Source organism: Thermoactinomyces daqus, from assembly GCF_000763315.1.
Taxonomy (GTDB): domain Bacteria; phylum Bacillota; class Bacilli; order Thermoactinomycetales; family Thermoactinomycetaceae; genus Thermoactinomyces_A; species Thermoactinomyces_A daqus.
This window is the reverse complement of record NZ_JPST01000021.1, coordinates 113,575-171,245: the sequence shown is the minus strand read 5'-3', so window position 1 is coordinate 171,245 and position 57,671 is coordinate 113,575. Positions and strand designations below refer to the sequence as shown.

Annotated in this window: 61 protein-coding genes, 1 pseudogene and 1 riboswitch (2 of these 63 only partly in view); of the genes and pseudogenes, 23 read left to right on the top strand and 39 right to left on the bottom strand. The window is 47.9% G+C overall.

Going from position 1 to position 57,671, the window contains the following annotated elements; all coding sequences use genetic code 11:
* Positions 1-2,097 carry the 5' portion of a DNA polymerase III subunit alpha gene (locus tag JG50_RS0110810; RefSeq protein ID WP_033101103.1) on the bottom strand. 1,326 nt of this gene lie to the left of the window's left edge, so only the first 2,097 of its 3,423 coding nucleotides appear in the window; its start codon is at positions 2,095-2,097; its stop codon lies beyond the left edge, outside the window.
* Positions 2,098-2,246: 149 nt separating this feature from the next.
* Between JG50_RS0110810 and JG50_RS0110805 the strand changes: the two genes are divergently transcribed.
* The 4 genes from JG50_RS0110805 to JG50_RS0110790 all read left to right on the top strand — a co-directional run bounded on the left by JG50_RS0110805 (position 2,247) and on the right by JG50_RS0110790 (position 3,801).
* Complete coding sequence (locus JG50_RS0110805) at positions 2,247-2,570, top strand: YtrH family sporulation protein (protein ID WP_033101102.1); 324 nt, start codon at positions 2,247-2,249, stop codon at positions 2,568-2,570.
* Positions 2,571-2,585: 15 nt separating this feature from the next.
* Positions 2,586-3,125: a hypothetical protein gene (locus JG50_RS0110800; protein ID WP_033101101.1), complete on the top strand. Its 540-nt coding sequence runs from the start codon at positions 2,586-2,588 to the stop codon at positions 3,123-3,125.
* A gap of 90 nt (positions 3,126-3,215) precedes the next feature.
* The gene (locus tag JG50_RS0110795) at positions 3,216-3,404 is read left to right on the top strand and encodes a hypothetical protein (protein WP_033101100.1); all 189 of its coding nucleotides are present in this window, start codon (positions 3,216-3,218) and stop codon (positions 3,402-3,404) included.
* Between the two features lie 85 nt (positions 3,405-3,489).
* Positions 3,490-3,801, top strand: a complete 312-nt coding sequence (locus JG50_RS0110790; RefSeq protein WP_033101099.1) for a YtpI family protein — start codon at positions 3,490-3,492, stop codon at positions 3,799-3,801.
* A gap of 52 nt (positions 3,802-3,853) precedes the next feature.
* On the opposite strand, the gene JG50_RS0110785 is transcribed toward JG50_RS0110790, so the two are convergent.
* The 8 genes from JG50_RS0110785 to JG50_RS0110750 form a co-directional block, all read right to left on the bottom strand.
* On the bottom strand, positions 3,854-5,164 hold the full coding sequence (locus JG50_RS0110785) for a DRTGG domain-containing protein (protein WP_033101098.1): 1,311 nt from the start codon (positions 5,162-5,164) through the stop codon (positions 3,854-3,856).
* A gap of 129 nt (positions 5,165-5,293) precedes the next feature.
* Positions 5,294-5,584 (bottom strand): hypothetical protein, encoded by a 291-nt coding sequence (locus JG50_RS0110780; RefSeq protein ID WP_160173854.1) that lies wholly within the window; start codon positions 5,582-5,584, stop codon positions 5,294-5,296.
* A gap of 195 nt (positions 5,585-5,779) precedes the next feature.
* Positions 5,780-6,226 (bottom strand): antitoxin YezG family protein, encoded by a 447-nt coding sequence (locus JG50_RS0110775; RefSeq protein WP_033101096.1) that lies wholly within the window; start codon positions 6,224-6,226, stop codon positions 5,780-5,782.
* Between the two features lie 279 nt (positions 6,227-6,505).
* Entirely contained in the window at positions 6,506-7,012 is a 507-nt protein-coding gene (locus JG50_RS0110770; protein WP_033101095.1) for an Imm6 family immunity protein, read from the bottom strand.
* A gap of 16 nt (positions 7,013-7,028) precedes the next feature.
* A complete protein-coding gene (locus JG50_RS20480; RefSeq protein WP_052154211.1) occupies positions 7,029-8,597 on the bottom strand; it encodes a hypothetical protein in 1,569 nt (522 codons plus the stop codon).
* 308 nt (positions 8,598-8,905) lie between these two features.
* Positions 8,906-9,424 carry an Imm6 family immunity protein gene (locus JG50_RS0110760; protein WP_033101094.1) on the bottom strand — a complete coding sequence of 173 codons (519 nt, stop codon included), beginning with the start codon at positions 9,422-9,424 and terminating at the stop codon, positions 8,906-8,908.
* A 243-nt stretch (positions 9,425-9,667) separates the two neighbouring features.
* Positions 9,668-10,357 (bottom strand): metal-dependent hydrolase, encoded by a 690-nt coding sequence (locus tag JG50_RS0110755; RefSeq protein ID WP_033101093.1) that lies wholly within the window; start codon positions 10,355-10,357, stop codon positions 9,668-9,670.
* A 13-nt stretch (positions 10,358-10,370) separates the two neighbouring features.
* Positions 10,371-10,721, bottom strand: a complete 351-nt coding sequence (locus JG50_RS0110750) for a YlbF family regulator (protein WP_033101092.1) — start codon at positions 10,719-10,721, stop codon at positions 10,371-10,373.
* A 135-nt stretch (positions 10,722-10,856) separates the two neighbouring features.
* Here JG50_RS0110750 and JG50_RS0110745 point away from each other — a divergent pair, with 135 nt between their 5' ends.
* From JG50_RS0110745 to JG50_RS0110725, 5 genes are read left to right on the top strand one after another with little or no spacing between them, the layout of a single operon-like run.
* A complete protein-coding gene (locus JG50_RS0110745; protein WP_052154210.1) occupies positions 10,857-12,290 on the top strand; it encodes a YheC/YheD family endospore coat-associated protein in 1,434 nt (477 codons plus the stop codon).
* Positions 12,287-13,393: a YheC/YheD family endospore coat-associated protein gene (locus JG50_RS0110740; protein WP_081943856.1), complete on the top strand. Its 1,107-nt coding sequence runs from the start codon at positions 12,287-12,289 to the stop codon at positions 13,391-13,393. Before JG50_RS0110745 ends, JG50_RS0110740 begins: the two co-directional genes overlap by 4 nt.
* 10 nt (positions 13,394-13,403) lie before the next feature.
* Entirely contained in the window at positions 13,404-14,786 is a 1,383-nt protein-coding gene (locus JG50_RS0110735) for a YheC/YheD family endospore coat-associated protein (RefSeq protein ID WP_033101091.1), read from the top strand.
* 16 nt (positions 14,787-14,802) lie between these two features.
* Complete coding sequence (locus JG50_RS0110730) at positions 14,803-16,134, top strand: YheC/YheD family endospore coat-associated protein (protein ID WP_052154209.1); 1,332 nt, start codon at positions 14,803-14,805, stop codon at positions 16,132-16,134.
* Positions 16,134-16,646, top strand: a complete 513-nt coding sequence (locus JG50_RS0110725) for a GNAT family N-acetyltransferase (protein WP_052154208.1) — start codon at positions 16,134-16,136, stop codon at positions 16,644-16,646. Before JG50_RS0110730 ends, JG50_RS0110725 begins: the two co-directional genes overlap by 1 nt.
* Positions 16,647-16,676: 30 nt before the next feature.
* Here JG50_RS0110725 and JG50_RS18850 read toward each other — a convergent pair whose 3' ends face one another.
* Positions 16,677-17,390 (bottom strand): C40 family peptidase, encoded by a 714-nt coding sequence (locus JG50_RS18850; RefSeq protein WP_052154207.1) that lies wholly within the window; start codon positions 17,388-17,390, stop codon positions 16,677-16,679.
* A 221-nt stretch (positions 17,391-17,611) separates the two neighbouring features.
* On the opposite strand from JG50_RS18850, the gene JG50_RS0110715 reads away from it, so the two are divergent.
* Complete coding sequence (locus JG50_RS0110715; RefSeq protein WP_152568550.1) at positions 17,612-21,520, top strand: WIAG-tail domain; 3,909 nt, start codon at positions 17,612-17,614, stop codon at positions 21,518-21,520.
* A 52-nt stretch (positions 21,521-21,572) separates the two neighbouring features.
* Here the strand turns inward: JG50_RS0110715 and JG50_RS0110710 are convergent, their stop codons facing one another.
* Positions 21,573-22,991 (bottom strand): SpoVR family protein, encoded by a 1,419-nt coding sequence (locus JG50_RS0110710; RefSeq protein ID WP_033101089.1) that lies wholly within the window; start codon positions 22,989-22,991, stop codon positions 21,573-21,575.
* Positions 22,992-23,351: 360 nt separating this feature from the next.
* A riboswitch (M-box (ykoK) riboswitch) is annotated at positions 23,352-23,520 on the top strand.
* A gap of 95 nt (positions 23,521-23,615) precedes the next feature.
* Here JG50_RS0110710 and mgtE point away from each other — a divergent pair.
* Positions 23,616-24,959, top strand: a complete 1,344-nt coding sequence (gene mgtE / locus JG50_RS0110705) for a magnesium transporter (protein ID WP_033101088.1) — start codon at positions 23,616-23,618, stop codon at positions 24,957-24,959.
* A 230-nt stretch (positions 24,960-25,189) separates the two neighbouring features.
* Here mgtE and kynB read toward each other — a convergent pair whose 3' ends face one another.
* From kynB to kynA, 3 genes are read right to left on the bottom strand one after another with little or no spacing between them, the layout of a single operon-like run.
* Positions 25,190-25,813, bottom strand: coding sequence for an arylformamidase (gene kynB, locus JG50_RS0110700; protein ID WP_033101087.1), 624 nt, complete (start codon positions 25,811-25,813; stop codon positions 25,190-25,192).
* Entirely contained in the window at positions 25,814-27,088 is a 1,275-nt protein-coding gene (gene kynU, locus JG50_RS0110695) for a kynureninase (RefSeq protein ID WP_033101086.1), read from the bottom strand.
* Between the two features lie 14 nt (positions 27,089-27,102).
* Positions 27,103-27,936, bottom strand: coding sequence for a tryptophan 2,3-dioxygenase (gene kynA / locus JG50_RS0110690; RefSeq protein ID WP_033101188.1), 834 nt, complete (start codon positions 27,934-27,936; stop codon positions 27,103-27,105).
* Between the two features lie 198 nt (positions 27,937-28,134).
* On the opposite strand from kynA, the gene JG50_RS0110685 reads away from it, so the two are divergent.
* The 4 genes from JG50_RS0110685 (at position 28,135) to JG50_RS0110670 (ending at position 31,263) form a co-directional block, all read left to right on the top strand.
* Entirely contained in the window at positions 28,135-28,542 is a 408-nt protein-coding gene (locus tag JG50_RS0110685) for a hypothetical protein (RefSeq protein ID WP_033101085.1), read from the top strand.
* Between the two features lies 1 nt (position 28,543).
* Positions 28,544-28,843 carry a hypothetical protein gene (locus tag JG50_RS0110680; protein WP_033101084.1) on the top strand — a complete coding sequence of 100 codons (300 nt, stop codon included), beginning with the start codon at positions 28,544-28,546 and terminating at the stop codon, positions 28,841-28,843.
* Positions 28,844-28,990: 147 nt separating this feature from the next.
* Positions 28,991-29,449: a hypothetical protein gene (locus tag JG50_RS0110675; RefSeq protein ID WP_052154206.1), complete on the top strand. Its 459-nt coding sequence runs from the start codon at positions 28,991-28,993 to the stop codon at positions 29,447-29,449.
* Between the two features lie 113 nt (positions 29,450-29,562).
* Positions 29,563-31,263 (top strand): pyruvate oxidase, encoded by a 1,701-nt coding sequence (locus tag JG50_RS0110670; RefSeq protein WP_033101083.1) that lies wholly within the window; start codon positions 29,563-29,565, stop codon positions 31,261-31,263.
* A gap of 82 nt (positions 31,264-31,345) precedes the next feature.
* Here JG50_RS0110670 and JG50_RS18845 read toward each other — a convergent pair whose 3' ends face one another.
* The 3 genes from JG50_RS18845 to JG50_RS0110650 all read right to left on the bottom strand — a co-directional run bounded on the left by JG50_RS18845 (position 31,346) and on the right by JG50_RS0110650 (position 33,522).
* Positions 31,346-31,789 (bottom strand): MarR family winged helix-turn-helix transcriptional regulator, encoded by a 444-nt coding sequence (locus JG50_RS18845; protein WP_052154205.1) that lies wholly within the window; start codon positions 31,787-31,789, stop codon positions 31,346-31,348.
* Between the two features lie 266 nt (positions 31,790-32,055).
* Entirely contained in the window at positions 32,056-32,298 is a 243-nt protein-coding gene (locus JG50_RS0110660; RefSeq protein WP_033101082.1) for a hypothetical protein, read from the bottom strand.
* Between the two features lie 930 nt (positions 32,299-33,228).
* The gene (locus JG50_RS0110650; RefSeq protein ID WP_033101080.1) at positions 33,229-33,522 is read right to left on the bottom strand and encodes a YciI family protein; all 294 of its coding nucleotides are present in this window, start codon (positions 33,520-33,522) and stop codon (positions 33,229-33,231) included.
* Between the two features lie 151 nt (positions 33,523-33,673).
* On the opposite strand from JG50_RS0110650, the gene JG50_RS0110645 reads away from it, so the two are divergent.
* The gene (locus tag JG50_RS0110645; protein ID WP_033101079.1) at positions 33,674-34,459 is read left to right on the top strand and encodes an SDR family NAD(P)-dependent oxidoreductase; all 786 of its coding nucleotides are present in this window, start codon (positions 33,674-33,676) and stop codon (positions 34,457-34,459) included.
* 41 nt (positions 34,460-34,500) lie between these two features.
* Here the strand turns inward: JG50_RS0110645 and JG50_RS0110640 are convergent, their stop codons facing one another.
* A complete protein-coding gene (locus JG50_RS0110640; RefSeq protein ID WP_033101078.1) occupies positions 34,501-36,378 on the bottom strand; it encodes a terpene cyclase/mutase family protein in 1,878 nt (625 codons plus the stop codon).
* Between the two features lie 288 nt (positions 36,379-36,666).
* Between JG50_RS0110640 and JG50_RS0110635 the strand changes: the two genes are divergently transcribed.
* Complete coding sequence (locus JG50_RS0110635; RefSeq protein WP_033101077.1) at positions 36,667-36,873, top strand: DUF1657 domain-containing protein; 207 nt, start codon at positions 36,667-36,669, stop codon at positions 36,871-36,873.
* A 46-nt stretch (positions 36,874-36,919) separates the two neighbouring features.
* Here JG50_RS0110635 and spoVAE read toward each other — a convergent pair whose 3' ends face one another.
* From spoVAE to JG50_RS0110615, 4 genes are all read right to left on the bottom strand, one after another.
* Positions 36,920-37,270 carry a stage V sporulation protein AE gene (gene spoVAE, locus JG50_RS0110630; protein WP_033101076.1) on the bottom strand — a complete coding sequence of 117 codons (351 nt, stop codon included), beginning with the start codon at positions 37,268-37,270 and terminating at the stop codon, positions 36,920-36,922.
* Positions 37,267-38,289: a stage V sporulation protein AD gene (spoVAD, locus tag JG50_RS0110625; protein ID WP_033101075.1), complete on the bottom strand. Its 1,023-nt coding sequence runs from the start codon at positions 38,287-38,289 to the stop codon at positions 37,267-37,269. The genes spoVAE and spoVAD overlap by 4 nt, the downstream gene beginning before the upstream one ends.
* On the bottom strand, positions 38,290-38,769 hold the full coding sequence (spoVAC, locus tag JG50_RS0110620) for a stage V sporulation protein AC (RefSeq protein WP_033101074.1): 480 nt from the start codon (positions 38,767-38,769) through the stop codon (positions 38,290-38,292).
* A gap of 398 nt (positions 38,770-39,167) precedes the next feature.
* Positions 39,168-39,467 carry a hypothetical protein gene (locus tag JG50_RS0110615; protein WP_033101073.1) on the bottom strand — a complete coding sequence of 100 codons (300 nt, stop codon included), beginning with the start codon at positions 39,465-39,467 and terminating at the stop codon, positions 39,168-39,170.
* Between the two features lie 279 nt (positions 39,468-39,746).
* Here JG50_RS0110615 and JG50_RS0110610 point away from each other — a divergent pair, with 279 nt between their 5' ends.
* From JG50_RS0110610 to JG50_RS19720, 3 genes and pseudogenes are all read left to right on the top strand, one after another.
* A complete protein-coding gene (locus JG50_RS0110610; RefSeq protein WP_033101072.1) occupies positions 39,747-41,069 on the top strand; it encodes a helix-turn-helix domain-containing protein in 1,323 nt (440 codons plus the stop codon).
* 330 nt (positions 41,070-41,399) lie between these two features.
* Positions 41,400-42,334 (top strand): annotated as a pseudogene (locus tag JG50_RS18260) (magnesium transporter CorA family protein).
* 73 nt (positions 42,335-42,407) lie between these two features.
* Positions 42,408-42,650, top strand: coding sequence for a hypothetical protein (locus JG50_RS19720; protein WP_152568549.1), 243 nt, complete (start codon positions 42,408-42,410; stop codon positions 42,648-42,650).
* Positions 42,651-43,070: 420 nt separating this feature from the next.
* Here the strand turns inward: JG50_RS19720 and JG50_RS0110595 are convergent, their stop codons facing one another.
* The 6 genes from JG50_RS0110595 to JG50_RS0110575 all read right to left on the bottom strand — a co-directional run bounded on the left by JG50_RS0110595 (position 43,071) and on the right by JG50_RS0110575 (position 44,635).
* Complete coding sequence (locus JG50_RS0110595) at positions 43,071-43,289, bottom strand: hypothetical protein (protein WP_152568548.1); 219 nt, start codon at positions 43,287-43,289, stop codon at positions 43,071-43,073.
* Positions 43,290-43,446: 157 nt separating this feature from the next.
* Complete coding sequence (locus JG50_RS0110590; protein ID WP_033101069.1) at positions 43,447-43,665, bottom strand: hypothetical protein; 219 nt, start codon at positions 43,663-43,665, stop codon at positions 43,447-43,449.
* A 125-nt stretch (positions 43,666-43,790) separates the two neighbouring features.
* Positions 43,791-43,943 carry a hypothetical protein gene (locus JG50_RS20095; protein ID WP_160173853.1) on the bottom strand — a complete coding sequence of 51 codons (153 nt, stop codon included), beginning with the start codon at positions 43,941-43,943 and terminating at the stop codon, positions 43,791-43,793.
* A gap of 20 nt (positions 43,944-43,963) precedes the next feature.
* Positions 43,964-44,170: a hypothetical protein gene (locus tag JG50_RS0110585; protein ID WP_033101068.1), complete on the bottom strand. Its 207-nt coding sequence runs from the start codon at positions 44,168-44,170 to the stop codon at positions 43,964-43,966.
* Positions 44,171-44,189: 19 nt separating this feature from the next.
* The gene (locus tag JG50_RS0110580) at positions 44,190-44,405 is read right to left on the bottom strand and encodes a hypothetical protein (RefSeq protein ID WP_033101067.1); all 216 of its coding nucleotides are present in this window, start codon (positions 44,403-44,405) and stop codon (positions 44,190-44,192) included.
* 23 nt (positions 44,406-44,428) lie between these two features.
* A complete protein-coding gene (locus JG50_RS0110575; RefSeq protein ID WP_033101066.1) occupies positions 44,429-44,635 on the bottom strand; it encodes a spore germination protein in 207 nt (68 codons plus the stop codon).
* An 852-nt stretch (positions 44,636-45,487) separates the two neighbouring features.
* On the opposite strand from JG50_RS0110575, the gene JG50_RS0110565 reads away from it, so the two are divergent.
* Both JG50_RS0110565 and JG50_RS0110560 read left to right on the top strand, forming a co-directional pair.
* A complete protein-coding gene (locus JG50_RS0110565; RefSeq protein ID WP_152568547.1) occupies positions 45,488-46,069 on the top strand; it encodes a TetR/AcrR family transcriptional regulator in 582 nt (193 codons plus the stop codon).
* A gap of 63 nt (positions 46,070-46,132) precedes the next feature.
* A complete protein-coding gene (locus JG50_RS0110560) occupies positions 46,133-46,504 on the top strand; it encodes a nuclear transport factor 2 family protein (RefSeq protein WP_033101064.1) in 372 nt (123 codons plus the stop codon).
* A 101-nt stretch (positions 46,505-46,605) separates the two neighbouring features.
* On the opposite strand, the gene JG50_RS0110555 is transcribed toward JG50_RS0110560, so the two are convergent.
* The 11 genes from JG50_RS0110555 to JG50_RS0110495 all read right to left on the bottom strand — a co-directional run bounded on the left by JG50_RS0110555 (position 46,606) and on the right by JG50_RS0110495 (position 57,276).
* Positions 46,606-47,211 (bottom strand): LOG family protein, encoded by a 606-nt coding sequence (locus tag JG50_RS0110555; RefSeq protein WP_033101063.1) that lies wholly within the window; start codon positions 47,209-47,211, stop codon positions 46,606-46,608.
* A 31-nt stretch (positions 47,212-47,242) separates the two neighbouring features.
* A complete protein-coding gene (locus tag JG50_RS0110550) occupies positions 47,243-47,824 on the bottom strand; it encodes a TlpA family protein disulfide reductase (RefSeq protein ID WP_160173852.1) in 582 nt (193 codons plus the stop codon).
* 437 nt (positions 47,825-48,261) lie between these two features.
* Positions 48,262-49,815 carry a DHA2 family efflux MFS transporter permease subunit gene (locus tag JG50_RS0110540; protein WP_052154228.1) on the bottom strand — a complete coding sequence of 518 codons (1,554 nt, stop codon included), beginning with the start codon at positions 49,813-49,815 and terminating at the stop codon, positions 48,262-48,264.
* A 100-nt stretch (positions 49,816-49,915) separates the two neighbouring features.
* A complete protein-coding gene (locus JG50_RS0110535; protein WP_033101059.1) occupies positions 49,916-50,551 on the bottom strand; it encodes an HlyD family efflux transporter periplasmic adaptor subunit in 636 nt (211 codons plus the stop codon).
* A 36-nt stretch (positions 50,552-50,587) separates the two neighbouring features.
* Complete coding sequence (locus JG50_RS18840; RefSeq protein WP_052154202.1) at positions 50,588-51,286, bottom strand: HlyD family secretion protein; 699 nt, start codon at positions 51,284-51,286, stop codon at positions 50,588-50,590.
* Positions 51,287-51,301: 15 nt separating this feature from the next.
* Positions 51,302-51,745 (bottom strand): MarR family winged helix-turn-helix transcriptional regulator, encoded by a 444-nt coding sequence (locus tag JG50_RS18835; protein ID WP_052154201.1) that lies wholly within the window; start codon positions 51,743-51,745, stop codon positions 51,302-51,304.
* A gap of 437 nt (positions 51,746-52,182) precedes the next feature.
* Entirely contained in the window at positions 52,183-53,001 is an 819-nt protein-coding gene (locus JG50_RS0110515; protein WP_033101057.1) for a TIGR03943 family putative permease subunit, read from the bottom strand.
* A gap of 19 nt (positions 53,002-53,020) precedes the next feature.
* Positions 53,021-54,064: a permease gene (locus tag JG50_RS0110510; protein ID WP_081943851.1), complete on the bottom strand. Its 1,044-nt coding sequence runs from the start codon at positions 54,062-54,064 to the stop codon at positions 53,021-53,023.
* Between the two features lie 346 nt (positions 54,065-54,410).
* Positions 54,411-55,451 carry an NADP-dependent oxidoreductase gene (locus JG50_RS0110505; RefSeq protein WP_033101056.1) on the bottom strand — a complete coding sequence of 347 codons (1,041 nt, stop codon included), beginning with the start codon at positions 55,449-55,451 and terminating at the stop codon, positions 54,411-54,413.
* A 123-nt stretch (positions 55,452-55,574) separates the two neighbouring features.
* On the bottom strand, positions 55,575-56,354 hold the full coding sequence (locus JG50_RS0110500; protein ID WP_052154200.1) for an ABC transporter permease: 780 nt from the start codon (positions 56,352-56,354) through the stop codon (positions 55,575-55,577).
* Positions 56,347-57,276 carry an ABC transporter ATP-binding protein gene (locus JG50_RS0110495; protein ID WP_033101054.1) on the bottom strand — a complete coding sequence of 310 codons (930 nt, stop codon included), beginning with the start codon at positions 57,274-57,276 and terminating at the stop codon, positions 56,347-56,349. Before JG50_RS0110495 ends, JG50_RS0110500 begins: the two co-directional genes overlap by 8 nt.
* 347 nt (positions 57,277-57,623) lie before the next feature.
* Here JG50_RS0110495 and JG50_RS20995 point away from each other — a divergent pair, with 347 nt between their 5' ends.
* Positions 57,624-57,671, top strand: the 5' end (the start) of a protein-coding gene (locus JG50_RS20995) for an NAD(P)H-dependent oxidoreductase (protein WP_309485154.1). 150 nt of this gene lie beyond the right edge of the window; 48 of the gene's 198 nt are visible here — the first part of the coding sequence; it begins with the start codon at positions 57,624-57,626; its stop codon lies off the right edge, out of view.

The window sequence follows — 57,671 nt, the reverse complement described above, 5'->3', positions numbered from 1 at the left end:
CTTTTTCTTGGAGACAGCCCGGCGCAAAAGATCGGCCTGCCCCAGGGAAAATCCGGCCATCTTGGCGGCAATTTGCATAATTTGCTCCTGATACACAATAATCCCGTACGTATTTTTGAGAATCGCTTCCAGATCCGGGTGAGGGTAATCCACTTTTTCCAGTCCTTGTTTGGCACGGATAAAGCGCGGAATCTGCTCCATCGGACCCGGCCGGTACAGTGCCAAAACAGCGATCAGGTCTTCAAAGTTGGACGGTTTCAGTTCCCGGAGCACTTTGCGCATGCCGGCCGATTCCAATTGGAAAACACCGGTGGTCTCCCCGCTGGCCAGCAATTCATAGGTTGCCGGGTCATCATATTCCGTTTGCGCGAAATTCACCTCTGTCCCGCGACCGGTCCGAATCAGCTGCAACGCTTTTTCAATGACCGTCAGATTGCGCAGCCCCAGAAAATCCACTTTCAACAGCCCGATCCCTTCGAGGACTTCCATCGGATACTGGGTCAGCGGGATGCCGTCCGTTCCTTCCTGCAAGGGAACATGGTTGGTTAACGGCTCATTGGAAATCACCACTCCCGCGGCATGAGTGGAGACATGCCGGGGCATTCCTTCAATTTTGCGCACGACAGAAAAAAGCTCGCGTATTTCGGACTGCTGTACCATTCGCTTTAACTCCGGCTCCATGGCAAACGCGCGCTTCAGCGTCATGCCCGGTTGGGCGGGGATCAGCTTGGCAGCCTGATCGACCGCCTTGTACGGCAACCCCATCACCCGTCCCGCATCGCGTACTGCTGCCCTCGGTGCCATCGTTCCAAAGGTGATGATCTGCGCCACCCGGTCAGCTCCGTATTTGTCGACAACATAGCGAATGACCTCATCGCGGCGTTCATAATTAAAGTCGAGGTCAATATCCGGCATCGTCACCCGCTCCGGATTGAGAAAACGCTCAAACAGCAACTGATACCGGATCGGATCGATATCTGTAATTCTCAGCACATAGGCTACCAGGCTGCCCGCCGCCGAACCGCGCCCCGGCCCGACAGCTATTCCCGCTTCATGCGCAAACCGGACGAAATCCCACACGACCAGAAAGTAGTCATTAAATCCCATCCGGTCGATGATCTCCAGCTCATAATCCAGTCTCGCTTTCGCTTCCTCCGTAACCTCCCCATACCGCTCACGCAATCCGTCGAGACAAAGCATCCGCAAATAGTCTTTTGCCGTCATGTCCCCGGGTACTGGAAAACGCGGCACCAGGCGCATTCCCAGTGGAATTTCCACCTGACAGCGTTCGGCGATCCGGGCCGTGTTTTCCAGCGCTTCCGGTACATGAGAGAAAAAGCGTTTCATTTCTTCTCCTGATTTCAAATAAAAGGAATCACTGGGAAACCGCAACCGGGATTCATCGGCCAATTTCCGTCCGGTGCCGATGCAGAGCAAACAATCGTGCATGGCATGATCTTCCCGGCGGACATAATGGACATCATTGGTGGCAACGAGCGGAATCCCCATTTCCCTTGACCAGGCGATCAATTGCCGGTTTACTTTCTGCTGTTCCGGCAGTCCGTGATCTTGAAGTTCAAAGAAAAAGCGGTCCCGGCCAAAAATATCCACATACTCCTCGATCAGAAGACGTGCTTTTGTCAGGTCTCCCTCCAAAATCGCCCGGGGAATTTCCCCGCTCAGGCAGGAACTGGTGGCAATCAGTCCCTCGGAAAACCGGCGCAACAATTTTTTATCGATTCGCGGTTTATAATGAAATCCATGCAGATGAGCCTCCGTGGTCAAACGTAAAAGATTGCGGTAACCCTCCGTCGTTTCCGCCAGCAACAGCTGGTGACAGATTTTTTGTTCCCGCGGCGAAGGACGATCGCGATAGTCTCCGGATGCCATGTACATCTCACAACCGATAATCGGCTTGATTCCTTGGTTGAGACACGCTTGATAGAAAGGAACCACTCCGTACATCGCACCATGATCCGTAATCGCCAGTGCGCTCATTCCCAATTTTTTCGCTTCGCCGACCAGTTCCTCGATCCGTCCGGCACCGTCCAGCAAGCTGTATTCCGTATGAACGTGCAAATGCACAAATGGATCCATTGCCCCGACCTCCCATCTTCCTTCTATTATAATGGATCTCCATCTGCGAACGTATGTTTTATTCCTCCCATATTGAACCCGGTCAGAGTCATCAATCTCCAACTCTCCTCATACGATTTTAAAAGAATCCAGAGAAGGACGGGTTGCTTATGGAACAGGAATTTTGGGCCACCACGATACTCGATTTCCTGATTGCCCTCGGAGTCGTGCTCGGCGGCGTGATCCTTGGGGGGATCGGCGCCTTTATCACCGACGAATATCCGATGTTTCGAATGGTCCGCCTGGCTGAACAGCTGAAAATCTGGGCGATGGTGGCGGCAATCGGCGGAACGTTTGATACGATCAAAAACTTTGAGATCACGATTATGGGCGGTCAGCTCAACCTCGCTTTTCAACAATTAATCTTCATCATCAGTGCTTTTTTGGGCGCACATGCCGGCACGCTCCTGGTGCGTTGGCTGATTCAGGGCTGATGGGTGAGTGAGACAATGGCACGCGAAATCTATCGCGGAATTGTCAAAAACAAACGTTCATGGGTGATGTTTTTCATCGGTATCATCTTTGGCGGAAGTATTTTTCTTTTCCTCTACGGACAGAAAATCGACAGTCTGTTATCCGAACGCAATGCCATCTACTATGCCAACAATCAAAAATACAAAGAAATCCTGAAGCTGCAGGAAGAGATCGAGAATCTGACACGAAAAGGCGAAAAAAGGGAGGAAAAAGAAGACCGCATTGAAAAAATCATCGTCGAAGTCAACAGCGATCAGCCCTATATCACCGATGCCGTCAAGACACAGGTGGAGGAAAAACTTTCTCCGTTTCTCAATAAATCAATGCAATGGATCAGCAACAATCCGGACATCATCGAGCTGATTCTGGACAAACAGCCGATCGTGATCGATGGCGCCCAGAAAAGCAAAGTGGAAATTCACTTGAAATATATCTCTTTTTACCGCTCTACGTTGAAGATATGGATTACTGCTTCGGATCTTTCCGGAGAAGAGATCCCGGAAACGGACGGTTGATGCCATGCGTGTCTTCCCCCTTCAGTCGTCCGGCCTGTTCAAAATCTTTTTTTTGCGGTAATATTAAATGACAGGAAAGGGGGGACCACCATGATCATAAGTCCAAAAGCGCTCGCCAGAGCCAAAGCGGAAAAGCTGAAAAAAGGCTACACTGCATTTGTTGAAACCGAAACCGTTGCACATTTCCTCAAAAAAGAAATCGAAAAACAAAACCTCCGTGTCGTTGTCGATCAAACCCCTCATGGATGCTGGTTTACCCCGCTTGAGCGAGAAGAGTAACACCGGTCACTGCTTATGGGGCGCATGAGCAGTTGCCATGCTCCCCAAACTGTTTTTCCATACGCTTTTTTGGGAGGTTATCCTCATGCAAGTAGTCGGAATTTTGCTCATTTGCCTGATCCTCATCACGATTTTCGGCACTTTTTTCAACAGCATCCTGCAACGGCGCAATGAAGGAATGATCAAGCGCCTGTACCAAGCACGCATGAATATCAACATGGGTGTCATGTTCATCTCCATCGCCGCGTTGCAATTAACATTGCCCGGCTCTTCCTTCCTACGTTATTTCCTGCTTTTTCTTGTCATCGCAGCAGGCCTGATCAACCTCTACTACGGAATCAAATACCGCCGCTACTATACCGAAATGATCAACAAGCAATCCGAAGCCGCTCAATGAAAAAGCGCAAAAAGAAAAGCCGCTCTCAAGCAGCCTGAGAAGCCGGCTTATTTTATCTTTCAATCGTATGGGCCGTAATCAGCGCTTTGGCGACGATCTGGTGATCCAAAACCATTTCCACATCGAGTTTGGCCTGTTTTCTCCCCAAATCGAGGATGCGCGGCACCAGTTCAACTATGCTGTCGATCTGCACTGGTTTGAGAAAATACAAGGTGAGATTGTGAACAGACAAGTCCCCCCGCCTCTGTTTGCGCAGGGTCCGAAGCGCCGTTTCCGTAATGAGGGCAGTGCAAACCCCCGAGCTCAAGGTTCCCAGCGAATCGGTCATCTGCGGGGTGATTTTCCCCCGATACACCGGCTGGCCGTTTTTCATCAGTTCCTCAAACGAACGAAAGCTGAGTTCCTGAAATGTTTCACCCACCTGCGGCTGTTTTTGCATATATTGGAGCGATTTGATCACATCCTGGCGGCTGATCACACCCAAGAGACGACGCTGATCATTCACCACCGGCAACAGTTCGATCCCTTCCCACACCATTTCATGTGCGGCCGAAGCGAGCGATGTCTTTGGATTGGCCACAATCGGGTTCCGGGTCATCACTTTTTCCACTTTATCATCTGAAACAAAACCCATCACATCTTTGGCCGTGACCATACCGACCACACGCATCGATTCATCGACCACGGGGTAACGGCTGTGACCGGTTTCCCGCACCAACTGATGAAACCGTTCAACATTGTCATGCACCGTCAGGTAAACCGGAGACGGCTCTTTGCTCATAACATCCTCGACCACCAGGATCTCCTTTTTGATCAGCCGGTCGTAAATGGCCCGATTAATCATCGCAGCCACCGTAAACGTGTCATAACTGCTGGATATGACCGGAAGTTCCAGTTTATCGGCCAATGCTTTCACTTCATCCGTGGCATCAAAACCGCCGGTGATGAGAACGGCTGCTCCGCGTTCCAGGGAAATGCGATGAACGTTATCCCGGTTTCCCACGATTAACAGATTGCCCGATTCCACATACCGCATCATTGCTTCCAGCTTCATCGCCCCGATGACAAAGCGGTTCAGTGTTTTGTGGAGTCCGGCTCTCCCTCCCACAACCGTGCCGTCAACGATGTTCACCACTTCTGCAAACGTGAGTCGTTCAATGTCGGAGCGCTGCTTTTTTTCAATTCGCACCGTCCCGACCCGTTCGATTGTATTGACCAATCCCTGCGCCTCGGCATCCTTGATCGCTCTGTAAGCAGTTCCGTCGCTTACGCCCAAATCCTTGGCGATGCTTCGCACCGAGATTTTTTCCCCGACTTCCAAATTGGCAATGTATTGCAAAATCTGCTCATGCTTGGTCGTCACATTCTCCCCTTCTTTCCTCCGCCTTCGTTGGTCTGTTATACCATATTATATAACAAACGGAGGGACAGGAAAAAGAAAAGGAGCTGACCCGTTGGTCACTCCCGATAATTCTTTTTAAAACAGATGTTTTTATTGTAAAGAAACAGATTTGACCCGCCTCATTTTCATCTGCTCCTTTTTCCACTTCCGCTCCGCAGCCAGCCATTCCAACCGTCTCTCCGCTTCCATCCTCTTCCTTCTTTGTTCTTGCATCCTGCGCATCTGCCGGGCATTGGCCATGATATAGAAAAGCATTAAAATAACCCATGTCAACGCAAATGCATCCGCCAGCGGCGATCCGGACCCCATGGTCAATTGGGAAATGCCGAACAAAAGCAGCAGAATCCCGCTCACCACAAGCACGCCGTGCTTCATAACCACCCTTTCCTCCTCCCTTGTGACAAGCTCTTTTTAAACATGTACGCAGGAAACTTCTGTTTCATGCAAAAAATGGCTGCAATTGCAGATATGATTACTAAAAACCACAATGCCGATGAAACACATGCGGCATTGTGGAGTGGAAAAACTGAACAAGAATAGAAGGATTCAGGATTGACCGGTCTTTTTCAAATATGCTTACAAAAAAGCCCTGTCGTCCTCATCCTCGGGAACCAGTCTTAAATACTGATACTCCCAAATAATTTGCTGTTGATGCGGATTTGCTCCCGAAAGATCGGTATAGTCAAAATCAATCTTGAATTTTCCGGAGTTATCAAGGATGAAGGTCAGATTGGTCCATGGTTCATGTCCTTGTGACTGATATTCAGTCCACAGTTCTTCCAATTCATCAAGCAACTGATGTTTTAATTCGGCAAATTTCTCTTCAGACACGTGAAAAAGCTCCGGGATATCCAGACTATAAACCGGTTCCCTGCGTTCACTCGGATAGTAGAAGAAAAACGATTTGCTGAATCCATCTGCGACTTCCCCGTACAAATAAACCTTTTCCCATTCCTCCGGGATCATTTCGATTACCGTTTCCGCCATTTGCTGATATAATTTCCCCAAACGGGTGTCATCCATCTCATTTTCCTCCCGGTGTATTTTTAAACCTGGCTTCAACCCATCTGCCAATCAGTCCATAAATTATCCATTTTTTTCATTCTGCTTATTCAATCATTCATTGGAACCGCTTTATCAACACTGTCGGAACTTCTGAGGATTCGCCGGCGATGCACGCCTCGCACAGGCCGGGCAATCCGCCGGTGTTGTTGCACTTTGTTAAATAAAAAATGCCCCCGAAAGCGCCGGACAGGTTCATGCCCTTCTCCCTGCCCAGGCACTTTGAGGTCGTGAGCGAAGCTAAATCCGGCTCAAAATTTCCGACCGCTTGATCTTTTTGTCACTGCCTGCCGGATAATTTTCGAGCAAATGCTTTTTCAACCGTTCAGCCCACTCTTCTTGATATCCATCCACTTCTCTTATTCTTTCCATAAACTGATCAATGGATTGATCACTTTCGCTTTCCAAGAGTTGGGGAACATACTCTGTCTTTTCATATTGATAAGCTTGCCAGATCACGTAACATACCGCTTCAATGATCGAAAACAGGACGGATTTGGCTTGCGGATTTTCTTTTACCCCGGGATATCCTTCAATCAAAATTAATCCGTCATCTTCATCATCAAATCTCTCATAAAGGTCATCTGCACCGTACTTCTTCTCTTCAACCCATTCCCAGCACATGTCTGTCATTTCTCTTACCAGAGGGTACCATTCGTATTTTTTGGTTTGATCAATGATTTTTTCAGTCAAGGTCAATACATAAGCAGCTTTGGCATCTTCATTGATCTTCTCGTACCACCCCATCATAACTCCCCCTTTACTACGGCTTGTACGGATATTGTTTACCATTTTTCACTATAAAGAAATGCTTTTTTGTCACTTTTGCTCCTTGATTAACTTCACTTGAAACAACAATCTCAAGATTTGGATACCGCTTGCTGAGTTGACTCAGAATTCCGTCCATCGCATTCGGATTCTTCCCGAGTCCCGATTTGCACGAAGAGCATACTCCCGTTGGATTGGATTGATGAATATAGAGTTTCCCTTTCACATCAAGCCGATTTGGAAACTTCGCATCAACCTTTTGAACAAAATCATTGATGACCATCTCTTCAGCATGATTTTTGGCCTTATCCAGTCCAAACGGTGATTTAATCGGTCGGTTTGGCATTAACGTATCCAGATCCGGCAAACCAGCCTCTTTCAGTACTTGAGGAGAAGCACCTTCAAATACTTCTTTTTCCAATCCTTTAATATCGGTTCTGCCTACTGCGACGGTCTCTGTTTTAGGCACATTTAATTTGTTTCGATAGGCGGCCAGATCATTTTCCAGCAGTTTCGTATTAATGCATGATGTTGCTACGGCAAAATAGCCACGCTCCTGATTCAGTGCCACACAATTGGTCGCACTTTTAAAGAGGTTTTTTACAATCGGCGTTTTGGCCAGCAATGGTTCCAGTGAGGAGGCCGCCTTATTGACCGCCGGTTCGGCAAAATGGAAAAGTCCCAGCATTCCGGCTCCGAAGACCCCGGAGAAGATCATCATTTTCCAGTTGATCTTCCGGCCGTGCAGGAGATCGTCGGCCATACTGGTTCCTGCACCTTCAACTGCATTGACAAATCCGGCCCGGGTAAAGATTTTTTGCATCGGCCCGGGAAGTTTCCCGATCAGTTTGCTTCCCCCGCGCATCAGCGGACCCATAAATCGGGATTCAGCCAGTCCGGTCAGCAGTTTCTGCCCAACTCCGGTGGCCAGGGCTCTTGATGCTCCGCCGGCGATGCCCGCCCCGCACAGTCCAAGCAATCCGCCGATGGCCGCATCCATAAAAGTGTGTTTATCGATTTTCCCGCCATTCAGCCCGGCGCTGATCAAAAATGATAAAGCTGCACCGCTCAATACGGCAGCTCCCAGCGGCGGGGCGACAAAGCACAAGACCACCCCGACAATCACCACGGCCGCACAAGCGATGTACTCTTTATACTTGACAATCCAATTCCAGGTGGCGGATAACGCATCCACTACAACTTTGGCAATCTTGTCACACACCTTGCAAATCCAGTCCCAAAGCTGTGAGGCCTTGTCTTTCGTCCAGTTCCAGGCATCGGAAGCCTTGTCCGAGGCCCAATTCCACGCGCTCTTAAAAGGTTTGGTCACCGAATGCCAAAATCCTCCCTCATCTTTCTTTTCAGGCTGGGGAGGCAGCTGCGTCTTCGACGGCGGCGGATCTTCCTTTCCTTTATCAAAATGGTCATTTACCTGCGGAACCTGAAAGCTTCCGGCGGCATATGCCTGACTGCTGTAACATCCTGCACCGACAATGAAGACCAGAAGGAGCAGCAGGAACCCGTAAAAAAATTTACTCCTTCTGATGTAATTAACATTTTTCAAAATGATATCCACCACCTGAAGGGTTATTTATTTATATGAATATATTATGTCAACAGCCAATTGATGGAAAGGTCTAATAATATGATAAAATAATAAATTTCTATCCTCTTTGAACAAAAATACTTTTTCACCCATCATTCCAGGGATTCAATTCAGGAAAGCTCATTTTTCATCCTTAAATTTCTGTTCACATATGGCAAAAATCCTCGCTATTCTGCGCCAAGTGTTAAATACAAAATAACCCCGAAAAGCGCCGGACAGGTTTATGCTCTCCCTGCCTCGTCTCTTTTCGGGGATCATGATCGAAATTAAATCTGACTCAAGAGTTCCGACCGCTTGATCTTTTTGTCACTGCCTGCCGGAACATTTTCGAGCAAATACTTTTTCAACCGTTCAGCCCACTCTTCCCGATATCCGTCCACTTCTCTTATTTTTTCCATAAACCCGCTGTTTGTATATTCGTCATTTACCCCCTCAATAGGTTGCGGAACTTTATGTTTCTTACGTTCAAACACATATGCTTGCTTGATTGTATAAGAGGCTGCATGAAATACACACCAATAAACGAACTCGGCTTGCCGGTCACCTGTGAAAGGATCCTCTTCACAGGAAATAACGAACAGCCCCTCATCTTCATCGTCGATCGTTATGTAAAGGTCATATCCCTCATGCTTCTTTTCCTCTACCCATTCCCAGCACAGGTCGATGGATTCCCTGACCGTTGGATACCAATCATAATCGGTTAATTTATCCAATACTTTTTCGGATAATGCTAAAAAATAAGCAACTTTTGCATCAGCATTGACATTCTGATACCATTTTTCCAAAATCGATTGCCTCCCTGTTAAGCACGGTACTTGTTCTCACGACAGCGATCGTATTCATATCAGCATTCACCTTCAAAAATGACAAGGGTGTACCACTACTGCTCCCGGCAGCAGGGAGAAAAATAAACATAAAAAAAAGAGACGGTTTCCGGGGCCGTCTCTACCAAAGGGGGTTTTCATCCTGTATTTATTTTAGTCGATGATTTTTACAGGATGATTACAGGAGATTTACAATTCCATATCTTATAGTTCGAGGGATTCTCCGGCTTTCAGCGCCGCGCCTTTGATTCCTTTTTGCTCCAATTTTTTCACGAATGCCTCTCCATCCTGCTGAATCGCCGGGAACGTATTGTAGTGCATGGGAATCACTTGTTTTGCCCCGACCCATTCAGCGGCAATCAAGGCATCATCGGGGTCCATGGTGAAGTTGCCGCCAATCGGAAGCATGGCCAGATCAATCGGCTTTTGCATCCCGATCAGTTTCATGTCGGAATACAATGCGGTATCCCCGGCGTGATAAATCGTTTTGTCTCCGAGCGTCAGCACAAACCCGGAAGCAGGCCCCATGTAAATGATTTCTTTTTTCTCATCCAACACCAGCCCGCTGCCATGCAGGGCATTGATCAACTTGACGCTTCCAAATTCAAAGGAGAAGGTTCCGCCGGTTCCCATCCCATGGGTATTTAATCCCTGCCAGCCGAGCCAGACGGAAAGTTCGTGCGGGGCGATGACCGTGGCACCGGAGGCCTTGGCAATCTCGACTGTATCGCCGACATGATCATTGTGGCCGTGTGTCAGCAGGATATAATCCGGTTTCAAGTTCTCCGGTTTTACTTTCGCCAAGGGATTCCCGGTAATAAAAGGATCAATCAGCAGACGGTAACCGTTGTGTTCGATTTCAAAACAAGCATGACCATGGTATGTAACTCTCATTTTCTTACTCTCCTTATTTCATTTCTTTGCCAAAAATATCTTCTACAGGCTCCATGATAATGCGCTGCAAATCCTGAAGCAAGAATATCAGTCTTTCCTCCGCCTGGAGATAGGCAGTAATGGCGGGCACTCCCTGGATGGCAGTCGACAACTTTTCCATTTCTTCCGACTGCTCCGGAGACGGTTGTTTCCCCTGAAGATAAAGGGTTTGCATCTGAAGGCGTTTCTCCGTAAATTTGTCCAGCATCTCGCGAAACTTGGGATTCTCCTCCAATTTCCGCTTTGCTTCCTTCACTTCCAGATACTGCTGTGAAGCCCGGATGCTCCGCGCCAACTGATGGGCGTGGTCGTACGGATTAACCATGTGCATTCCCCCCTTTCTCTCATCCTACCATTTTCTTATCCCAGATTCATCCGTGAATGCCAAGCCTGTTTTTTTCACCCTGCCAAACATGCCTACATACGATGAATTAGTCATTTCAGGCGGAAGGGGATAGTCATGGGGGGCCAAAAAGTACAAATTCAAATTATTCCCGAAAGCCAATTTCCAAGGAATATCAATATGGTTATGAGCCGAATGCTGGCAAAAAAGCTGAAAATAGAAACCAACCCTTTTTGGGTGACGTTTGGTTCCGCAACAGCCAAAGGAGCGATTGCCTTTACCAACAAAACGAACAATTTGGTACGGATGAGTTCCCGGCTGGCCTCACAATTGAAAATGATCAACCAACCACTGATTCAAGCACGGTTTGACTCCCGCTCTTTCCGCTTGCGGTTTGGCCCTTTATTTGGAATTTTAATCAATGCCGAACCACAGGGCAAACAGGATCAATTATTCGGACTGATGACTCGCTTTTTGGAAGAATGCTGCGCCGCGGGGCAATCGCAAGGCGTCCGCGTCGCCATCTTTTCCCCGGAACAGCTAGATCTCAAATCTTGGGAAACCGGCGCTTGGGTTCGCGAGAAAGGACGATGGATCTTCACCAGGCTTCCTCTTCCCGACGTGATCTACAACCGGATTACCTCCCGCAAGCTGGAGCAGCAGGATCAGATTCAAAATAAACTGTACCAGCTGAAAACGCATTTTCATATTCCGGTCTTCAACGAAAAATTCCTTAACAAATACCAAGTATATCAAATCCTGATCAAAGATGAACGCACCCGGGAGATGCTTCCGGAAACCTATCCATTTCGCGTTTCCAGATTTAAAGAACTGCTTCAGCGCTATCCGACTGTTTATCTCAAGCCAAATAACGGCAGCTTGGGCAGCGGGATCATCAAGGTGAGCAGATCCGGCGGCAAGTGGATTTGCCAATCCTCCACGCCCGGCGGTACATTGACGCGCACGACCAAAACTTTAGCCGAGATGTGCAAACTGATGGCCCAAAGGATCGGACGTCAACCCTATCTCGTGCAGCAAGGGCTGTCCCTGGTGAAATATGATCAGCGGCAAATGGATTTTCGCGTTTTGGTGCAAAAAAACAGAACCGGAGACTGGCGGGTCACTTCTTCCGTCGCGAGAATCGCCAACAGCCAGCATATTGTCTCCAATCTCGCACGCGGAGGTACCGTGCGCAAAGCAGCGGATGTGCTGAAAGAGCTGAACCATATTCCCGGCAAACCGACAGACAGGGAGATTAAAGCGACAGCACTGGAAATCGCCAAAACATTTGAGTACCTGGCGGAAGGACACTTCGCCGAACTGGGAATTGACCTGGCCCTCGACACAAAAGGAAAAATTTGGCTTATCGAGATCAATTCCAAACCTTCCAAAACCGATGACACCATGGTCAATCCTACGGCCAATACCCGACCTTCTGTTTTGCGCCTGATCGAGTATGTGCACTTTTTGACGGAAACCGCGGGCGGACCCCATTCCCCTCCTTTTTCTCCGAAACCGGTACGAAAAATACGCGGGAGGGGTCCGACATGAAAATGGACATAAGCAAAAAGGTGTTAGGAATCATCGTATGTTATGGAAAAACGGAAAAGATGCCGCCCTTTTCAGAAGCTCCTTTTTTTTCGCAACTGGCAGTGGAAGGTGAGTCTCTGGGAATTGAGGTTTGCGTCTTCAATCCCCAGCTGGTTCATTGGAAGACGCGGACCGTTCCCTGCTGGATTGTGGAAAACGGCAGATGGAAAATGGCGGTCAAACCGCTCCCATCCCTGATCTATGACCGATGTTACTACCATACGACCGAACATTATTTAAGATATAAACCCTATGTTCTGAAGCTGGCAAATGACCCGCATATCCGCTTATTGGGGAGGGCGCTCGGCGGCAAATGGCAGACATATGAAATATTGAAACAGCATAAGGAAATCGCTCCGTATCTCCCGCACACGATTTTTTACCGATCAAGCCATGATGTGCTCGCTTTTCTGCAAAATCAGCCAAGCGCCCTGATCAAACCGAACGGCGGCAGTCACGGGCGGGGAGTCGTGGCGATCACGAAGCATCCCCCGGGCTATTTGATTCAGGGACGCACGCAGGCCAATAAATTGTTTTACCGCCAGTTGAAAACCGTGCAGGAACTGGAAACCTGGATCCAAAACTTCATCGGCCGCACCCGGTATATCATCCAACCGCTTCTGCCGCTGATGACACCGGATCAAAGACCGTTTGATGTCCGGATCTTAGTGCAAAAGAACGAGGAACGGAACTGGGAAACAACGGGAATGGCAGTTCGGACGGGCAAACCGAATTCCATCACCTCCAATCTTCACGGAGGAGGGCAAGCTGTCGCATTCAGACCCTTCCTCCAAAAACATTATGCACAAGAAACCATTTTTAAAATTCAAGAAACCATTCAATTTTTGAGCTCGATCGTCCCCCGTTTTATCGAACAACAACACGGGCCGCTTGTCGAGCTGGGAATCGATGTCGGAATCGAACCAAGCGGGCGCATTTGGATCTTGGAGGTGAATTCAAAACCCGGCCGCGCTGTTTTCCTCAGAACCGGCGAAATCAACATTCGCCGTCGCGCTGTCCAACTCCCTATTCGTTATGCCCATTCTTTACTTAAGAACACCTAGGAGGGTCACTATGAAATCAATCATATGCCAAACCCGAATCCATTCCAAAACACCTGCAAAAGCGATCGTGATCAGCCAGGCTCTGATGGAGCAATGGGGTTGTGTCAATGGGCAGTCCATTAAGGTGGAAGTAGGCAATAAAACGGTTATTACCCGTGTGGCAAGAGGGAAAATGAGTGGGCAGCAAATTATTTTCTCGCCCGCTCTTGCCAAACAACTCACTCTCCCTTACCCCGGACAAACCCGGGCCCTTTTTTACAACAGAACCCTGAAAATCGGCCCGGTGATCGGCATCCTGACAACCGGATTCACCGGGAACGCCGCCCAGCCATTTGGCGGACGATCACAACTTTTCCTCAGTTTCATTCGAGCGGGTGCAAAGGAAAAACCTTTCATCTATGTGTTTACCCCCGATATGGTCGACTGGCAAAACCGGACCGTTTCCGGATGGTATTGCATTCCGAATAAAAGCGGGGGCATGCGCTGGATTCGCCTGCTTTCGCCTTTTCCCGATGTTGTCTATGAGCGTGTTCCCAACAGGAAAGCAGAGTCTCTTTCCCATGTCCAATCCTGTCTCTCCCGCCTGAGGGAAACCAATCAGAGCAAGATTTTCAACCAGGGCTTCTTCAATAAATGGTTCATTCATCAATGTTTGAGCACCCATCCGGAGAGTTCCCAGTATATTCCGGAAACCTATCTCTCCCCTTCGATTCAAACCATTAAAAAGATGCTGGAAAAACATCAGATGATTTATTTAAAGCCGAGCGGAGGAAGTTTGGGGCTCGGAATTTTTCGCATCACCTATCATCCGCGGGAAGGTTACTTTTGCCGCTTTCATCAGGGAACCAAAAATGTGCTCCACCGCTTCAACTCATTGGAAAAACTGATTCGCCACTACTTTGGCAGCAACGAGTCTGAACGGTTTAAACGATACCTCGTACAGCAAGGCATTCGCCTGATCAAACATAACGACCGTCCCGTTGATTTTCGCGTGCACATGCATAAAGACGGGTCCGGAGAATGGAAGGTGGTGGCGATCGGTTCCAAAGCGGCGGGCTTTGGCTGTGTAACCACCCATGTACGAACAGGCGGTTCGATCATCCCCACCGATGAACTGTTAAAGAAAGTTTTTCACGAAAATGCAAGCTATATCGAAATGTCGATTAAAGAATCGGCGATTTTGATCGCCAAGGTTCTTGAAGATCAGATCAATGGTCCGCTCGGCGAATTGGGGATGGATATCGGAGTCGACCGCAGCGGAAGAGTATGGCTTTTTGAAATCAACGCCAAACCCGGCCGCCATATCTTTCTCCATCCGTCTCTCAGGGAAGCAGGGCGCCAATCTGCCAAGTATATAACGGATTACTGTCTAAAGTTAGCCAATTTTATCTGAGAAGGAGGGGGCATAAGTGAAGGTGCCAGAAGCAGGTTGGTTATCCATCCAACATAATCGCGGACAATATTTTTTCATTCCGCTGAAAGGTCACCAAACTTCGGAGTTAAAAAGTCCGCTTCCCGCCATTGTCGGAGCAAAGACACCCGGGCAACTCATCATCAGAAATTGGTCTTCCAAGCAGCACCTTCCCGTCTTCACCCCGGCAAGAGTGAAGAAAACATCCGATCATCGCTACCAAGTGGGCCCATTTGTCGCCATTCTGGCTGCTGACGGAAAACAGCCCTTTTACGGAAATCAGAATAACTTTGCCGACATTATCCGAACCGGACGCACAATGGGCGTCAGCGTTTATGTCATGACCCCCGCCGGGTTCAGGCACAACCAACAGAATCCCCATACCGTCAGAGGATTTCTGTTGGATCATCGCAGCCGCAACCTGCGCTGGATTCCGGCCGAACTTCCGATGCCCAATGTCGTTTACAACCGCATTCCCACGCGGACCGAGGAGCAGAAACCGGAAGTGCAGCAAGTTGTAAAACAATTGATGAACACACCCGGCATCTATTTTTTCAACCCCGGTTTTTTTGACAAATGGTCACTCTACCGGTTGCTCTCCGCCTCTCCGCGGCTGCGCCAGTTCCTGCCGGAAACAGCCATGCTGGAAAATCCGGCCGGTCTGAAACAGATGCTCGAACGCTATCCTTCCATTTATTTAAAACCGGCCAACGGCAAAGCGGGAATCAAAATGATGCGCGTCAATAAAAAGCCGGACGGCTTTGAACTCCACTATCAGTCGGTGTCGGCGAAAAAACGTTTTTCAATCGCATCGCTGCCTGCACTTTGGAATCATGTGCAACAGTTGAAAAAACCCGGCAACTATATCCTGCAGCAGGGAATTCCCCTGGCACAGTATCATGGCAGGCCTTTTGACGTGCGCATGCTGCTGCAAAAAGACGGTCAGGGAAACTGGGGATTAAGCGGCGCCGGCATTCGCGTGGCCGGTGCAACGGCGATCTCCACCCATGTTCCGATGGGCGGGAAAATCGAATCACTTGATCAGGTATTCCAGGCCGCATTTGGCGACAGGAAAAAAGAAATGAGGGAAAAGATCGAAAATATCGGTTTGGAGTTGGCTTCTTTCATCGAGACGAAACAGGCCGGCCCGCTCGGAGAGATGTCGATCGACCTCGGGATCGAGCCGAATGGGAGAATGTGGTTTTTCGAAGCGAATTCCAAACCGATGAAATTTGATGAACCGGATATCCGCATCCGCTCCCTGCGCCGAATCATCCAATATTCCCTGTATCTGAGTGAGTTTTCACAGGCAGTGAAAGGAGGAAGATGATGATTATCCGCCAGTTTGAACCACAGGATATCGAAACGGCCAAGGTTCCCGTCATCCGGTTTATGAAACGGTACGGAGATGGGCGAATTACCCATCGCGCTTTGCGCTGGTTTCAACGTTTATCCAAGCAAAACATCCCGGAAGGCACATATGTGGCGGCTGCGCTGGACAAAAAGAAATTGATCGGCGTGATCGTGTTCGGTCATTACGGACTTCAGGAATCCTTCATCGCAGTGCATCCGCAGTATCGCAAACGCGGTGTCGGGGAAGTTCTGCTCAAAAGCGCGCTGGCCAAACTCCCCAAAATTTACACGCGGGTCGCCTGTGATAATATCCCCAGTCTCAAGCTGTGTTTTTCCTGCGGATTAATCGCTTTTAAACTGATCAAAGGGCCGACGGGAAAACCGACGCTCTGGCTTGCCGGCGGGGACTATTCGACGGAAGACGTCATTCGGATGGAATATATCGCCAAAATCTCCCCCAGAGCAGAAGAAAAAAGAAGCGGATCGTAATGTCCGCTTCTTTTTCCATTCATTTCAAGCTTACTTATCCGGGATGACGCGTTTGGCTGTAATATATCCTTTATCCAGCCACGGTGTGCTCAGACTGTCAAAGCGAACGCCGCCCGGACCCCAAGTATGCAGGATTTTATTGTCTCCCACATAAATGGCCACGTGTCCAATTTTGCCGTGGGAGTGGCTTGTGGAAAAGAACAGCAAGTCCCCTTTTTGAATTTGGGAACGCGGGATGGTTTTTCCCACGTGTGCCTGTTCACGGGAAGTACGCGGCAAATGAATTCCGTTTTTCCCGTAAACGTATTGAACAAAGGAAGAACAATCAAACGTGGAGGTTACTCCGGAAGGAGACCCTAATCTGTAAGGGGTGCCCAAATATTGTTTACCCAATTTAATAATGTTGTCCGCCACTTGCAGACGATGGCCATTTGATTGTTCTTTCTCTGTTCCTTGTACCGGCTTGTTTTGCGCCGGCGCCTGCACAGGAGTTTGTGCAGATTCGTTATTGGATACAGGTGTAAACGTTTTATCTTTAACTTCCGAAGAATTGGAAATTGCTCGGCTATTATCGAATACCCACTCTAAACCGACTTTGCTGAAAACAGAGCTGAGAAAACTGGAATTTTCCGATGTTGCATTCAACGTGGCAGCATGAGAAATCCCCGTCGGCATCAATCCGGTAACCATTAAAGATGCAGCAACTGTCCAAACTGTTTTCTTTATGCCTTTATTATTTCGCATCAAATCCCCCTCTGCAAATAAAATTTTTATTTGTTAACGGCATGTCCTATGGTAACATAGATCAACACGAGATGATTATGTAAAAACTTCCATTGTCAGGAAAATCCGATAACGGCGTTTGTCGCGAAAAATGTCCCATTTTTTTCTATTGACATGTTTCCATCTCCCCACCCGGTGAATATACCTAGAAGAGGAATTTGCATAAGAAAGGGGCCTGGAAATTGAAAAAGCGAAGATCATCCTCATCCAGGAAAACAGGGACAACATCCCCTCACCTGCGCGATGAAATCATTCTGGAAGAGCTGATCCGGCTCGAACAGGAAGAACTCAGGAAAAAAAAGGCGTCAGCCCGGCCAACGCAGCAACCGGCAGAATCAAATGAACCGGAAGAGAGTTTGAAGAAGCCCGAATATAATGAACCGCCGTCCCCATCGATCAAAGAGACGCGCAATGTGACCGGATCCGAATCCTTTATTTACACGGATGATCTGACCAATTATTCCGTAACGAGAGAAAAAATCGCCAATCAGGCTGTCGATGGAAGTAAAATCAAAAAAGGTTCCATCAGCGTGGACCATATCGAACAAGATGCAATCATCGAGGCCAAGATTGCCGCAGGAGCCGTTACCGCTCCCAAAATCGCGGAAAAAAACATCAAGTCATCCCATCTCGACGATGATATCATCGGGGAAGAAAAAATCAGAAAAGAAGCCATCACTGCGAGACACATCAAAGACAATTCAATTCCCGGCACAAAACTGGAAGACCAGAGTATTGGTGAAAGCAAAATCAAAGACCGGGCGATTCTGGGCAAGCACATCGGACTCGGCCACATTCAGAGCGAACATCTGGCCGACCAGTCGGTCAGCGGAGAAAAGATCAAAAGCGGTGCGATCAGCACGAATCACTTGATGAATCAAATTATCAACAATCCCAAAATCGCCGATGGGGCGATCACGGAAGCCAAGATACAAAACGGCAGCATCAGCTCCGACAAGATCGCCGGCGAAGCAATCACCTCCGACAAAGTAGCCAAAGCGGCCATCCGTTCCCACCACATTGCCGATGAAACCATCCAATCCCACCATCTGCAAAACAAAGCGATCACCAGCAATAAATTGGCCAATTCTGTCATTATGTCAGACCATTTGCGCGATCAAATCATCGGGTCTCATCATATCGGGCCAAGTGTGATTCAAGGGAAGCATTTGGCTGATGATTCCATCACCAGGGATAAAATCGCCCCGGCAAGCATCGACGCCCATCGGATTCAGGATCAGGCGATCAAATCGAATCACCTGGCTCCTCGCAGCATTTCAGAACAGCATTTGCAAGAAAACAGTGTCAACAAAACGCACATCAAAGAGGCGAGCATCGGGGAGCAACATATTGCCAACAATTCGATTCCCGGCACAAAACTGTTGGATCATTCCATCACGACCTCGAAGCTCTCACCCGAGTCGATCTCCTCGGATAAAATTATCGATCAGGCGATCAGCACCAATAAAATAGCAGATCGAGCCGTAAACTCAGGCAAGCTCGCCCCGAAAAGCATTCAAAGCGAACACATCGAAGAGCGGGCGATTTTGCATAAGCATATTGGCGCGGAGCAGGTAAAAACCGAACATCTCTGCGACGAAGCAATCACTTCAAACAAGCTGGCACGGGAAGCGATACTGGGCAAACACATCGCCGCCGACACCATCACCGCATCCCACATTTCACCGTATGAAATTACGGAAAATCATCTCGCCGACCACTGCGTCACCTCGTCAAAAATAGCTCCGCAATCGGTGGAAGGCGGGCACTTGGCTGAAAACGCCATCCAGAGCCGTCATATTCAAAACGGGCAAATTTTAACAAACCATCTCGCACCCAAAGCAGTCAATTCCGAGCAACTGGAAGAAAGATCGGTGGGATCAGGGCATATCAAAGAACAAGCGATCTTATCCATGCATCTCGCTCCGGAACAAATTGAGGAAGAACATCTGAAACGGCAAACCATTACCTCCGCCGTCATTCAGGATCAGGCGGTCACCGGGGATAAAATCGCCCCTGCCGCCATTAAAGCAGAGCATGTACAGGAACAAGCCATCCGCTCCTCTCATCTTGCATCCGAACAAATACAAAAAAGACATTTGTCCCCCGGAGCAATTCAATCCAAACACTTGGAAGCAGAGGCGATCCAAAGCCGGCACCTCGGAAAACAGATAATCCGGGGAGAGCATATCGACATCCAGCAAATTAAAACACACCATTTGGAAGCGGAATCAGTGACGTCGGAAACACTGTCACCGGAGTCAGTCCAGTCAGTGCATCTTGCAGAAAACGCGGTCAGGTCAAAACATATCGGAGAAGAACAAATCCATGCACATCATTTGGCGAAAAACATCATCTATCAGGATCATATTCAGGAACAGGCGATCACCGGAGATAAAATCGCCAGCCATTCAATACAGGCAAAACATTTGGATGAAAAAACGATCCTCTCCCATCACATCGGAGACGGACAGGTGCAAAGCCATCACCTTGAACCCCGGGTAATCGGCTCCGATCAACTGGCAAACGAAGCGGTACAACCAAAACACATCACAGAAAAAGCCATTCTTTCCACTCATATCGCGGAGCAGCAAATTCAAAGCCACCATCTGGAAAAAGATTCGATCACCTCGGAATTACTCGCATCCGGAGCAGTCGAAACGAGACATCTCGTGGAAAATATCATCAGCAAGGAGCATATTGCCCCGGGTCAAATCGACGGGCAGCATCTAAAACCTGAAATCATCACCAATGTTCACCTGCAAAACCATTCGATCAATTCGGACAAAATCGCTCCAAACAGCATCCAAGCAAATCACTTAACGGAGCAGGTAATCAACGCTTCCCACATCGGGGACGAACAGGTGCAGAGCCATCACATTAAACCACAGGCAATCGGCTCCGGCCAACTGGCAAACGAAGCAGTGCAACCAAAACACATCACAGAAAAAGCCATTCTTTCCACGCACATCGCAGAGCGGCAAGTACAAAGCAACCATCTGGAAAAAGATTCAATCACTTCGGAATTACTTGCATCGGGAGCAGTCGAAGCCAGACACCTCAGGGAAAATCTCATCGGCGAGGAGCATATCGCCCCTGGTCAAATCGACGGGCAGCATCTTAAACCTGAAACTATTACCAACGTTCATCTGCAAAACCATGCAATCAATGCAGACAAAATTGCTCCAAACAGCATCCGGGCAAATCATTTAACAGAGCAGGCAATCAACGCTTCCCACATCGGAGATGAACAAGTGCACAGCCGCCATCTCGGCGCACATTCGGTTACCTCTGCCCATATTCAAAACGAAGCCATAACTGCGGAAAAAATTGCTCCACTTTCAATTGGAACCCTGCACTTTAGCAAACAATCAATTCAATCCGCCCACATCGGCCAACGCCAGATCGAAGGACACCACATCGCAAAACAAGCGATTTCACCGGAACATTTACAAGAAGAAGCGATCCGTGCCGGACACCTGACTTCCCAATGCGTCACCTCCCGCCATATCGATTATGAACAAATCAAAACGAAACATCTGGAGGATGAAGCGATAACCGCCCAAAAAATCCGCTCCCAGGCAGTGGAATCGCATCATATCGCCAAGCAAGCCGTTCAATCGGATGCCATCGCTGACGGAGCTGTTACGGCTGAGAAGATTGCCGACGGGGCAATCGGTCCGGAAAAACTGAGTTTTGCTTTGCCCGGGCCTGCTGCCGCCATTTCCGGATCTGCTCCGTTTGAGATTGCGGCCGGGAAACCGGAACAAACCGTACACATCCATCTTAACGGTCATATTCCCTCGCCCTACATTGTGGTGGCCATGACAAACCAGCCCTATTGCTTTGCGACTCTCTCCGATTTGCAGGAAGACAGCTTTGTGCTTCGCGTGCACCAAATCAAGGAAACACAAGAACAAATTAGAGGCACGGTCTTTTGGATCGCCAATCCGGTACAATCCTTTTCCGGCTCTCCCGCTGAGATCCCGATTGAACAGGTTGAAACAAAAACAGAAGACACACTGCAGATCGCTTCTTGCCGAAAAACGGATTCTCCCGCCTCAACCCATGATGAAAACCCGTGGGACTAAACAAAAAAACTGCTGATCAAAAACACGATCAGCAGTTTTTTGTGTGCTCCGCTTAAACGAACCGCCTGGTGCACTTTTTCCCGTTATAGCAAAATATGACCGGGCGTTCGTCAATCACCGTTTCCAGATGAACCGGCCGCCCCCAGAGAGCATAAACATGGGGCAGTGTTTTTTCCAGATATTTAATGTCCAGCTCAATTCCTTCATACCGGTGAATCAGATATAATTCGCCATTTTGCAGATAATCCCCATCCTGCACCAGAATCACGGGATATCCTCCGTTAATCCGGCTTGCCACCAATTGATCCCGTACATTTTCCCAATCCTTATCCGTGACCTTCCATTCATTCCCCTGACGGCTGAAAACATAGAGATCCAGGTCTTCCACCAAATCCTTGGTCAGGTAATTGCGCAAGAACGATTGATCGGACTCCAGTTCACGCACTTCAAAAATCTTTTGACGCCCTTGTCCCGGTTTGCGTCCCAATTGCTTCTGTTCCTGTTCCGTCGGATTGTCCCAGCGCCTTTCAATGTCCTCAAACAACTTGAGTCCCAAATGATAGGGATTAATTGAGGTTTTCGATGGCGAAAGGACGGAAGCATTCAACTTGGCGAACTCAATTGCTTCTTCCTCATCCAGATCCAGTTCCCGCATGATGCGAATATGCCAGTAGGAGGCCCAGCCTTCATTCATGATCTTCGTTTCCAATTGCGGCCAAAAATAGAGCATTTCTTGACGCAAAATCGTCAGAATGTCCTGGTGCCAATCCTCAAGGATTTTGCTGTTTTCCATGATAAAGAGCAGCAGATCTTTTTCCGGTTCCTCGGGGAAACGCTTTTTGCGGGGCTTCGGCTTGGCAGGAGGTTCGGCGATATGGTCCAACTTCCACAGATCATCGTAAGGGGAGGTGCGGTTTGGCTTCGGGGTATCAGGCGTTGATTTTCGTTTTCCTTTCCGGTGCAACCTGGCATCGATCAGGCTGGGATTGATATGCTCCTGAATGGCCAGTACGTGATCCAGAAATTCCTCCACCACTTCTTTCCCATACTCAATCTCATACTGGCGAATGCGCTCGGCACTGGCAGCCATCGTTTCAACCATGTCACGGGAGGTATTGGAAAAGCGGATATTATTTTTGAAGAAATCGCAGTGAGCAAGAACATGAGCCACAATCAGCTTGTTTTGCGTCAAACTGTTCCCCTTCAACAAAAAAGCGTAACAGGGATCGGAGTTGATCACCAGCTCATAGATTTTGCTCAGATTCAGGTCATACTGCAATTTCATCTTGTAAAAAGTTTTGCCAAAGCTCCAGTGGGAGAAGCGCGTCGGCATTCCATATGCTCCAAATGTATAGATAATATCGGCAGGACAGATTTCATAACGCATGGGGAAGAAATCGAGGCCAAATCCTTTTGCGATCTCCGTAATTTCTTCAATCGCCCGCTCCAGCTTTTTCAGATCCTCTTTCACTCGGCATCCCTTCCTTCCCTTGAAATGACCTTTCCCCGAGCCCGTGAAACTATCATCGGAAATCGGATCTGTTGGTGCGGTAACGAGAAAGATCTACACCCTAAGGAAACAGCCTTTGATAATGAGTGTCAACAACGAATCCTTAAAACTATTTCATTCAAAAGGGAAAGGTTTTGGAACAGCATCTTACACAGGATGAAACCTAAAATCGGGTATAGAAACGCTTAGTTTAATTATAAAGAATATTTGTCCATTTATCAAATTTCACATGCGAATTGAGGCCGATATTTACATAAAATAAATTGACAATCTCCGGTATCAGACGTTATACTAACTTCGATTCAACAGCATATGGAAAGCTCTTATCTCTATTAGGTGAGGTTCCTGTTCGGAGATACGCTACTGCCCAAAAATGTCGAGAGACACCAATGGGTCAGCAGGAAAGATCGGAATGAAGGTCTTTTCTAATGTAGCTGGTTTCGCGCAAACCTATGCCGTTCAGTGCCAAAGCTCAATGAGGGGGATAAGCGATCGGGCCTGGAAAGTGCGGGCTCAATTTGTGTTGAAACCCTCTCCGCCAAGAGTAAGGGTTATTTTTTATATTCGCAAAAAGGAGGGATTCACATGGATAACGCTTTGCTGAAACAGCATGAGCCTCAATCCGTGCTGGCAAATGCAGATCCGCCGGCAGAATTGTTGCACCAGCTGCAACCCTATGATCTGTCAGAAATGCTCAGGGAAATGGATGAAAAGAAAAGGCTCAAATGGATTGCCGCCCTTCCATTAACTCTAGCTGCCGAGGCGTTGGAATATCTGGAACCGGAGTTGCAGTATGAAACGCTCAACCACCTGGACGGCAATCTGGCTTCCATGCTGCTGAAGCAGATGTCGAGTGACATGATCGTAGACATGCTGCTTGCCGTCCATCCATTGCAGGCGGAAAAGATGCTCAAAATGCTGCCGGAGGACTACCGGGAAAAAATCAATGCTCTGATGCGCTATCCGGAATATACAGCAGGGAGCCTGATGACCGTCGACTACGTGTCCGCCCGGGCACATTGGACCGGAGAACAAACGCTCCGCCACATTCGCAAGGTGGGAGGAGAAGCCGAGATCATCTCCTATATCTATGTAACGGGAATGCGCGGCGAACTGGTGGGAATCGTTTCGCTTAAAGAAATGATCCTCGCCCATCCGCAGACCAAGCTGGCGGATATCGCCAAAAAGGATGTCATTTCCGTTCCGGCGGATATGGAGCAGGAAGAGGTTGCAGCCATCCTTTCCCGCTATGGTTTCTACGCACTTCCCGTCGTTGACCGGCAAAACCGTCTGATCGGGATCATCACCTATGACGATGTCGTCGAGGTAATTCAAGAGGAAGCGACAGAAGATATCCAAAAACTAGGAGGAAGCCAGCCGCTCAGCGAACCTTACTTTAAAACATCCGTCTGGAGCCTGTACCGCAAACGGATCGTCTGGCTGTTTATCCTCTTTGTCGGCGGGGCCTATACTTCGACCGTCCTGGAATCGTACCAAAGCACACTGGATAAAGTGGTTTCCCTTTCCTTCTTTATTCCCTTGCTGATCGGTACCGGCGGAAATACAGGGTCACAAATCATCTCCACCCTGATCCGCGCACTGGGAACGGAAGAAGTAAAGTTTCGCGACTTGTTTCGCGTGATCCGCAAAGAACTGGTCACCGGATTGCTGTTAGGCATTTCCTTGGGAATCATCGGCTTCTTCAGGGCCGAACTGATGGATGTGTCCGTTGCCATCAGCATGGTGGTCTCTCTGGCAGCCCTGTTTATCGTTTTGTGGTCTTCCTTGGTTTCCGCAGCATTGCCGCTTGTGCTGCACCGCCTCAAAATCGATCCGGCCGTTGTATCGGGACCGCTCATCAGCACATTGGTCGACGGAACCGGTTTGATTATCTATATGAGCATAGCAAAAGCGGTTTTGCATCTCTAAACTTCTAAGGAATCGAGGTTGATGAATCCTTGAGTACTGAGCAGAAGATGAAGGCAGGTACGGCTTGACATCTCCCGCTGGAACAACGGAGCATGTTCAAGGAGTATCTGCCTTCTTAATTATTTCCCCCGATCCGTCTCCTTCTTCAGAATGCCTCATCTTCGATCTGAAACACGATCTCCTTTCACCATTTAAACTCCGCATCCGGCAATTCCGGTTCCAACAGTGCATTACGCCGTTTTTTTCAAAATTGCGCGCACAGGACTGCCGTCTGCCCCCTCGAGCTTAAGCGGCAGGGCGATCAGCTCATAATCCCCGGCATCCGCACGACTGAGATCGACGCTTTCCAAAATATGAATGCCCGAGAGACAGAGAGCGTGGTGGGCCGGAAGCTCCTTGCTGTCAATGGGATCAACGGAAGGAACATCGATGCCGAGCAGTTTCACCCCTTTTTCAGCGAGCAACGGAGCCGCATCAGGGCGCAGGCAGCAAAAGGAATCGGGAAAACGGTCCGGATCTTCCCAGGAATCCGTCCGAATCAGCAACCGTTCAACCCCCGTCAGATCATGGGCCGCCAATTCTTCCGCACCAATGCTCTCATACCCCGGCAAATGAAGCACTCTGGCCTTTCCCACAAAGATATCGGGTTCCAATTCATGCACCTTTTTGCCTGCTTCGGAAAAATGATACGGGGCATCAACATGGGTTCCCGCATGGGTGCTGAACACCACTTTGCCCACATTGACAGAACCGCTCTGTTCCTTGGTCCATTCCAGATTGAAAGAAAAAGGGGTATCCCCCGGCCAAACCGGCATGCCACCCCGCAACGTCCGCGATATATCAATCCATTTCATCTATGCGACTACTCCCCTCTCCTGTTGGAATCGTTCGTATGTTCGCTCCTCCATAATCCGCTTCAAGCGGTCAACCACATCCCATACATCGGCAAATGAAGTATATAAGGCAACGGGAGCAAGGCGAATCACATTGGGGGATCGGAAATCAGGAATCACTTTTTCCGCCTTCAACGCCTTGGCGATGCGCACCGCTTCCACATGTTCCAGAGCGACATGACCGCCGCGGCGCTCCTCCTCGACGGGGTTGCCGATGGTAAAGCCCATGCCGTCGAGTCTCACCCGAATCAGCTGCATCAAGTACTCCGTCAAAACGAGCGATTTTTTCCGGATCCGCTCCATTCCCGCTTCAGCAAACATTTCCAGCGAACCAGACAGCGGTGCCATGCTCAGAATATGCGGTGTCCCCGTTTGGTACGCACCTGCACTCCCGGCAGGTTCAAATGTGTGATCCATGTCGAACTGCCGGTCCTTTCGCGAACCAAACCAACCGGCCAAACCGGGAGAGTGTGAATGATGCTTCTCATGCACATAAAGTCCGGCCACCCCTCCCGGGCCGCTGTTCAGATATTTATAGGTGCACCAAACGGCAAAATCAACCTGCCACGCATGAAATTGATGCAAAACGGCGCCAATTGAATGGCAAGCGTCAAATCCGATCAAAACCCCCTTTTCACGGGCCGCTTCTGTCAATTGCTTCACATTCAGCAATTGCCCGCTGCGATATAAAACGGTCGGGAGCAAAACCAACGCCACTTCCTCCGTCATGGCGGAGATGATCTCCTCTTCGCGCAAATACCGCCCGTCCTCGCTTTTGATACGGATCAGATTCTGTTCAGGATCCAATCCTTTTAACCTGATTATACTTTTTATAGCATAAATATCGGTGGGAAAATCAAGTTCATTCGCGACGATTTTTGTCCTGTTTCCGCACGGACGGTAAAAAGTGGCCAGCAATTGGTGCAGATTGGTCGTGGTCGAACCGGCCGCCACCACCTCGTGCGGCTTTGCCCCGACCAGCGGCGCCATTTGTCCTCCCAATTGCTCGGCCAAATAAAACCAAGGCTTGTCACCTTCTGTCCAGCCATCGATACCAAACTGCTTCCAGGCTTCAACCATGTGCATAACCGCCCGTTTCGACAAAAGCCCGAGTGAATTCCCATCCATATACAACACGCCCTCAGGGATATAAAATTCCCTCCGGTAGGAGCGAAGCTCATCACGCTGATCCCGTTCCTCCGCATACTCCCTCGTCTGGGAAAATAACAGTTCCATACGGCTCCTCCTCACTATAATTTGGTTCTGACATCCCATAGTTCGGGAAAAAACCGGTGATCCAACACTTTTTTCAAATAAGGAACCCCGGATGACCCGCCCGTACCCGGTTTATGGCCGATAATCCGTTCCACCGTCTTCATGTGCCGGAACCGCCACTGCTGCAACCAGTCTTCGAGATCAACCAGCTTTTCCGCCAGTTCGTAGAGATCCCAATAGCGATCCACATGGCGGTACACTTCCAGCCAGGCAGCCTCAACATCAGGGCTCGGCTGGTAAGGCTGGCTGAAATCACGTTCAAGCACACGGGACGGAATGTCCAATCCCTCTCTGGCCAGCGCCTGAATAGACACATCGTACAAACTCGGGGAATAAAGGGCACGGGTAAGTGTGTCCAACAGCTCGGGGGAATTTTGATAAATTTGCAAAATGCGCTGATCCTTACGGCCCAAAGAAAATTCAATCAGGCGATACTGGTAAGATTGAAACCCGGACGCCCGCCCCAAATGATGGCGAAATTCCATATACTCGGCAGGAGTCAGTGTAGACAAAACATCCCAGGATTGAATAATCTGTGACTGAATCTTGGACACGCGCGCCAGCATTTTAAAAGCGGAAGATAAATCCCCCCGCTGAATATTCACAATCGCCGCTTTCAATTCATGCAGGATCAGCTTCATCCATAACTCGCTCACCTGATGGATAATGACAAACAACATTTCATCGTGGTGGCCGGATAACAATTTTTGGCTGGACAATAAAGACTGAAGCTGGAGGTAATCGCCGTAAGTCATATGTTCACGAAAATCAAGATGAATCTGTTCGGCATCAGGGTGTTGTTCGGGCATTTTCTCCCTCTGTCCGCTTTTTCTCGAATTTTTTTGCAAATCAAGTGAATGCTTTCCTGATATTTCGTATGAAAGCGCTCCCGAAACCTATTATAATAAAAAACATTACCCCTTGAAAAAATAAATTGAATAATGGGAATCATATCCATTAAAATAGGGATGGACACTCATTTATTCCGAAAGTTGGGACGGAGACATATGAACAAACTGCTGCTGTACACCACATGGGATTACTGGAAAAGCTGGAACGAAACCGGGCATGCCATCCCTGCGTGGACCGAAGATCACGCCGGAGAATTCGAAATTTTGGTTGAATTCGACTGGAGTTCAATCGGGGAAATAACCGACAACGGCATGTTCATCATCAGCAAAAAGAAACCGGACATGTTCAGCCGGATTTATCTTTATACCAAATGGGAACTGTTCTGCCTGTGGCAACACGGACAAATACTTGAACTCGATCTCTGGACAAAAGATCACGTGACCAACTTTGAAGTGCTTTGTAGTTTCGCCTTTGACGAAATTCATGAACATACATATGGGGGCATGTTTATTGCCAAGAGAAAGGAAAACCCCTATTACTATCCCATTGTAAAAGAGGTTTGATATGTCTGTCAGCCGTTTTATTCAAGAAATCGATGCGATCAAAAGGGACTTGAAGGAATGCGAATGGCAAATTTATTATCACCAGGATGAGATGCAGCGGGCCCACCGTCAGGGAGAAAGCGAGATCGAGCGCTACCACCGGCAGGAACAATTGCGCTGGGAACGAAAGATGCGCACATACATAAGCGAATTAATCCGGGCTGAACAGAAACTGGATGAGGCCAAAGCGGAAGAACGGGAGCGGCTGGAACTGGAAAACCAGGCGAAAAGGGAAGGAAAAAGCCGTAATTCCTGGTATTAGGCAGCACCGGGCCCGCATCCTCTTCGCATCAGGGGCTTTTCGAACTTTGTTTTTCCTTTTGGGTTAGGAAAAGAGCAGATGGTGGAATATTATTTATGACTTGTGCCAATATCCACATAATGAACCAATCATCCAGGGAGTGAGCTTATGAAGCGGGTGCCTTACGTTGCGAAATGGTGTTTATGCATCTTGTTAACCTTAACATTTGTGGCTGCCACCGGTTTTGTTTCACCCTCGGCTGATCCCGTTCCCCAAAAAGCGGCAAAGAAGTCGGACGGTTGTCCGAATATTGCTGATCTGGTCAAACCCGGGCCGGATGCGGCAGATGAAATTCAGGCGGCTCTGCCGAAATTGATCCGCAAAACCTATGGCAAAGACCCCCATTACAAGGTATGGGAAGCCAAACGGATCTTCTCCCTCGCCGATCCTGATTCGTCTCCCTATTCTGACATAGCCAAACAGCAATGCGGAGAAGAGGTCGCGAACCAATCCTGGCTGGTCGATCTTTTCTTTCCCGAGTTTCTTCCGAGCGCAAGCCTCTCTCAAGGGCAAATCTTTGTGGCCAAAACAAAAAAAGGCTGGGTCGCTTGGTATCGCTATCATTAAACAAAAGAGCCGGTGGGAAGTTTTTCCCGCCGGCTCTTTTGATCTTGACCGAATGATCGGAATCGTTCTGTGCAAACTAAATCTGGAAACATTCACCTACAGGAGGAAAAAACATGTTTCGGAAAACAGCCGGAGAAGCACTCGTCGATCTGCTCATCGAATGGGGAGTGGATCACATTTACGGGATGCCCGGAGATTCGATCAACTCGGTCATCGAGCCGCTCAGAAAAGCGCGTGACAAGATAAAATTCATTCAGGTTCGCCATGAAGAAGCGGGTGCCCTTGCTGCGGCAGCTTACGCCAAATTGACGGGAAAGCTCGGTGTTTGCCTGTCGATCGCCGGTCCGGGAGCCATCCATTTGCTCAACGGATTGTATGACGCCAAATTGGATCGCGTTCCCGTCCTGGCCATTACCGGCCAGGTAGAATCGGATCTGCTCGGAACAGACTATTTTCAGGAAGTGAATCTTGACCGCCTCTTTGATGATGTCGCCGTCTACAATCAGCGAATCATGTCAGCGGAACAGCTTCCAGCCGTCGTCAATCAGGCGATCCGCACCGCATATGTGAAAAAAGGCGTGTCCGTGCTGACCATTCCCGATGATATTCCCACTTTTGAATTGGAAAAAAAGGCGCTGGTCACCAGTACCTCTTATTCCGTTTCTGAAATCAGCCCTCCGTTGTCCGAATTGGAAAAGGCGAGGGAAATTCTGGATCAGGCCAAGCGGCCGGTAATATTGGCGGGAAAAGGCGCACAACATGCCAGTGATGCCTTGATCTCCTTTGCCGACAAACTCGCCTCCCCGATCGTTCTGTCCCTTCCGGCAAAAGGAACCATTCCCGATGAACATCCTCTGTGTCTGGGGGGATTGGGGCTGATCGGCACATCTCCCGCTTATCATGCCATGCAGACCGCAGATACACTGATCATGGTCGGCACTTCTTTTCCTTTTACCGGTTTTTTGCCGGAAGATGCCAATACGATTCAAATCGATATCGATCCGGCACAGATCGGCAAACGGTATCCGGTTGATCTCGGACTTGCCGGCGAAGCAGGAAAAACTCTCTCCTGGCTGACGGAAAAAATCAAGCGTCATGAAGATCGCTCTTATCTCGAAGAGCATCAAAAGATGATGAAGGAATGGTGGGAACGGCTAAAAAAACAGGAAGAGCAGGAAGCATCTCCGATGAAACCGCAAACGGTGATCAAAGCATTGCAGAAGATCGCCCACGATGATGCAATTCTGTCCGTCGATGTCGGGAACGTCACCGTCTTGGTGGCCCGCCATTTTCGCATGACCAGGCAAAAGTTCATCATCTCCAGCTGGCTGGCAACGCTCGGATGCGGACTGCCGGGGGCCATCGCCGCCAAAATTGCCCATCCCGAGCGCCAAGTGTTTGCCATCTGCGGCGACGGCGGCTTCGGGATGACCATGAACGATTTTGTCACTGCTGTAAAATACGACCTGCCCATCATCGTCGTTGTGTTAAACAACCATAAAATCGCAATGATCAAGTTTGAGCAGGAAGTAAAAGGAAACCTGGAATACGGAACCAATCTCCACAATCCGAACTTTGCGCGATACGCGGAAGCTTGCGGCGGTGTCGGATTCCGGGTGGAGAAGAGCGAAGATCTGCTCCCTGCCTTTATGCAGGCGAAAGAACTGAACAAACCCTGTATCATCGATGTCGTTGTCGATCCGGACGAAGCACCGATGCCCTCTCATATCACTTATGCCCAAATGTCCGGTTATGCCCGACACATGATTAAAGCCCTGTTTGAACAAGGAAAACTGGAACTTCCTCCTCTTTGAAAAACAGAATCTGCTTGAGACTGTTGCAAAAGATGACAGTCTCAAGCTCAATATCCTGCAACCTTTCCCGTCCTGCCGCTCATCATTGAAGTTCTTTGGCCAGTAGTTGCAATAATCCGACAAGTGTTACACTTTTCTCTTTCCCCATTCGCAAAAATGCTTGCGCCACCGCATCGTTCTTGATATCTGAACGCATTCTGCTGATGAGCTCATTTCCGCGCTCTGTCACCTGAAGCAACTTGCGGCGCCGGTCTTTCAAATCCGGAATCCGCACCACCAAATTTCTTCGTTCCAACAGGTCGATAATCGGAATCAGGGTTGGCGGTTCAATCGAAAAACTTTCCCCTAATTCCTTTACTGTCAAGTTCCCCTTGCTCAAACGAACCAAAATGGCATATTGGTGAGCCGTGATCTCTTCTCCCTGTTCCCTGAGCCGTTTCTCCAACTGTTGCTTGCTCATTTTGATAATCGTTCCAATACTCGCCAGGAAGGGCTCCGTAAGTTCCAACAACTCCTTTTCTTCCATCTGCTTGCTCCTTTCCACTTTATTAGCTATACGAATTATTCGCCTGTAAAAAGTATCACAAGCCGGAACGGCGGGGACACCTAAGTACTTCCCGTTCCCAGGTAGTTCCCGAAACGAGGTGATCGGTTTCTGTCCGTGATCTTGCATCCATATAAAAAGATAATGACACCAGTTTTAAAATACCATATCTTCGCCCGGATCACTATGTACGAACCAAAAAAAGGGGCAACATCACTTTTGATGTGCCCTGTCCTCAAGATATCTCCTCAGAAAATAATCAAAAACGGAACAAAAAACCCGAACGGGATAAAAAATGGTACAAAGAGTCTCACTTCTGCCTGACCGGAAGAACCCCTGGAACCGACGCGGGCCGGCAGAAACATGATTCCATTTTTGCGGACCTCGTCAATCGTCCCATAGAGTTTCTTTCCGTTCTTCAGCCGCAACATGATCGGTTTGCCAATGGCCTGGGTTAACTGATCATTGGGAATATACCGGTAACGAACCATCAGAAACCCTCCTTAACTCCAAAAAATTCAAGCAACCTATTCTATGAATGATTTGGAAAAACGGTAACGGCAAATGAAATAAATCACGATATAAGCAAAAGAGAATCATTGATATAATTCAACCCGACCTTTCTTCATATTTCTTCCTGTCTGGAACAATAGAGTCAATACTCAAAAACGCACAAAAAAACAGCGGCATCATCAGCCGCCAGCTTTTTGACAAGATCCCAAAACATGAATCCGCCGGGTAAGGGTGTTTTTCTTTGCTTCCGGTTCCTCCGTCACAAAGGTTGCTGCAAATAAACACCCATCCCTTCCTATTCGGTTTGTCAACATCCTCATTGTCATCATCAGTTGCTGTTTTTCAGTATGTTTAATGGAAGATAGCTTAAATCGAGAGGAAAACTTAACAAGCCGGCGGCTCTCCACCGCTTAAGAAACGCAACATTCCTTTCACCTCCCTTCAAGTCTGCTGTCTCATCCTCCTTCGATGGCTGCACTGAGCTGTGTATGCGCAAAATGGCAATGGCCGATGATTGGCAATCCGGGGCGAAAACGAGCTGTAAACAAAAGCATGATCCTTATTTTTATAAAACGGATAAGATTCAGCGGAGACAACTCCCCTTGTTCCTTGCCCGATCTGGTCTGCCAGTTTCATACCGCCATTTCTATGTTTAATAATTTTTAAAATAATTATACAAATGCCCTTTCGCTTTGGCAATACTTTTTATTTTAAAAAAACAAAAAACACCGACATCTTTAACCCTGAAACGGTTTGATTATTGACAGCCGTTTTATTGAAAAAAGAGGATTTACTCTGATATCCATCTGATATTGACATTATTTTTTTAAAAGATAAGAGTTTGCTCATCTATTTTGAGAAAAAGCGCCGGGCAACCACCCGAGCGCTTTTTGTGCGGAAACAAAAGGTTATTCGTCGAGAAACATCGCCCGAAACTCCGGGTCGCTCTTCACCGCGTCAAATTCCATCACCTGGTATTCAGCCACCCCGTTTTTAAAGAAGGGATCTTGTTCAATAATTTGTTCCACTTCTTCCCGTTTCTTCACCCTGAACAGGATCAGCCCGCCTGTTGGCGGAACCATCGGACCCGATGCGATCAATTGCTTCTTCCGATAGCATGTATCAAGATAATCCCGATGTGCCTGCCGATGCTTTGCCACCTCTTCCGCCGTCAGCAAATAGTGAAGAATGGCGAGAAACATATTTCATCCTCTCCGTTCGCCTGTCGAAATTTAAAAAAGTGACTCAAGTACTATATTGCCAGATTTGAAGGGGTATTTGTATTCTTATATAGAAATTTAAATCAAAATCATTAACATTGTCACCAGGAATCGTGGAAAGGAAGGAAGGAATTTGGGAATCGCACTGATCACCGGAGCCTCAGAGGGGATCGGAAAAGAACTCGCTTATCTCTTCGCCAAAGACGGGCATGATCTGGTGTTGGTCGCGCGCAATGTCGATCAGCTCAACAGGGTCGCCACCGAGATCGAAGAGCGTTATCAGCGAACGATCCACATCATCACCCAAGATTTAAGTCAGCCGGATGCTCCGCGCCAAATCCGCAATACGTGCGTAAGCCTCGGTCTGCAAATCGATTATCTCGTCAACAATGCCGGATTTGGATTGTATGGTCCGTTCGCCGAGCAACCGCTTGAAGACCTGATGCAGATGATCAATCTGAATATCAAGGCGCTGACGGCATTAACCCATTATTTTCTGCCTGATCTGCTCGCCAGCAAAAGCGGCGGCATTTTAAATGTCGGTTCGATGGCCTCCTTTGTGCCCGGGCCATTGATGGCCGTTTACTACGCCAGTAAAGCCTATACGCTCTCTTTTACTGAAGCGCTGGCCCATGAGCTGAAAGAGAGCGGAGTCAAGGTAACCGCCTTGTGCCCCGGGCCGGTTAAAACCCGTTTTGCCATGCGGGCAAAGATGCACCAATCCCGGCTGACGGAGAAAAACGCCCTTGACGCTTTTACCGTCGCCAAGGCGGGATATGAAGGTTTGCTAAGCGGAAAACCAGTCGTGGTTCCGGGAGCGGTGTTCCGGTCTCTGTTGTTCGGAACGCGCTTTTTGCCGCGAAACTGGATCGCATCATCCGTCATGCGCATCCAGCAGGATCGAACACCGCTCCGTTAATCTCTTTTCAGCGACATCGCTTTGAACCAGCGTTGTCGCTGTTATTTACCGTATTTTTTCACATAGTGGGCCAAAGTTTTTAACGGCCACACATAGGGATAGCTGTGATAATAAACATAAAATTGCCCGGCAAGCCCGGCCCCGACAGGGTATGTCCACTCCCTTCCGCGCCCTTCCAAAAGGGCAAACATCCTTTCCATCCCTTTTTCGATCTCAGGAGTCGGCCGGTCATGGCAAGCGATCAGCGCATCCAGTGCCCAGGCCGTTTGCACCGCAGTCGAATAGGGAAGGGAAACGAATCTGCCTTTCACATCGCTCGCACACGATTCTCCCCATCCTCCATCCTCTTTTTGCTTGCTCAAAAGCCAGTTTTTCCCTTTTTGAATCATCCGGTGCTCGGGTGGCACGCCAACGGAGGTGAGCCCGGTGATGGCCGCCCACGTTCCGTAAATAAAGGTGACACCCCAGCGCCCAAACCAGGAGCCGTCTCTCTTTTGATTGTGATAAAACCAACTCCAGGCACGCCTTGCTTCGGGCCGGTCAATCGTCCATCCGAGCTCCTGTCCGAAAAATCGCAGAGTGCGTCCGGTCAGATCCGCACTGGACGGGTCTCCCCAGACTGTCTTCCCGTCAGGATAAGGCATGAGCCGGAGCCACCTTTTATTCGTATTTTTTTCAAACGCCGGCCATCCTCCGTCATTGTTCTGCATAGAAATGAGCCACCTGACCCCGCGATCCCATTCTGTGCGGTAACGGCCGGACCGAACGGAAGGCGCGAGCGCACTTAAACTGGAGGAAGTATCATCGACATCGGGATTGATTGTGTTGAGATCGGAGAACCCCCATCCCCCCGGGGCCGCGTACGGGTTTTTGATTGACCAGTCTCCCGGGGATGTCTGCTGTCTGGATTTGAGATAATGAAGGCCTCGCTTAATGGCGGGATGGCTGATTCCCACCCCTGCTTCCTGAAGGACATGCAGGATCAGTGATGTATCCCAGACCGTCGAAGTCGTTTCCTGCAAATGGGTCCCATCCCCGAGCGGGAAGGCAAACTGCGCCAAACCGTTCATCGCTTTTTGAATCACCGGATGACGCCGGGAGTAACCCAGCGACAGAAGGGCAAAAATCATTAAAAACGTCGTGGTCATATAACTGTACAGAGTTCCGTCTTTTTCAACCCGGCTGAGCATAAAGGACTCACCCCAGCGCAAGGCTCTTTCATGCAACCGCCGGCGCAGTTCCGAACTAATCGAACTTTCGGGGAACAGCTGCTCCGCAGTCCAAACATATTCCGCTTTTCTCCCTGAACGGCGTTGAACCGGAAGCCATTCTTCCACTTCGTCAAACCCGTCGAGTCTTGTCGCATATTCGCGGTCTGCGGCGATGAGAATCGGTGCCAAATGCACCCGGGTATATCCGACAAAATCAAAAAAGGAAATCGGTCCCGAGGGTGGAAGCAAGAAAAATTCAACAGGCAACTTGATAAAATTGTTCCAACTGAAGTGCGACAACAGGGCCAGAACAACTTTGGTCAGGGAACCGGCGTTCCCCGCTCCACCATTTTCCATTATATACTCCCGTGCTTTGCGCATCGCCGGATCATCCGGCTGTTTCACTTTCGCATACAGAAGGGCCAAACAGGCATCCACCGTGGTCGAAAGGTTTCCCTCCGGCTCATCTTCGTACAGTTTCCAGGTTCCATCCCCCGTTTGCCGGGAGAGAATGCGTTCAATCAATAACGGTTCGAGCGGATCTCCCCTTCTTTTAAGCACCCGGTTTAACAACAAATAAAATGAATCGCACATCACCCCGCTTTCAAAACAGAAACGCCAGCTTCCGTCCGGACTCTGCTTGCGGAGCAATTCATCTGACAAGCGCCCGATCCATTTTTTTGCGCGATCGATATGCTCTCCGTGCATCCGCCAAAACTCCTTTTAAAAACGAATTTCAGGCATGTTGATTTGCATCAGATCGGAAGGAGAAACGAGGAGATTTTTGAGTCCCGGGCTCTTCTTTCGCTGACTCAGCAGCGATAAACCGCTCTGTTTCAAAAATCCCGCCATGAAACCATACATTGGTTGATCAACATACCTGACGTGATTTCTTTACAAAGATATTCATGGAATCAAATCACATGATCCCAACTGAATAAACCGGCAAAGAGAGCACAAAATATCATTGGGCAAGTTGAAAGGAGGGGAATCCAGATGACGGTAGGTACAAAAATCAAGCAAACGATCGCCAGCGCGGAATCGGTAGCAGCCAGCCTGCGTTCTTTTGCCCTTGACACCAACAACCAACAAGCAAAGCAAACATACAACCAATTGGCGCAAAACGTTGACACAGTGGTTCAACAACTGAAAGCGCGCGAACAGGAAATTATGAGCGAAGAGCCGCAATACAACCAACAATAATAAAAAATCGGAACCGAACACGCTTTTTCGGTTCCGATTTCCTGCTTCATCCACGCGGCTTAAACAGGAGCGCCGCCAAAAAGCCAAAAATGATTGCCGCTGAAATTCCGGCACTTGTCACTTCAAAAATTCCCGTGATGACACCGACCAAACCATACTTATTCGCTTCCATCATCGCACCGTGAACCAATGCGTTTCCAAAGCTCGTGATCGGCACTGTCGCCCCGGCGCCGGCAAACTTGATCAGCGGCTCATATAGCCCCAAGCCGTCCAGAATCGCTCCGACTACCACCAGCGTACTCGTCGTATGGGCGGGGGTCAGTTTTAATCCATCCATCATCAATTGACCGATCACGCAAATAATCCCCCCGACCACAAATGCCCAGAAAAAGATCATTTTTTCGGGTCTCCTCCCTTTTCAATCGCCACAGCGTGAGCGATACAAGGTATCGTTTCTTTTTGCTGATAACTGATCGGAGACAACAGAGCTCCGGTTGCCACGATCAACACTTTGCGCAGTTCTCCGTTCTTCATGCGGTTGAGGACATGTCCGTAAGTGACGCAAGCGGAACAGGCACAACCGCTCCCCCCCGCCTGAACGGGCTGTTGCTCATCGTAAATCATCAAACCGCAATCCCCAAACTTCTCTTCCGGCAGTTTAAGGCCATGCTTCACCAACAAATCCCCGGCAATGCGATGACCGATCTTCCCAAGGTCGCCGGTTAAAATCAAATCGTATTCGTCTTCGGAAAGCCCCAGATCACGAAAATGGCTCTCGATCGTATCGACAGCCGCCGGAGCCATCGCCGCCCCCATATTGAACGGGTCACTGATCCCCATATCAACGACACGGCCAACTGTTGCCGCTGCCACGTAGATTTCATCTTTGGTCTTTTTGGAAGTGAGGACAGCCGCACCTGCTCCTGTCACCGTCCATTGTGCGGTCTGAGGTTTTTGCCCTCCGTATTCCGTCGGGTAACGGAATTGCTTTTCAACCGCAGCATTGTGACTGGCTGTGCCCACCAGAACTTTGTCGCCAAACCCGCTGCTGACAATCAACGCGCCGAGCGCCAAACTCTCCATCGAAGTGGAACAGGCCCCAAACAAACCGAGATAAGGCACAGCCAAAGTCCTTGCCGCAAAGCTGCTGGAGATCACTTGGTTCATCAAATCCCCGGACAAAAAAAACTGGATGTCGTCCGCTTTCATCCCCGCCTTGTCCACAGCTTTCTTACACGCCTGTTCCAACAACATCTTTTCCGCTTTTTCAAAACTGTCCTGCCCCAGCCACAGATCGCCGTGCAAAAAATCAAAGTCCTCTGCCAGCGGTCCGTTCGCTTCAAACGGGCCCCCGACAGCGCTGCTTGCTGCAATATAGGGCCGGTTCTCAAACACCCATGTTCTTCCCTGAATCACTCAGAATCCTCCCAAACTTTTTATGATCACTTTGATTGTGCTGATCACAAATGCGGAAAATACCCCAAATACAATTACCGACCCTGCCAGTTTAAACATATTGCCCCCGACCCCCAGAACGTATCCTTCGGAACGATGTTCGATCGCCGCTGAAGAGATCGCGTTGGCAAATCCGGTCACCGGAATGATGGTTCCCGCCCCGGCCACTTGTGCAATATGGTCATAAACCCCGAATCCTGTCAAAAGGACTGAAATAAAAATCAAGGTTGCTACAGTCGGATCTCCGGCTGTTTTTTCGTTAAACCCGAAAAAATGAATGTAAAAAGTGGAAATCAATTGTCCGAGCAAACAAATTGCCCCGCCAATAAAAAAAGCACACAGGCAATTCTTTAAAATAGGGCGTTTGGGTTCGCGTCCTTTCACAAACTGATGATATTCCTGTTGAACAGGGGTTAGCTTTTTTCTCGTTTCTTTTAACACTGCGCTCACCTCATCTTAACGTTCCCTTTATCTATTAAGTAATTTTTGGTAAAAACCAAAACGTTTTATACCTGCATTGGCAAACTAGGACGTAAAATACGCAAAAAAAGTCCAAAACACAGTCCTGGTAAAGATTCTTTCCTGTCGGCCCATTCCGATGATAAAACGAAGCAAGATTGCGCGAATTGCGTGGAACCACGACCTGATCAACATGGACTTTCAGGGAAAAATAAAAGAAGACCCGAACAAGGCCTTCTCTTGAAACGCTCATATTTGGCAAGGGCATGCAATCCTGTTGGTTTTTGTGGTAGAATGTTGCTCTCCGTTTGCCTCCAACTTCCCAGTTATTTTAATTTTAATTAAAAACGTTGTATTAAAGAATATTTTTCTTCTTTATCTCAAGCAAATATATCATAAGAACGGCCGGCCAAAATGCGAACCCCTTTTTCCATCTCGACCTCGATTAAATCCATCAAAGGAAGCTGAATCTGTGTTCCGTCCGCCAGGTGCAGTTTGATCGTTTTTACCCTTCGCTCCGGTTTATGATCAACATAGCAGACAACCCGGATGCCTTCGTTAACCTCCATTTGGTTCTCTTTGATTTCGTTTTTGAGCAATTCGATTTGCGAACGTTGCTTCAAATCTGACAAAAACGGTTGCACCTGTTCCATTTGTCCTTCCACCAGTACCTTTAACATTTGCTTGTCCCCTCCCAAAAGTCGCGTGAGCTTTTATGAAATAGGCAAGAAATTGTTGGCTAAAACCTCTTGATTACAGTTTATAAATCTAAATACTCATTTGCAAATTAATAAAAAATCACGCTGAAAAGAAGGTATTTTGAACATATGTGCCAAAATAGATAAATATCTGAACAAAACAACGAATATGTTCATCCATTTTTTGCACATATGTACAAAAACGGTATGATTTCCCTCTCAATCAACCAAAAAAATTTTTTAAATTGGGAGGTGAACCTTTTGTTACCGCTGGATCATGAGAATGCGGGCAAAGTGATTCGCAAGAGAAGAAAGGAACTGGGGTTAAGGCAGAGCGATCTGGTCGATGATGTGGTCAAATTGCACTCCATCCGCAAAGCGGAAAAAGGGGAAGTCGTCAACGATGACATCTACATGCGCATTTGCGAAAAGCTGGACATCGATTTGCAGCAACTCCTGGAAACTTATGAAGATGAATGCGACAAAGAAGAGCGCCTGCGGTTTCTCTTATTTGCGATTGAACATGATATCGATCTCGTCGGCCCCGAGGAAGGTTTGGAGCAGCTGAGAAATATCGAAATCGCAAAAGATTCACCGCTGCAAACCTTTGTCTATTTTCTGAAAGGAAAATGTTATGACCGCAAAACGCAGTGGAAAAAAGCGCAAGCCCAATACATGAAAACGCTCAGTCTCTTGAACCAGTTTCCCGAACTGGAAGACAGCAATCTGAAAGCCTCAACGTACAACGAATTGGGACGGTGCTGTTATTATCAGAACAATCTGGAACAGGCGCTCAATTATATTGAAAAAGGACTGGAATCGTATAATAAAAATGGTGAACGCGACTATATTATCTACCATTTGATGATCAGCAAAACGATTTATCTGGAAAAGATGAGCCGCAACGAGGATGCTTTTCGCACATTGGAATTTTTATGGGATCATATCGGCGAAATCGACAGCATGGAAATCCGCTTGTCGATGTACGAAGTTCACTCCGTGCTGCTGGCCAAGCAGGAACTGTACGAAAAAGCTGCGCAAGCGGCCACCCGCGGCATTCAACTCGCGCGAATCGACCAGAATGTGGATCGTTCGTTTGAGCTGTGGACGGCGTTGGGTGAGAGCTATAAAAACCGCGGTGATTTCTTTAAAGCCGAGATTTGTTTTCGCACCGCGCTGAAATTGGAGAAAAAAATCAGAAAAAAGAACATGCTGGTCTCTACCTATACACAACTCGGCATGCTGTACTTAAAGTCAAAAAAAATCTCCTCTGCGCAAAGCGCATTGCTGAAAGCGGTGCAAATCGGGCAAAAAACCAATGACGCCCTTAAGTATTGCAACGCACTGGTCGCTTTGGGCGATTGCTATATGAAACAGGGCAAGGATCTGGATGCCCGCTCCTGTTTCCAACAAGCGCTTTCCTTTGCGGAAAAGCATGGTTTGAAAATCCATCTGCCCGATATCCTGGTCAAATTGGCAAAATGTTGCGAGAGAGAAGACCCGGCTACTTATGAAAAGTACAAAAACCGCTTCTTCCAGTATTACGTGCAAATGATGTTTGAGAAAGGAGGCGAAAAAAGTTGAAACACCTCGTTGACGGCGAACCGCCAGCCTGCTGACTCGTTGATTCCAATGAAACCGTGAACGGGATGCAGCGTTTTGCGCTGCATTTTTTATTTTTTCGACAAAAACCGCCAAAACCGGTTGGAATTTGCCCTTACTTTTCAATCTTATCCACAACTTTTGTAGAAAGTTTATAACTAAATGACAGAAATGTCAATCTCCTCAGGCGATTTTTTGGGACATGTTTCGGTTTTGTTCGACAACCAGAAAACCTTCGTAATTTCTTCTCCATTCCTGCCTATATTATATACAGGCAAGGTTTCTCATTTGCCCAAAAAGAGGTGAAAAACAATGTTAAACATTTATATTTCCGGAGAAGATGGCGTATTACAGGAAATAAACGAATTTGCCAAAGGTGCATGGGTTCACCTCACCGCTCCCGATGAGGAAGAAATTCAAAAAGTGGTGCAGTCGCTGGGAATTCCCGCCGATTTTATCCGTGATCCCCTGGACGAGGAGGAGCGGTCACGCATCGACAAGGAAGGAGACAATCTCCTGATCATAGTGGATATTCCCATCCTTGAAAATGAAGGAAGCAGGGATGAACAATATATTACGATCCCCCTCGGAATGATTGTAACCCCGGACCTGTTCATCACTGTCTGAAAGAAACACCCATTGTCCAGCAATTTATCACCAACAAGATCAAAAATTTCTATACTTATATGAAGACACGGTTCATCCTGCAACTTCTTTACCGGATTTCAACCTATTATTTAACCTATTTGAAACAGATAAACCGCAAAACGAGCAAACTTGAGAACAAATTGCAGGAATCGATGCAGAATCAAGAGCTGTTCTCCATGTTAAGCCTGGAAAAGAGCCTGGTCTACTTTACCACCTCGCTCAAAACAAACAATCTCGTCACCGAAAAACTGTTAAAAAACCAGTACCTGAAGATGTATGAAGAAGATCAGCATCTGTTGGAAGATGTCATCATCGAAAACAAACAGGCGATGGAGATGACGGAGATCTACAGCCATATTTTAAGCGGAATGATGGATGCGTTTGCCTCGGTCATCTCCAACAACGTGAACCATGTGATGAAGGTTCTCACCTCGTTTACCATCGTGCTCACCTTCCCGACGATGGTGGCCAGTTTATTCGGAATGAATGTCCCTTTGCCCTTTGAACATTATCGCCATGCTTTTTTGATCATTTTGCTGTTATCTTTATTGTTGTCATGTATTACGGCGATGATCTTCTGGAAAAAGAAATACTTCTAACTGACAAAAAACGGGATCATACCGCCTTTTTCGTGAACATAAACTAGGAGGAGAAATTCAAGGAGGTCAAAGCATGATTCCTTTTGACCCGGCTCATTACTCCTATCATTATCAGATTTATCCGTATGTACCTTACTGCCGCCTGAAGGAACTCCCACATTTCCGTGTTCCCCATTCCAATCCACATCGGGGTCGTCCTCCCCGTCCCAATCCCATTTTCCCCCGGCGTCCTTCGCGTCCGATCCGGCCGCCTCGTCCCATTCCGCCGGGTAATCCGCCTCCTTTCACTCCCTATCCATATTGGGATCTGTATTGATCGCCCAGGCTCTGGGCTTTTTTATCTTCCCTCTGTTGCGAAAGCAAAAGTAGTCGAGATCATCCACGTCAAAGTAACTGTTCCTTTCATGGACGGAGTCGGCGACAAGTTCCTGTTTCATCATTGCCAAGACATCCAATCGGTTTTCGCGAACATTTCGCGGAGCAGCCAAATTCTGCCGATGTCAAATTGGAAAAATATATTTTGATTCGGCATCGCCATCCTCCTATCGTCAATCTTTTTATGATCAAGCGATATGTAACTACATGCTTCCACTCCGGGGGTAAACTCCGGTTATATGGCCACCCGGATTCCAACGTTGTCTCTTTTTCCCTCAATGGAGTGCAAGCAAGTAGAAAAAATTCATTCTCGATGATGCCGTTAACAAATGACATTTCAGACAATACTCCTTGATGAATCTTAAAAAGTAAGTTTGCGTTGCGTCATCGGCGTATCAAATACATCAGTGTCGAATGTAGGCGTGCAAAACAGATTGACGGCAAAGTCGCCATTGTTGAAACTAGCTGTGTTGTTTGTTTGCAAGCTGTCATTCTGGACCAACAGATTCAGCAGGTTATTCAGATTCAGTTCTCCGCTCGAAGAGGTGCTGTTAAATTTCATCAACGGTAAAAACAACATTGTGCATCCACCCTTTGATTTCCTTTTGCTCCCCATTAAATATACGTGCAGGCCGGGGGCGGGACAGATTCCGATCCGGTTGACACAATGGACGGTTACCAACATCATCTTCGGCAAAGCCGCCTACATACATTTCTCCTGAAACTCCTGCATGGTTTTAAAGAGTAACTTTTGATTGGGTGATCGGCGTATCAAATACATCAGTGTCGAACGTGGGCGTCCAAAACAGGTTCACGGCAAAATCGCCATTGTTGAAACTAGCTGTGTTGTTTGTTTGCAAGCTGTCATTCTGGATCAGCAGATTCAGCAGGTTATTCAGATTCAGCTCTCCGCTCGAAGAGGTGTTGTTAAATTTCATTCTCGGTAAAAACAGCATCATCCATCATCCTTTGTTTTATTTTCAGTTGAAACGAAGCATTTCCCGCTCTGTCCCGCGGGGCCTAAACAAGTTTGACTTGCGCTATCGGCGTGTCAATCAGATCCTGATCACAGATTGGTGCATTAACCACTTGCCCCCGTGTGGCTATTGACCGAATTGCTCTTATTGAAGCTGTGATGATAGGCCAGAAAATTCAAGCCATAAGACAAATTCACCTTGGCGGTTGCCGACACGTTATTTACTTTAAACGGCCCAACAATAATCGGCTGGATCATCGTGATCTTCCTTTCGCAAACTAAACGATCTTGATCTGGGAAATGGGAGTATCCATAAAATCCTGATCAAAAATCGGCCCGTTCATCAGGGACAATACCAGATCACCCAGGTTGTTACTGGAGATATTGTTCTTCTGGAAACTTTCCTGGTTCAGCAAGAGATTGACCGGAGCCATATTAAGCTGTCCCGAACTGGAAATATTGTTCAATTTGATCAAAAAGGGCATCCCTGACCCTCCCCATTTTTTAGTAAGGCTTTACTTCTCCCATCACTGAATCCAGCACATCCGGGTCTATGATCGCTCCGATGTGGGTAATCCGCAGCGCATCACCAACTGTCGAACTGGCTCCGTTACTTTTCGCGGAACTCTCGGAAAAGAGAGACACCGTGCAAGGAGCCACATTGATATTGGCTGTTGACGTAACAGAGATGATCTCCGCACTTCCAACGTAAATCGCCATTCCTTTACCTCCCAATCATTCATTTATCGGTGGATCAGTACCGGGTGGTCATTCGTATCCGGATCAATGACCGGGTTTGCCGCTTTAATCACTGCACCATCTCCCGCCGTCGAAACCCCTGTATTTGCTTTTTGAAAGCTGAGTGGCAAAACGGATATGTGCGTACCGATCGTCACTGACGATGTCATGGAGACCGAGTTTATTTTTAATACGCCAACCTTGATGTTCAAAATACTTCCTCCTTAATCATTTGCCACAAGCCTACTTTAATGTATGAGTAATCCGGGCATGAGTGACTCAATCCCGTAAAAATTACAGGGGTTGCTCTTTTTCCGAAGCCCTGAAATTGCGGGATTACACTTGCTCCCATAAAAAATAATGACCCCTTTCTGACTGCCAGTCACACTGCATGGCCGCCTGCTGTTCACCCAGGGGTCGGTCTCCGTTGTTCTCTCTGATGATCGGCTTATGCCCAGTATATTCACGACGAAAATCATGTGTCACCAATGAGAATCGATTCTTTTCACGAAAAATCAATTCACCTTCATTCGCCTATTGAATACGGTATTAAAAACGAAATGAGGTGCTTGTTATGTATTATTATTCATATTCTTCTTTCCCTGCCTTGCCCCCGCACACTCCCGCTTATGATGATGGCTACTTCCAACCGGCTGCCCACACCAGTTTATTCCCGTTTTTCTTTCCCTTCTTCGGGTTTCCCTTTTTCGGCCCGTTCATTTGGAGAACCTGGTGGTGGTAGGAATCCATTGGGGCAGGGGGCTTCTCTCTGTCCCCGGTTCCTTCGGCACAAAGGCGGCCCGCTGAAAAAGCACCCATCCCCTGCCAAATGAAGTTGGCCGACAGCCCCAAACCACTTCTGAATGCTTTTTTTCAGAAGTGGTTTTTCTGCCTTTTTTATTTATAAAAATAAATATTGTATCATAAATAAAAACTGATTATTGACAAGTCCGGCGGGGCCGGGTGGACGAAAAAACCACCATCCCTTGCCGCTCAATTTTCCCAACAGCCGGATAAATGAAAATTTTTATTTTCCAATTCTCGTTCGTTCTGCGGGAGGAACCATGACAAGAGAGAAATTAAAAGCCGCAGCCTTGAAGCATTTTGCCAAAAGCGGATACGAAGGGACATCCCTCGCGGCAATCGCCAAAGAGGTCGGAATCAAGCCCCCGTCCGTTTATGCTTTTTTCTCAGGCAAAGATGATTTGTTGCTGACCGTCTTCGATGAAGCGATGGAGGAACTTCAACATGAACTGCTCCGGGCTGGCGGGCATTTGCATGGTCACAACATGAAAGAAAAATTGTTTTCCCTTCTTAAAAGCTTTGTCCACTTTCAGATGCACAATGAACAGAAGATCACATTTATTCGCCGGACTCTCCTGTTTCCACCCGAGCACCTGAAAGAGCGACTGAGCGCCAAATATTCGGAAATGAACAACCTTCTTTCCAAAACCGTTCACACCATTTTTGCAGAAGATCCCTGCGGAGGACATGACCCGGATATCCGGATGCAAACCTATCTCTGTCTGCTGGATGGAATTTTCCTTCATATGTTTTTGAATGACGATCACAACCAACTCTGCGACAGAATACATAATATTCGGAAAACAGCGTGGAGCGGATTGGCCGCCAGCGGAGACCTTTGACGCCGGCAGCAAAAACCGCTATACTGTTCAGAAAAAAATCAAAACTTCTCAGGGAGAATGTCCATGGAAAGCGGAACTTCTTTAAAAGAACATTTGCGTCAGCTTGAGGAAAAATTATTACTGCCCGAGGTCCGCAGATCCCGGGAGGAACTTTCCAAATTGCTCGCTGATGAATTTTTTGAGTTTGGAAGCTCAGGCACAGTCTGGTCCAAAGAGGAGATTGGAAGCGAAGGGCTGAGTGTAAGGAAAATGAGTTTGTCCCATTTTGAAGTGCATCTTTTGGCTCCGGATGTAGCTTTAACGACTTACCGCGTGAAAGATGAAACGCGAAAAATGGATACACTGCGCAGCTCTGTCTGGAAACTGAAAGAGGGAAGATGGCAAATGATCTTCCATCAAGGAACACCGACAAGCCCTATGAGTGATGAACCGTAAACCCCGTCATGACAAGTCGATTCTTTTGCTCCCCTCCATCTCCGATGGCCGGTCAGGGGGGCCAGCTTGCCCGGGCTTTTATGCCAGGGTGTGCCGGCAGGTCATGATCGCTTTGATGCACCTTTTTGGGGAGCTAGCTCTTCCCATTTAAGCACCGGCTTCGGCGGGCGGTAAGAAAACAGTTTTTTTACCAACGCTTCTGCATCGCTCTCACAGACAAACAAATCGAGATATTCCGGCCTGATAAAACCGTCATCAATCCCTTTCTCCACCAACTGTAAAAGCGGATTAAAATATCCGGCCGCATTTAACAGTCCGATCGGTTTTTGATGAATTCCCAATTGTGCCCAGCTCAACACCTCAAAAATCTCCTCAAAAGTGCCGTACCCGCCGGGAAGAGCGACAAAAGCATCGGAGAGTTCCCCCATTTTCGCTTTGCGCTCATGCATGCCTTCAGTCTCGTAAAAATGGGTCAGATGGTGATGCTTCAATTCTTTCCGCGATAAAAAAGCGGGCATCACTCCGATTGCGATACCGCCATTTTCCAAAACGGCATCTGCGACAATGCCCATCAATCCCTTACTGGAACCTCCATAAACCAAGCTCAAACCCGATTTGGCCATCACGAGCCCGAGTGATTTTGCTGCATCCCTGTACTCGGGATTCCTGCCGGGATTGGAACCGGCGAAGACACAGATATTTTTCACCTTTGTCCCTCCTGTTTTTATTCCCATCTGTTCATTTCCCTTTTTTCAACACTTTTTGCAACTGCTCCCGCAGCAGTTCTTCCATCATCGGGCCCGAATGATGATAAAAGATCCTGTGTTCCCGATCCAGAATAAAGGTTTGCGGAAAAGCCTTGGCAAAATAGGAATTGCCGACATCTCCGCTTTGGTCCAGCAAAACCGGAAGTGTGATGTGATTTCTCTTCACAAACCGGCCGATGGCAGCTTCATGCTCGGTATATGCGGCGTCGATCATATAAAAGTTTACTTGATCTCCCATCTGCGCATACACTCGTTGAAAAGCGGCCATCTCCTCCTGGCAATAATCACAGTAGGTCGCCCAGAAGTTGATCACCACCGGTTTCCCCTTGCTCTGGCCGAGTCCCGCTTCGCCACCTCCCCATTTGGGAAGGGTAAAATCAGGCGCTTTTGTACCTGTTTTCGGGACATGATCCTGAATGTAGTCGCTGACAGTATAAACAGGGGTCTGACGGCTTTTCGCTTCCCCCGTCTCTTTTTTTTCTATGTAATGCCAAAAAGCTCCGCCCAATAAGGCTACCAGCAGAACCCACGCAAACACGCGCACGCTTTTCATCTCTCTCACCTTTTGCCAAGTTGATCCGTTCCGTTCTTTCATTCTACCAAATTCTTCACTTTTTTCGGAATCGGAAACTGAAATCCCCGGGCTTGATTCATAACAAAATAATCAAATTATTCATAATAAACATGAATTTTATATTATAATAAAACTATCATCCCTGGAAAGGAGGATTCCTTATGCTGATCCGTTCCAAATGTTCGGTTTGCGGCAAAGACGATTGTGAGTGCAAATAATCATGAGCGCGAAATGAAAAGAGCGCCCCGGGATCTTGGGGCGCTCCGCTTGTTTGCCATGTTTCAGGATCTTGGTGCTTCTCTTTGCTTCTATCAAAGTGCATTGGAGATCAGGCCGCGAGGCACCCATCTTGCCGGATGACTCAATAGCCGGACACGGTCCCTCACTCCCCGGCCCGGATTTTCTCCTGTCAGCAATCAACCTGCTGCAACCTCTTTTTTCGGTTCCATCTTTTCCGTTTCGAGGGCAACATCTTCCTTCGTCGCTTTTTTCAGATGATCCTTGCGCACGTCACGCAGGAAAATACTTAAGACAAATCCGACCACGGCAAAACCCATCGACCAGAAAAAGGCGTCATTGACTCCCATTACAGCTGCTTGCTGGTTAATTTGCCCGAACAAGAGCGTCGCCAGCGTCTGTTTTGCTTGCGCCATCGGAATTCCAAGGGCATCCGTCAATTTCATCACATGCTCCTGAAAAGTTTGTGCAAATCCGGGGTCCATCAGGTTTGCCGATTCCGTCATTTTACCGAGGTGGAATGTCGTGCGCGTACTGAAAATGGTCGTAACCACACTGATCCCAATCGAACCGGAAATTTGGCGCAAGGTATTGGACATCGCCGTTCCGTGCGCATTTTTTTCCGCGGGCAATTGGTTCAATCCCGCTGTCATGATCGTCATCATCAAAAGCGACATTCCAAAGGAACGAATCATGAACAAGATGAGAATATGGAAATAATCCGTATCCAATGTCAGCTGGGTAAATCCATAGGTGGTCAGAGCCGTAATCAGCATGCCAACAATCGCCAGCGGACGCGGACCGATCTTGTCAAACAAACTCCCGGAAATCGGGGACATAATCCCCATGATCACCGCCCCCGGCAACATGAGCAGGCCGGATTCGAGCGGAGTAAAACCGCGCAAGTTTTGCAGATAGATCGGAGTCAGAAACATCCCGGCGTACATGCAGATCGTTACCAGCGCGCTGATGACACTGGACAGTGAAAAGGCATCGTATTTAAAGACGCGGAAATCCAGCATCGGATGTTTGGAGCTGAGCTGCAAAATAACGAACAGGGCGATCAAGACGATCCCGACGATGATCGAGACGTCGACCACCGTATCATCCCAGCCTTTGCTTCCCGCTTCGCTCAACCCATACAGGAGTAGTCCGAAGCCGGCGGTGGAGATAATCGTTCCCCACAAATCAAACGGCGGTTTGGACCGCGGCTTTGTATCTTTTAGCAAGAACGAAGCAAAGATGGTGACAAACAAACTGAGCGGCACGATGCCGTTAAATAACACGCGCCAACTGTAATGCTCCATGACCCATCCCGACAGAGTGGGACCGACGGCGGGAGCAAACATCATCCCGAGACCAAAGATCCCCATTCCTTTCCCGCGCATTTCCGGCGGAAAGATCGACAAGATGATCGTCATAACGAGCGGCATCAGGATTCCTCCGCCGACTGCCTGAATCAGGCGGCCGATCAGCATCACACTGAAGGTAGGCGCGATTCCGCACAGGAACGATCCAACTGTAAAGAAGATCATGGCTCCCAGGAATAAGGTCCTTACCCCAAACCGTTCAATCAGGTAAGCAGACATCGGAATCAAGATCCCGTTAATCAGCATGTAGCCTGTGAGGAGCCATTCCGCTGTTGTCGCGCTGACGTTAAATTCATTGATCAAGTGAGGAATGGAGACATTGAGCAAGGTTTGGTTCAAGATCGCCAGAAATACCCCCAACATCAAGATGGACAACAAGGGAATATGACGGGCAATCCCTCCCTGGGCCTCCGCTTCATTTCGCTGAGTCACAAGTGCCCCTCCTTTCTGTTTCTGCCAACGATCATTTATGAATCTTCACTTCTGCGTTCATCCCGGGAACAAGCCCGTCTGGATAATTGTCCATCGAAATTTTCACAGGAATCCGCTGTACCACTTTCGTATAATCGCCACTGGCATTGTTTTGCGGAATCAAAGAGAAAACAGAGTTGGTCGCCTGACCGATCTGCTCGACCTTCCCTTTGATCCGGGTATCAGAATTTGCATCAACAGTAATATCCACTTCTTGACCGACACTGATATCTTTGATCTCCGTTTCTTCGACATTGGCAAGGATATACAACTTGCTAAAATCAACGACATCAGCCAACGCTTGACCCGGAGCGACCATTTGCCCGACCAGTCCTTTGTTTTGCACAATCGTTCCGTCAATCGGAGCTTGAATATCGACCGTGTTCGACCCAATGTTAACTTTTCCGAGCGCCTGTCCTTTGGTCACTTGATCTCCTTCATTCACTTTCCATTCGGTCAACTTTCCTGCGCTGTCAGCAGCAACAGGTACAATATCTCCCATCACTTTCGCATCATCGGTTTGAATGAAATTGGTTTCGTTGTAATAGTAGTAGTATCCGCCGATCCCAAGTCCGACAATGATAATAAAAATAACCGCATTGATCAACAATAACTTTCCTGTCTTCATGAAAGTTCTCCTCTCACCGGAAAATTTTCTGCTCTCCTATTTGTGTATTTGTACGGACGCATTCATTCCAAGAGCGATGTATTTCCCATTCAAATCATCAATCGAAATTTTGACCGGAACACGTTGCACTTCCGGCGAATCCGTCGTTTTCGCCGTCAATGCAGATGACGCCTGAAGGACATTTCCGGCAGAATTGCCGATTTCCACCACTTTTCCGTGGAAAGAATCACCAGGATAAGAATCCAGTGAAATGTCGACGTCTTTGCCTTTGCTCACATCGTTAATCTCCTGTTCATCGATATAAGCGGTAATGTAAGCATTGGACAAATCGGCAATCATGGCGAGCGGCTGTCCTTGTGCCACCACTTCTCCCGGCACGACATCGGTTTGCAAAATCACCCCGTTGATCGGAGACGTAATCTTATCAACTGCCGGTTGCTCTGCCATCTTTGCCTGATCCAGACCGGAGAGCTTGACAGCATCGGCCGAGCTCGTTGAATCGATGGCCATCTGTTCGTCTCCCAGCAATTGATCCGCTGAGACCTTATCTCCAGATGACAGCTTCCAGTCTGTAATCCTTCCTGTCTGTTTGGCATATACGGTGGTGAGGTCTGCCTGGACTTGCGCATTATCAGTGCTGACATATAAGGAATTTTGATACCAATAATAAGCCCCGGCTCCGACCGCCGCCACCAGAAAGACGATCACGATGATACTGATTGCAATACGCTTCATGCGGCTTACTCCTTCTTATAAATTTGGCTCGCTTTCAATTATGGTCGCCAGCTTTAACAATGTATCCGTTAAACTGGCAACCTCTTTTGGTTTTAAGCGGTCGACATATCGACGCAACTGGCGAATCTGGTTCGACGAAAACTGTTGAAACATTTCCTGATCCTTTTCCGTCAGGCTGATCCAGACGATACGCCGGTCATGTTCATCCCGCTCGCGCTTGACCCATCCGCTTTTTTCCAAACGATCGACAATCCCGGTGATCGAACTGGTCGATGTTTCCAATTTCTTGCTCAACTCGCCGAACGATTGCCGGCCGTCCTCCCGCAAAACCTGGATCACCCGAGCCTGAGGTATCGTCAAATGGCAAGTTTTTAACTCTTCTTGCAAGATCTTGCGATAAGCCTGAAAACAACTGTGCATGGCATTGATGAGTTCTTGAATCTGTTCGTCGCTTACCAAAGATGGTCACTCCCGTTAACATTTAGGGATCGAAAATATTCCTCATACGAACGATTAATATAATAAAATTTAATGAGGTTAAATGTCAACACCAAAAACAATTAGGTTTGTGAAATATTTTTTAAAGCTTTCATAATAAAATTTCATTCGGTTTATTTTTTAGCATACAAAAAAGGACTCTGAAATGAAAAACTCGTTCCAAAGTCCCATGGTCTTTCCGCTGATAATCTCTTGTATCCTCTTTCCGATTGAAAATTCGTTTGCTCAGGCGTGCGGGAATGTTTTTCCCCTTTCGCAGACTGACCGTTTTTTCAGGATAGCAGCAGCCCTTTGAAAACTGAAGATGCAGGGCTGTTAAAATGAAACGACCTGCAACGTAAAAATCTCCAACCATTCCGTTCATTGAAGTTGCGAAAAGCAGCGAAAGCCGTCAATGTCTAAGAGGGATAAATATAGGGATTTTTGGGAGGAGATACAAACTTCACAGACTCTACTTTAATCACGGGCGTTATTTCCCCCTCAATCTTTTCCGTCTTCAGCGTTCCCTCCACTTCAACCCAACGGTCCTTTTTCAGAGAATCGGCATGATTGTCTTCAGCCAAGATTCCCACAACCGCCGCGTCGGCCACGCAACAGCTAACCGCCATCCGTCCGGGAACAAACTGGTTGGATTTAAACGATTCGTCCCGGTAGACAAAACCCATGGTCCGGATTTTCTTTCCTTTGAATTTCTCGGGATACAGCAAAATCACGTTCAGCCGTTCAAAATAATTTTGATCGTTGAAAGTAATTACCGGCATTTTTACCAATTCAGCCGCTTCCTTTTTGTATTGCGCCTCCCAGCTCTCCTGGCCGTCGGAGAGAGTCTCGCTTTGGCCTTTGTCGGTGCTATTTTTCCCATCGTTATTCTGATCAGACTGGCTTTTGGTTAACACTTTCTGATCCGGTTGCGAAGATAAGTAGGTAAACATTTTATGATTGGCAATGCTCCCATCCAAAACCTTCGGCGGAAACAGGAAAAACATAAAAAGGGGAAAAATGACGAATCCATATCCCCAAAATCCTGTTCTATGTATATCTTTCTCTTTCAGATTCCATAATTGAATCAAACCCAGGACAAGCAATAAAAAGATACTGATCGCCACCAACCACTTCAACCGCGGGTTAATAAACAGGTCGATGTTTTTCGTGACGAGAAGGTATAAAAGCATGATCGCATTCCCGATGAGAATGGCAGTGCGAAGGATTGCGGTCATTCATCCGGTCTCCTTTCATTTAGACAAACAGCAAGATTGACAGAATGGTCAGGAGCGTGGTTCCGCCCCAAAAAAACCAAACGACAGAAGAGCGAAAGCTCCCGATCATCATCAGTAAATTTTTCAAATCCATCATCGGCCCGTATACGAGGAAACTGAACAGGGGAGCGTTTCCTAAAATTCCCCGAAAAGAAGCGGCCACAAACGCATCCGATGATGAACAAATGGACAGTCCGAATGCGATTCCCATCATCACGATCACAGCGATCCCCTCATGTGCAGCAACCGATTTCATCACTGACAATCCAATAAACGTTTGAAAGCAGGCTGCGATGAAAGCGCCGGCCACAAAATACTTTCCCATGTCAATAAATTCAAAGATCGCATGATAGAACGCATGACACAATCGCGCTTCCAAACCCCGATGGTCATGGCAGTGATCATGTGGATGAGCATGATCGTGATGGCAGGAATGATGGCAGTCTGCTTTTTGCAGATTTCCTTTTAAAACATCGGTCTTACTGAAAAAAAGCAAAAACATAATCCCCATCGCCACGGCAATCCCCGCCCCCAATCCGAGACGCAGGAAAACCATATCCCAGTTGTTTCGGAAAGCAATATAGGTAGAAACGGCGGTAACAGGGTTCACAATCGGAGCTGCCAGTAAAAACGTAAATGCGGTATGAGCCGGAAGCCCTTTTTGGATCAAACGACGGGCGACTGGCACAATTCCGCATTCGCAGATCGGAAGAAAGATTCCAAGACACGCCGCCAGAGGGATTGATAAGAGCGGGTTTTTGGGGATCCACTTCCAGATGACCTCTTCATCCACAAACTCATGGATCAAGACGGAGACAAATACCCCCATCAAAATAAATGGCAAACCTTCAATAAAAATGCTGAGAAAAATGGTGGACAGGTTTTGCAACTGAACGTTATCCGTAATTGCAAATTTCGCCATCAAACTTCCGAGTTCCATGATCTGACCGGAAGTTAAAAAGTAAAACAGGGCGATAAAAACGAGAACTCCCGTAATCTCAATGTAGTAATTTTTCAGCCACATTCTGATTGTTCCTCCAGCACATTCTGATTGTTCCTCCAGTCTGAACGCGATCCGGCATGTTGATTTGTCATCATATTGAAATTTTATGACGAGCTAAATCAAAATTATTACGATTTAATTCCCGCTTTCAATATCATATCAAAACATCAACCCTTTATAAATCAATAATTGTTTCAAAATCAGGATAAATTCAACCGAAGAAAAAATCAGGCTGATTCTGATTTCTGCCCCGCTCAAAACAAACACGATCCAAAGATGAACTCTTTCCCGCTCGCAAAAAAATATAAAAAAAGACGGTAACGTCCTTTGCGTCACCGACTTTTTATATCACATCAGGCTGTTAAGGTTATTCTTTCACAGGCCGCTTGGAGGGCTCTGCCACCTTGACCAGCTGTTTGCCCAGATTTTCCCCTTTGAACAATCCGAGAAAAGCATCAATGGTATTCTCAAAACCTTCCACAATATTTTCTTCATATTTCAATTTGCCCTGCTTCAACCATTCAGCCAACTGGTTGGTTCCTTCATCGAATCGGGCTGCATAATCGGATACGATAAACCCTTTCATCAGCGCCTTATTGATCAGCAGCAAGGGTTGTATCCTCGGCCCGATATCGGCCTTTTCCAGGTTGTACAAGGAAATTTGGCCACAGACCGGAATACGGGCGTGGGGATTCAACAGTCGCATGACCGCATCGGAGATTTCGCCCCCGACATTGTCAAAATAGATATCCACACCCTCCGGGCAAGCTTCTGCCAACGCTTTTTTCAACTCTTTCGTCGTCTTGTAGTTAATGGCGGCATCAAATCCAAGCTCGTCGAGCAGGTATTGAATCTTCCTGTCTGAACCGGCAATCCCCACAACACGGCACCCTTTAATTTTGGCAATTTGGCCAACCGTCATACCAACCGCCCCTGCCGCACCGGACACAACAACGGTTTCCCCCGGTTTCGGCCGGCCGATATCAAGCAACCCGAAATACGCGGTCAGCCCGGTCATGCCCAGAATCCCCAAGGCCGTGGTAACCGGGGCGATCGTTTCATCGATCTTTCGCAATTGCGCACTATCCACCGTTTGCATCGTTTGCCAGCCATAATTGCCGATCACGAGATCCCCTTCATCCAGTTCGCTTGCCCTGGACTGGATAACCTCGCCGATCACCCCTCCGGTAATCACTTCATTGAGCGGATATGGAGGAACATACGATTTTTGGTCATTCATCCGTCCCCGCATATAGGGATCAACCGATAAGTATAAGGTGCGAACCAATACTTCACCCGTTTTCGGCTCCGGCACAGTCCCTTCAACCATTTTGAAATCGTCTTTTGCCGGCAGTCCTTTCGGCCTTTTTACCAATAAGATCTTTTTGTTTGCCAACGCTTCGGCCATACTTTCGCCTCCATCGCAAATTTGGTTCAAGAAAACATCATTTTTTCGGCACATTTTTTCACAAAAGCAAACCTGTTAACCCTTTTCCCGGTCCACTTTTGATCTCAAACCAAATTTCCGGCCTCAAACAGTAATATCTCTTTTTGCAAATGCCCACCATGAGATTATGTGGAAAAGAATAAAATAGACCAGTAAAACGATGACGGAAAAAGTGGCGCTCATGCCCGGATAAGGCGGTTGTCCCCCTGAGAGATACTGTGTGAAATCCATATTGGCAAAGAGGAGATATTTTCCCCAGGCAAAGCCGAACATATTTAAAAACTCAATCAGAACGGCCCCGGCAAACACCAGAAAAACCGAGAGGCCGATCGCCACTGAACTGCTGCGCGTCCAAGCGGATAGCATAAAAGCGAGTGTCGCCATCATCACAATTTCCACAAAATAAAGGGAATATGTGGTGATCAGCTCCTTGATCAGGGGAACCGGACTTCCGTAAGCGGAGGTGACGCCGAAAAAGACCGCTCCAAACAAAAAGGAGCAGACGATGAGCGTTACCACGAAAATCACGGAAAACAGCAACACGGTAACATACTTGGCCCAAAGGATTTTTATACGTCGCGCCGGACGGATCAGCAGCATTTTCACCGTTCCCCAGTTAAACTCGCTCGACACGATGTCTCCGGCAATCACCACGGTCAAGATTTGCGCGATCGGCAACAGGTGTGAGTCAAACTCGAAAAATCCCCATAGATCCTCCGGCCTTCCCGAAGCCTTTTCCATATACTTCAAGACGAAAGCGGAACAAAAACTGACCACGATATAGAATCCGAGCATTACATAGGTTCTCGTCCGCTCAAATTGTTTCATCATTTCATTTTGAATCAAGCGAAAAAAATCAGGCAATCTCATCACCTTCTGTCATTTCCAGATACTTGTCCTCCAGCGATTGATCCATGGTCCGAATTCCGTAAACTTTTATTCCCGCTTCCGTCATTCTGGCGTTCAGTTCGGCGATCTGCTCCCGTTTCAGCTCGATCTCAAACCCTCCCGGCACTTGAGCCCATTCTTTGTTCCAGCTTTTCTTTTTAAGCAGCTCAGGAATTTTTTCAACCGAATCAACTTCAAAGTGAACCTTGAACATCCCGGCCTTCTGATTTTCAAGTTTTCCAACCGATCTTATGCCTGCCAGTTTCCCCTGGCGAATGATTCCCACCCGGTCACACATCAGCTCCATCTCGGACAGAAGATGACTGGACACAAGAACGGCGACATTTTCCTTCTTGGCCAGTTCGCGCAAATAATCGCGCAGTTCGCGGATTCCGGCAGGGTCCAGACCGTTAGTCGGCTCATCCAGGATCAACAACGAAGGGCGGTGCAGAATCGCTTGTGCCAGACCCAAGCGCTGGCGCATCCCCAGGGAGTACGTCTTGACCGGATCATGAATGCGATTTTCCAACCGGACCAGGGAAACAACTTCATCGATCCGCTCCTGGTCTACACCCGGTGTCATCCTGGCAAAATGAACCAAATTCTTGTACCCCGACATGAATTGATATAACTCCGGATTTTCGACCACCGCTCCAATCCCGCGGACCGCTTGTTCAAATTGCGTTTTAATGCTGAAATCATGAATCATAATATCTCCCTCGGTGATTCCCATCAATCCGACGATCATCCGGATGAGGGTCGTTTTTCCGGCACCGTTGGGACCGAGGAGCCCAAATACTTCTCCGGCATAAACCTTAAAGGAGAGGTTTTCGACAATCGTTTTATTATGTATTTTTTTCGTGACATTGTTCACCTTCAAAACCGGTATCCGTTTCATAACGCCCTCCCAAGACAGCATCAACCTTACATCAGGTGTTTATCATAAAACATTATTGACTGAAAGCCTTGCCACCAGACAAAACTCTCCATCCAATTGTAACAGATTTGTGCTGTCCGGCCCAAAGTCTTTCACATTGATTGTATCAGGGACTCCTTTTTAAAAAAGAACCATTTTCCTGCGCCATTGTCCCCGTTTTTCGCTTCCGTCAACAATAAAAAAAGATGATGATTGTCTGCGCGTTCATGTGAATTTCCGGTTTCCGTTCATGAAAACAAGGGAATTGCTGTATGATGGCGAACACACAAGTTTAAGTTGCCTATTCCCAAAAGCAGGAGTTGATGGATATGAAAATCGTCGCCCTTTACGGCAGTTCCCGAGAAAGTGGAAATTCG

Bases quoted from the DNA above. Each gene is read 5' to 3' on its own strand.
- JG50_RS0110805 (WP_033101102.1), top strand. From the start codon at position 2,247: ATGGAACAGGAATTTTGGGCCACCACGATACTCGATTTCCTGATTGCC.
- JG50_RS0110565 (WP_152568547.1), top strand. From the start codon at position 45,488: ATGACAAGAGAGAAATTAAAAGCCGCAGCCTTGAAGCATTTTGCCAAA.
- JG50_RS0110515 (WP_033101057.1), bottom strand. From the start codon at position 53,001: ATGACCGCAATCCTTCGCACTGCCATTCTCATCGGGAATGCGATCATG.
- JG50_RS0110750 (WP_033101092.1), bottom strand. From the start codon at position 10,721: ATGGTTAATCCGTACGACCACGCCCATCAGTTGGCGCGGAGCATCCGG.
- mgtE (WP_033101088.1), top strand. From the start codon at position 23,616: ATGGATAACGCTTTGCTGAAACAGCATGAGCCTCAATCCGTGCTGGCA.
- spoVAE (WP_033101076.1), bottom strand. From the start codon at position 37,270: ATGATCTTTTTCTGGGCATTTGTGGTCGGGGGGATTATTTGCGTGATC.
- JG50_RS0110775 (WP_033101096.1), bottom strand. From the start codon at position 6,226: ATGGATGACACCCGTTTGGGGAAATTATATCAGCAAATGGCGGAAACG.
- kynA (WP_033101188.1), bottom strand. From the start codon at position 27,936: ATGCCCGAACAACACCCTGATGCCGAACAGATTCATCTTGATTTTCGT.
- JG50_RS18845 (WP_052154205.1), bottom strand. From the start codon at position 31,789: ATGGAAGAAAAGGAGTTGTTGGAACTTACGGAGCCCTTCCTGGCGAGT.
- JG50_RS18850 (WP_052154207.1), bottom strand. From the start codon at position 17,390: ATGCGAAATAATAAAGGCATAAAGAAAACAGTTTGGACAGTTGCTGCA.
- JG50_RS0110535 (WP_033101059.1), bottom strand. From the start codon at position 50,551: ATGAAGACAGGAAAGTTATTGTTGATCAATGCGGTTATTTTTATTATC.
- JG50_RS0110550 (WP_160173852.1), bottom strand. From the start codon at position 47,824: ATGAAAAGCGTGCGCGTGTTTGCGTGGGTTCTGCTGGTAGCCTTATTG.
- JG50_RS0110635 (WP_033101077.1), top strand. From the start codon at position 36,667: ATGACGGTAGGTACAAAAATCAAGCAAACGATCGCCAGCGCGGAATCG.
- kynU (WP_033101086.1), bottom strand. From the start codon at position 27,088: ATGGAACTGTTATTTTCCCAGACGAGGGAGTATGCGGAGGAACGGGAT.
- JG50_RS0110800 (WP_033101101.1), top strand. From the start codon at position 2,586: ATGGCACGCGAAATCTATCGCGGAATTGTCAAAAACAAACGTTCATGG.
- JG50_RS0110580 (WP_033101067.1), bottom strand. From the start codon at position 44,405: ATGGCGATTTACGTTGGAAGTGCGGAGATCATCTCTGTTACGTCAACA.
- JG50_RS0110510 (WP_081943851.1), bottom strand. From the start codon at position 54,064: ATGTGGCTGAAAAATTACTACATTGAGATTACGGGAGTTCTCGTTTTT.
- JG50_RS0110755 (WP_033101093.1), bottom strand. From the start codon at position 10,357: ATGAGAGTTACATACCATGGTCATGCTTGTTTTGAAATCGAACACAAC.
- JG50_RS0110680 (WP_033101084.1), top strand. From the start codon at position 28,544: ATGTCTGTCAGCCGTTTTATTCAAGAAATCGATGCGATCAAAAGGGAC.
- JG50_RS0110670 (WP_033101083.1), top strand. From the start codon at position 29,563: ATGTTTCGGAAAACAGCCGGAGAAGCACTCGTCGATCTGCTCATCGAA.
- JG50_RS0110640 (WP_033101078.1), bottom strand. From the start codon at position 36,378: ATGCACGGAGAGCATATCGATCGCGCAAAAAAATGGATCGGGCGCTTG.
- JG50_RS0110745 (WP_052154210.1), top strand. From the start codon at position 10,857: ATGGGGGGCCAAAAAGTACAAATTCAAATTATTCCCGAAAGCCAATTT.
- JG50_RS0110505 (WP_033101056.1), bottom strand. From the start codon at position 55,451: ATGGCCGAAGCGTTGGCAAACAAAAAGATCTTATTGGTAAAAAGGCCG.
- JG50_RS0110590 (WP_033101069.1), bottom strand. From the start codon at position 43,665: ATGCTGTTTTTACCGAGAATGAAATTTAACAACACCTCTTCGAGCGGA.
- JG50_RS0110770 (WP_033101095.1), bottom strand. From the start codon at position 7,012: ATGGGGTGGTACGAGAAGATCAATGAAGATGCCAAAGCTGCTTATGTA.
- JG50_RS0110675 (WP_052154206.1), top strand. From the start codon at position 28,991: ATGAAGCGGGTGCCTTACGTTGCGAAATGGTGTTTATGCATCTTGTTA.
- JG50_RS18840 (WP_052154202.1), bottom strand. From the start codon at position 51,286: ATGAAGCGTATTGCAATCAGTATCATCGTGATCGTCTTTCTGGTGGCG.
- JG50_RS20095 (WP_160173853.1), bottom strand. From the start codon at position 43,943: ATGATCCAGCCGATTATTGTTGGGCCGTTTAAAGTAAATAACGTGTCG.
- JG50_RS0110685 (WP_033101085.1), top strand. From the start codon at position 28,135: ATGAACAAACTGCTGCTGTACACCACATGGGATTACTGGAAAAGCTGG.
- kynB (WP_033101087.1), bottom strand. From the start codon at position 25,813: ATGAAATGGATTGATATATCGCGGACGTTGCGGGGTGGCATGCCGGTT.
- JG50_RS0110495 (WP_033101054.1), bottom strand. From the start codon at position 57,276: ATGAAACGGATACCGGTTTTGAAGGTGAACAATGTCACGAAAAAAATA.
- JG50_RS19720 (WP_152568549.1), top strand. From the start codon at position 42,408: ATGATTCCTTTTGACCCGGCTCATTACTCCTATCATTATCAGATTTAT.
- JG50_RS0110725 (WP_052154208.1), top strand. From the start codon at position 16,134: ATGATTATCCGCCAGTTTGAACCACAGGATATCGAAACGGCCAAGGTT.
- JG50_RS0110790 (WP_033101099.1), top strand. From the start codon at position 3,490: ATGCAAGTAGTCGGAATTTTGCTCATTTGCCTGATCCTCATCACGATT.
- JG50_RS0110540 (WP_052154228.1), bottom strand. From the start codon at position 49,815: ATGTTGGGGGTATTTCTGGCGATCTTGAACCAAACCTTGCTCAATGTC.
- JG50_RS0110650 (WP_033101080.1), bottom strand. From the start codon at position 33,522: ATGTTTCTCGCCATTCTTCACTATTTGCTGACGGCGGAAGAGGTGGCA.
- JG50_RS0110660 (WP_033101082.1), bottom strand. From the start codon at position 32,298: ATGGTTCGTTACCGGTATATTCCCAATGATCAGTTAACCCAGGCCATT.
- JG50_RS0110740 (WP_081943856.1), top strand. From the start codon at position 12,287: ATGAAAATGGACATAAGCAAAAAGGTGTTAGGAATCATCGTATGTTAT.
- JG50_RS0110560 (WP_033101064.1), top strand. From the start codon at position 46,133: ATGGAAAGCGGAACTTCTTTAAAAGAACATTTGCGTCAGCTTGAGGAA.
- JG50_RS0110795 (WP_033101100.1), top strand. From the start codon at position 3,216: ATGATCATAAGTCCAAAAGCGCTCGCCAGAGCCAAAGCGGAAAAGCTG.
- JG50_RS0110585 (WP_033101068.1), bottom strand. From the start codon at position 44,170: ATGCCCTTTTTGATCAAATTGAACAATATTTCCAGTTCGGGACAGCTT.
- JG50_RS0110595 (WP_152568548.1), bottom strand. From the start codon at position 43,289: ATGTTGTTTTTACCGTTGATGAAATTTAACAGCACCTCTTCGAGCGGA.
- JG50_RS0110615 (WP_033101073.1), bottom strand. From the start codon at position 39,467: ATGTTAAAGGTACTGGTGGAAGGACAAATGGAACAGGTGCAACCGTTT.
- JG50_RS0110735 (WP_033101091.1), top strand. From the start codon at position 13,404: ATGAAATCAATCATATGCCAAACCCGAATCCATTCCAAAACACCTGCA.